46 protein-coding genes (1 of these 46 running past the window's edge) are annotated in these 57,671 nt (G+C 44.2%); 7 read left to right on the top strand and 39 right to left on the bottom strand.

What is annotated here, in order from left to right; genetic code table 11:
• The 3 genes from HF312_12715 to HF312_12705 all read left to right on the top strand — a co-directional run.
• Window positions 1–3,006, top strand: partial view of a T9SS type A sorting domain-containing protein gene (locus tag HF312_12715; GenBank protein MCU7521073.1) — the 3' portion only. Its footprint begins 2,727 nt before the window's first position; only the last 3,006 of its 5,733 coding nucleotides appear in the window; its start codon lies off the left edge, out of view; the stop codon is at window positions 3,004–3,006.
• 149 nt (window positions 3,007–3,155) lie between these two features.
• A complete protein-coding gene (locus HF312_12710; GenBank protein MCU7521072.1) occupies window positions 3,156–5,141 on the top strand; it encodes a polysaccharide biosynthesis protein in 1,986 nt (661 codons plus the stop codon).
• A gap of 80 nt (window positions 5,142–5,221) precedes the next feature.
• A complete protein-coding gene (locus tag HF312_12705) occupies window positions 5,222–6,379 on the top strand; it encodes an aminotransferase class I/II-fold pyridoxal phosphate-dependent enzyme (GenBank protein ID MCU7521071.1) in 1,158 nt (385 codons plus the stop codon).
• A 296-nt stretch (window positions 6,380–6,675) separates the two neighbouring features.
• On the opposite strand, the gene HF312_12700 is transcribed toward HF312_12705, so the two are convergent.
• From HF312_12700 to HF312_12670, 7 genes are all read right to left on the bottom strand, one after another.
• A complete protein-coding gene (locus tag HF312_12700; GenBank protein MCU7521070.1) occupies window positions 6,676–7,326 on the bottom strand; it encodes an acetyltransferase in 651 nt (216 codons plus the stop codon).
• Window positions 7,327–7,364: 38 nt separating this feature from the next.
• Window positions 7,365–8,177: a lipid carrier--UDP-N-acetylgalactosaminyltransferase gene (locus HF312_12695; GenBank protein ID MCU7521069.1), complete on the bottom strand. Its 813-nt coding sequence runs from the start codon at window positions 8,175–8,177 to the stop codon at window positions 7,365–7,367.
• A gap of 941 nt (window positions 8,178–9,118) precedes the next feature.
• Window positions 9,119–10,369: a glycosyltransferase family 4 protein gene (locus HF312_12690; GenBank protein MCU7521068.1), complete on the bottom strand. Its 1,251-nt coding sequence runs from the start codon at window positions 10,367–10,369 to the stop codon at window positions 9,119–9,121.
• A gap of 9 nt (window positions 10,370–10,378) precedes the next feature.
• A complete protein-coding gene (locus HF312_12685) occupies window positions 10,379–11,827 on the bottom strand; it encodes a hypothetical protein (protein ID MCU7521067.1) in 1,449 nt (482 codons plus the stop codon).
• Entirely contained in the window at window positions 11,811–13,112 is a 1,302-nt protein-coding gene (locus HF312_12680; protein MCU7521066.1) for a lipopolysaccharide biosynthesis protein, read from the bottom strand. The genes HF312_12685 and HF312_12680 overlap by 17 nt, the downstream gene beginning before the upstream one ends.
• A complete protein-coding gene (locus tag HF312_12675) occupies window positions 13,091–14,167 on the bottom strand; it encodes an SDR family oxidoreductase (GenBank protein ID MCU7521065.1) in 1,077 nt (358 codons plus the stop codon). The genes HF312_12680 and HF312_12675 overlap by 22 nt, the downstream gene beginning before the upstream one ends.
• A 72-nt stretch (window positions 14,168–14,239) precedes the next feature.
• Complete coding sequence (locus tag HF312_12670) at window positions 14,240–16,498, bottom strand: polysaccharide biosynthesis tyrosine autokinase (protein MCU7521064.1); 2,259 nt, start codon at window positions 16,496–16,498, stop codon at window positions 14,240–14,242.
• 287 nt (window positions 16,499–16,785) lie between these two features.
• Between HF312_12670 and HF312_12665 the strand changes: the two genes are divergently transcribed.
• Window positions 16,786–17,559 carry an ABC transporter permease gene (locus HF312_12665; protein MCU7521063.1) on the top strand — a complete coding sequence of 258 codons (774 nt, stop codon included), beginning with the start codon at window positions 16,786–16,788 and terminating at the stop codon, window positions 17,557–17,559.
• Window positions 17,560–17,564: 5 nt separating this feature from the next.
• Here the strand turns inward: HF312_12665 and HF312_12660 are convergent, their stop codons facing one another.
• From HF312_12660 to HF312_12600, 13 genes are all read right to left on the bottom strand, one after another.
• Complete coding sequence (locus HF312_12660) at window positions 17,565–18,686, bottom strand: PP2C family protein-serine/threonine phosphatase (GenBank protein ID MCU7521062.1); 1,122 nt, start codon at window positions 18,684–18,686, stop codon at window positions 17,565–17,567.
• Window positions 18,687–18,911: 225 nt separating this feature from the next.
• Entirely contained in the window at window positions 18,912–19,577 is a 666-nt protein-coding gene (locus tag HF312_12655; protein ID MCU7521061.1) for a hypothetical protein, read from the bottom strand.
• A 274-nt stretch (window positions 19,578–19,851) separates the two neighbouring features.
• Window positions 19,852–21,534: a hypothetical protein gene (locus HF312_12650; protein MCU7521060.1), complete on the bottom strand. Its 1,683-nt coding sequence runs from the start codon at window positions 21,532–21,534 to the stop codon at window positions 19,852–19,854.
• Window positions 21,535–21,607: 73 nt separating this feature from the next.
• Window positions 21,608–21,757 (bottom strand): lmo0937 family membrane protein, encoded by a 150-nt coding sequence (locus HF312_12645; protein MCU7521059.1) that lies wholly within the window; start codon window positions 21,755–21,757, stop codon window positions 21,608–21,610.
• 366 nt (window positions 21,758–22,123) lie between these two features.
• Window positions 22,124–24,913, bottom strand: a complete 2,790-nt coding sequence (gene uvrA / locus HF312_12640) for an excinuclease ABC subunit UvrA (protein ID MCU7521058.1) — start codon at window positions 24,911–24,913, stop codon at window positions 22,124–22,126.
• A 141-nt stretch (window positions 24,914–25,054) separates the two neighbouring features.
• Window positions 25,055–26,098 carry an MCE family protein gene (locus HF312_12635; protein MCU7521057.1) on the bottom strand — a complete coding sequence of 348 codons (1,044 nt, stop codon included), beginning with the start codon at window positions 26,096–26,098 and terminating at the stop codon, window positions 25,055–25,057.
• 14 nt (window positions 26,099–26,112) lie between these two features.
• Window positions 26,113–26,859 carry an ABC transporter ATP-binding protein gene (locus HF312_12630; protein MCU7521056.1) on the bottom strand — a complete coding sequence of 249 codons (747 nt, stop codon included), beginning with the start codon at window positions 26,857–26,859 and terminating at the stop codon, window positions 26,113–26,115.
• Window positions 26,847–27,641, bottom strand: a complete 795-nt coding sequence (locus HF312_12625; GenBank protein ID MCU7521055.1) for an ABC transporter permease — start codon at window positions 27,639–27,641, stop codon at window positions 26,847–26,849. Before HF312_12625 ends, HF312_12630 begins: the two co-directional genes overlap by 13 nt.
• Window positions 27,642–27,812: 171 nt before the next feature.
• Entirely contained in the window at window positions 27,813–28,172 is a 360-nt protein-coding gene (locus HF312_12620; GenBank protein MCU7521054.1) for a YraN family protein, read from the bottom strand.
• Entirely contained in the window at window positions 28,153–28,770 is a 618-nt protein-coding gene (locus tag HF312_12615) for a ribonuclease HII (GenBank protein ID MCU7521053.1), read from the bottom strand. The genes HF312_12620 and HF312_12615 overlap by 20 nt, the downstream gene beginning before the upstream one ends.
• Window positions 28,767–29,609 carry a UbiA family prenyltransferase gene (locus tag HF312_12610; GenBank protein MCU7521052.1) on the bottom strand — a complete coding sequence of 281 codons (843 nt, stop codon included), beginning with the start codon at window positions 29,607–29,609 and terminating at the stop codon, window positions 28,767–28,769. Before HF312_12610 ends, HF312_12615 begins: the two co-directional genes overlap by 4 nt.
• A gap of 71 nt (window positions 29,610–29,680) precedes the next feature.
• Window positions 29,681–31,438, bottom strand: a complete 1,758-nt coding sequence (locus tag HF312_12605) for a BamA/TamA family outer membrane protein (GenBank protein MCU7521051.1) — start codon at window positions 31,436–31,438, stop codon at window positions 29,681–29,683.
• 193 nt (window positions 31,439–31,631) lie between these two features.
• Window positions 31,632–32,303: a hypothetical protein gene (locus tag HF312_12600; GenBank protein MCU7521050.1), complete on the bottom strand. Its 672-nt coding sequence runs from the start codon at window positions 32,301–32,303 to the stop codon at window positions 31,632–31,634.
• 387 nt (window positions 32,304–32,690) lie between these two features.
• Between HF312_12600 and HF312_12595 the strand changes: the two genes are divergently transcribed.
• The 3 genes from HF312_12595 to HF312_12585 all read left to right on the top strand — a co-directional run bounded on the left by HF312_12595 (window position 32,691) and on the right by HF312_12585 (window position 35,270).
• Entirely contained in the window at window positions 32,691–33,716 is a 1,026-nt protein-coding gene (locus tag HF312_12595; protein MCU7521049.1) for a histidine kinase, read from the top strand.
• A gap of 7 nt (window positions 33,717–33,723) precedes the next feature.
• Window positions 33,724–34,440: a response regulator transcription factor gene (locus HF312_12590; protein MCU7521048.1), complete on the top strand. Its 717-nt coding sequence runs from the start codon at window positions 33,724–33,726 to the stop codon at window positions 34,438–34,440.
• Window positions 34,441–34,550: 110 nt separating this feature from the next.
• Window positions 34,551–35,270, top strand: a complete 720-nt coding sequence (locus HF312_12585) for a hypothetical protein (GenBank protein MCU7521047.1) — start codon at window positions 34,551–34,553, stop codon at window positions 35,268–35,270.
• Between the two features lie 7 nt (window positions 35,271–35,277).
• On the opposite strand, the gene HF312_12580 is transcribed toward HF312_12585, so the two are convergent.
• The 19 genes from HF312_12580 to miaB all read right to left on the bottom strand — a co-directional run bounded on the left by HF312_12580 (window position 35,278) and on the right by miaB (window position 57,583).
• Window positions 35,278–36,246 (bottom strand): 1-phosphofructokinase, encoded by a 969-nt coding sequence (locus tag HF312_12580; GenBank protein MCU7521046.1) that lies wholly within the window; start codon window positions 36,244–36,246, stop codon window positions 35,278–35,280.
• Between the two features lie 104 nt (window positions 36,247–36,350).
• Entirely contained in the window at window positions 36,351–37,658 is a 1,308-nt protein-coding gene (locus tag HF312_12575; GenBank protein MCU7521045.1) for a GWxTD domain-containing protein, read from the bottom strand.
• 19 nt (window positions 37,659–37,677) lie between these two features.
• The gene (gene rimO, locus HF312_12570; protein ID MCU7521044.1) at window positions 37,678–38,985 is read right to left on the bottom strand and encodes a 30S ribosomal protein S12 methylthiotransferase RimO; all 1,308 of its coding nucleotides are present in this window, start codon (window positions 38,983–38,985) and stop codon (window positions 37,678–37,680) included.
• Between the two features lie 112 nt (window positions 38,986–39,097).
• Window positions 39,098–39,913: a phosphatidate cytidylyltransferase gene (locus HF312_12565; GenBank protein ID MCU7521043.1), complete on the bottom strand. Its 816-nt coding sequence runs from the start codon at window positions 39,911–39,913 to the stop codon at window positions 39,098–39,100.
• 5 nt (window positions 39,914–39,918) lie between these two features.
• Window positions 39,919–40,269 (bottom strand): DUF2007 domain-containing protein, encoded by a 351-nt coding sequence (locus HF312_12560; protein MCU7521042.1) that lies wholly within the window; start codon window positions 40,267–40,269, stop codon window positions 39,919–39,921.
• A gap of 9 nt (window positions 40,270–40,278) precedes the next feature.
• Window positions 40,279–41,148: a CPBP family intramembrane metalloprotease gene (locus HF312_12555; GenBank protein MCU7521041.1), complete on the bottom strand. Its 870-nt coding sequence runs from the start codon at window positions 41,146–41,148 to the stop codon at window positions 40,279–40,281.
• Between the two features lie 223 nt (window positions 41,149–41,371).
• Window positions 41,372–42,199 carry a DUF3108 domain-containing protein gene (locus HF312_12550; GenBank protein ID MCU7521040.1) on the bottom strand — a complete coding sequence of 276 codons (828 nt, stop codon included), beginning with the start codon at window positions 42,197–42,199 and terminating at the stop codon, window positions 41,372–41,374.
• Complete coding sequence (locus HF312_12545; protein ID MCU7521039.1) at window positions 42,192–43,244, bottom strand: glycosyltransferase family 9 protein; 1,053 nt, start codon at window positions 43,242–43,244, stop codon at window positions 42,192–42,194. The genes HF312_12550 and HF312_12545 overlap by 8 nt, the downstream gene beginning before the upstream one ends.
• A gap of 1 nt (window position 43,245) precedes the next feature.
• Window positions 43,246–43,890 carry a DNA-3-methyladenine glycosylase gene (locus HF312_12540; GenBank protein MCU7521038.1) on the bottom strand — a complete coding sequence of 215 codons (645 nt, stop codon included), beginning with the start codon at window positions 43,888–43,890 and terminating at the stop codon, window positions 43,246–43,248.
• A 238-nt stretch (window positions 43,891–44,128) separates the two neighbouring features.
• The gene (locus HF312_12535; GenBank protein MCU7521037.1) at window positions 44,129–44,746 is read right to left on the bottom strand and encodes a hypothetical protein; all 618 of its coding nucleotides are present in this window, start codon (window positions 44,744–44,746) and stop codon (window positions 44,129–44,131) included.
• 111 nt (window positions 44,747–44,857) lie between these two features.
• The gene (locus HF312_12530; protein MCU7521036.1) at window positions 44,858–48,757 is read right to left on the bottom strand and encodes a T9SS type A sorting domain-containing protein; all 3,900 of its coding nucleotides are present in this window, start codon (window positions 48,755–48,757) and stop codon (window positions 44,858–44,860) included.
• 57 nt (window positions 48,758–48,814) lie between these two features.
• Window positions 48,815–50,335: a T9SS type A sorting domain-containing protein gene (locus HF312_12525; GenBank protein MCU7521035.1), complete on the bottom strand. Its 1,521-nt coding sequence runs from the start codon at window positions 50,333–50,335 to the stop codon at window positions 48,815–48,817.
• A gap of 299 nt (window positions 50,336–50,634) precedes the next feature.
• Window positions 50,635–51,348 carry a tetratricopeptide repeat protein gene (locus HF312_12520; GenBank protein MCU7521034.1) on the bottom strand — a complete coding sequence of 238 codons (714 nt, stop codon included), beginning with the start codon at window positions 51,346–51,348 and terminating at the stop codon, window positions 50,635–50,637.
• 8 nt (window positions 51,349–51,356) lie between these two features.
• The gene (locus HF312_12515; GenBank protein ID MCU7521033.1) at window positions 51,357–52,805 is read right to left on the bottom strand and encodes a glycosyltransferase; all 1,449 of its coding nucleotides are present in this window, start codon (window positions 52,803–52,805) and stop codon (window positions 51,357–51,359) included.
• Between the two features lie 19 nt (window positions 52,806–52,824).
• Window positions 52,825–53,352 (bottom strand): LptE family protein, encoded by a 528-nt coding sequence (locus HF312_12510; GenBank protein MCU7521032.1) that lies wholly within the window; start codon window positions 53,350–53,352, stop codon window positions 52,825–52,827.
• Entirely contained in the window at window positions 53,342–54,454 is a 1,113-nt protein-coding gene (locus HF312_12505; GenBank protein ID MCU7521031.1) for a sigma-54-dependent Fis family transcriptional regulator, read from the bottom strand. Before HF312_12505 ends, HF312_12510 begins: the two co-directional genes overlap by 11 nt.
• Window positions 54,455–54,540: 86 nt before the next feature.
• Window positions 54,541–55,335: a ribonuclease Z gene (locus HF312_12500; GenBank protein ID MCU7521030.1), complete on the bottom strand. Its 795-nt coding sequence runs from the start codon at window positions 55,333–55,335 to the stop codon at window positions 54,541–54,543.
• Between the two features lie 103 nt (window positions 55,336–55,438).
• The gene (locus HF312_12495; protein ID MCU7521029.1) at window positions 55,439–56,164 is read right to left on the bottom strand and encodes a hypothetical protein; all 726 of its coding nucleotides are present in this window, start codon (window positions 56,162–56,164) and stop codon (window positions 55,439–55,441) included.
• A gap of 69 nt (window positions 56,165–56,233) precedes the next feature.
• Entirely contained in the window at window positions 56,234–57,583 is a 1,350-nt protein-coding gene (gene miaB / locus HF312_12490; GenBank protein ID MCU7521028.1) for a tRNA (N6-isopentenyl adenosine(37)-C2)-methylthiotransferase MiaB, read from the bottom strand.
• Between the last annotated feature and the right edge of the window lie 88 nt (window positions 57,584–57,671).

The raw sequence follows: 57,671 nt of genomic DNA, 5'->3' as shown, positions 1-57,671 counted from the left end.
ACCCCCAATCTTCAGGGCAGGGTTGGATCATCTCAGGATTTTGACGGCACCACTTCAAAACTGACGGTTCCGGCAAATCCATCACTTGACTTTACTTCCCTGGGAAGCTTCTCTGTGGAAATGTGGTTCAAAGCCCAGACTCCGCCTTCAGCATTCCAGGCCCTTATTAGCCGGAGCATCTCCTCAAATGGAGCCACCTGGTACGTGGGCGTAAACCCTGTAAATGGCAAGGCCCGCTTCTATTTATCAGGCGGGGGACAGACTGCTTCACTCTACGGTACAACAGTAACCGACAACCAGTGGCACCACATTGCCGCTACAAGAAACGGAACTACCGGTGACATAAAACTCTATGTTGACGGCGCTCTTTCTGCAACTATGAACAAGAGCTTCAGCGTGGACTTTGCTTCACCTGTCTCTAAGCTTGAAGTGGGAAGCTTACTTGGCGGAAGCCTCTTAAAAGGAACACTTGACGAACTGGCTTTCCATAACACTGAACTTTCTGCTTCCGGGATCCTGAAGCATTTTCAGAACGGCGCACTGGGTCAGGGCTACATCCTTTCACCCGAACCGGTCATTACTTCTTCACCGGTAATAGCTGCCACAGTGGGCGTACTTTATACATATGACGTAAATGCAACAGGAACTCCTGCTCCGGCGTATTCACTTACAGCGTCTCCTGACGGGACTATGACAATTGATCCTGTAACAGGAGTAATCCGCTGGACCCCGTCTGCCGCCGGAACTTTCCAGGTAAGCGTTAAGGCTGATAACGGGCTTAATCCTGCTGCGGTTCAGACGTTTTCAATCACTGTAGCACAGGCACCTTATTCAGGCATGATCAGCTACTGGAAGCTGGATGAGCAGACCTCAGGAAGTTATTCCGATTTTAAGAAGATAAATAATGCCGCCGGAAGCTCCAGTCCTGTTCTTCAGGGGAAAGTCGGCGGTGCACAGTATTTCGACGGCGTAACTTCAAAGATCTCTGTTCCAGCCAGTGCTTCGCTTGACTTTACTTCCAAAGGAAGCTTTTCACTTGAAGCCTGGTTCATGTCCCAGACTCCCCCTTCACAGTTCCAGGCTATCTTAAGCCGGAGCTTCTCCTCTACAGGAGCAAACTGGTACATGGGCATTAACCCCACCAATGGAAAAGCAAGATTCTACATCTCAGGTGGCGGTCAGACAGCGTCACTCTATGGCACAACTGTTACAGATAACCAGTGGCACCACATTGCAGCTACAAGAAATGGTGCAACGGGTGATATCAAGCTATATGTCGACGGAGTGCTCACTGCCGGCACTAACAAGAGCTTTAATGTGGATTTCTCCGGTTCCACTTCAAAGCTTGAAGTAGGGAGCTTCCTGGGGGGCAGCCTCCTTAAAGGAACTCTTGACGAAGTGGCAATCCACAGCGCTGAACTTTCAGCATCAGAGATACTTCAGCACTTCCAGAACGGAATGGCAGGCCAGGGCTACATACTTTCACCTGAACCGGTCATTACTTCGTCTCCTGTGACAGCGGCCACGGTGGGTGAACTGTACTCCTATGACGTAAATGCTGCCGGGACACCTGCTCCAACGTATTCACTGACAGCGTCCCCCGATGTAGCCATGACAATAGACCCCGCAACCGGACTTATTCAGTGGACTCCCGCACTGGCCGGAACTTTCCAGGTAAGTGTAAAAGCAGATAACGGACTTAATCCTGCTGCGGTTCAGACATTTACAATCACAGTTGCCGAGGCTACTGTAACTCCTGCCGGTCTGGTGAGCTACTGGAAGCTGGATGAGCAGACCTCTGGAAATTATGCTGATTTCCTTCAGGTAAATAATGCCTCGGGAACTACTACCCCCAACACCCAGGGTAAGGTTGCTTCGGCTCAGGATTTTGACGGCACCACCTCAAAACTGACGGTTCCGGCAAATACATCACTCGACTTTACTTCCAAGGGAAATTTCTCGGTTGAAACCTGGTTCAAGGCCCAGACTCCTCCTCCAGCCTTCCAGGCCATTATAAGCCGGAGCTTCTCCTCTACAGGAGCCAACTGGTACATTGGAATAAATCCTGTAAATGGTAAGGCCCGCTTCTACTTGTCAGGCGGAGGCCAGACGGCTTCACTCTACGGCACAACAGTAACCGACAACCAGTGGCACCACATTGCTGCAACCAGGAACGGCTCAACCGGTGACGTAAAACTCTATGTTGACGGAGTACTCTCAGCCTCTATGAACAAGAGCTTCAGCGTGGATTTTTCATCACCAGCGTCAAAACTCGAAATCGGAAGCTTCTTAGGCGCAAGCCTCTTAAAAGGTACTCTCGATGAGCTGGCTTTCCATAACACAGAGCTTTCTTCTTCCGAGATTCTAAAGCACTTCCAGAACGGTGTAAATGGATTAAACTACTGGGGACAGGATGGCTCTACCAGGACATTCAAGGTAAGCGCCAGCCCCGTTTTTGAAAAGTTCTCCACCTCGGCAAGTGAAAATAACGTAAGACTTACCTGGCATACAAACTTAAACGTAGCGGGTAATTTTGAGCTTGAGAGAACTTCAGCCGGACAAGGCAGCTGGAAGAATATCGCCCTTGTTTCCTCTGAAGGGCTGAAGGATTTTGAATTCAGTGACAAGGTTCCTTCAGACGGGAAATACTCATACAGAGTTAAATTCATCAGCAGGAACGGAGGATACGCCTACTCTGATGTGTCCGACGTTGAAATACTCCCCCGTGAGTATAACCTCGTGCAGAATTATCCTAACCCGTTTAATCCTGCTACAACAATCAGCTATGAACTGCCGTCTCTAAGCAGGGTAAACCTTACCATTTACAATATGCTCGGCGAGAGGGTCGCTGAACTGGTCAATGAGATCCAGTCTGCCGGATCATATAAGCAGGTATGGAATGCAAGCCGCCTTGCAAGCGGGATTTACCTGCTCAGGATGGAATCCAGGGATGTTGCTTCGGAAAGAAGCTTCGTCAGGACATTAAAAATGATAATGATGAAGTAACGGAAATCCTCCCGCTCCCCCCAGGAGAGTTCATATGGGGTTGGAAAACCCCTATGGACTCTCAATTTTTCACTGAGTAAGGGGGCAGATGCGGCCTCCGGGCTTTTGAGTATTAAATAAATATTTAAGTAATAACTCAAGATACTACTATGGCATTAGAAATATTATCAAACCAGATTAAAAAGCTGTGCATCCGTCATTTCCTTCTGATGGACATAATCATCTTTTTCTTCAATCCTTATCTGGCACTCTTCATCCGTCTGGATGGAACGGTAAACTGGGATTTGTACAGCTCCCCGCTGCTGGTTTATTCCCTGTTATTCACCTTAATTAAACTGGCTGTTCTTGGAGTAAGCAGGTTCTACGGCAGACTCTGGCGCATGGCAAGTGTGGATGAATTGGCTTATGCTATATTTATCTCTGCAGTTGCAGTAGCTGTTGAGTTTTCTTTTTTCTATGCCCTGGAAAAGTCACAGGTTCACCCGTTTGTCATTTTCCCGGTGTCACTTCCTTTGCTTGATGGAATCTTCAGCATGATTACCATAGTCTCTATCAGGTTCAGCATCCGCTTTATCGACCTTGCCAACCAGAAGGTATTACTGAAAAAGCATCCGATGCAGAGTGTCCTGATTGCCGGGGCCGGAGAATCGGGCTTCAGCATAGCTCTCGAAATGCAGCGCAATGCACACCTGGGACTTAACCCGGTAGCTTTTGTGGATGATGATTCATCAAAACATAACCTGAAACTTAGAGGTATCCCCATTAAGGGATCAACAGATGATATTGCTTCAGTTATAAAGGAACTGAACGTCAGCAAGGTCATTATTGCCATGCCCATGGCCTCAGGAATAAAAATAAGACAGATAATGTCCAACTGTGAGGCAGCGGGCGTGGAAACACTGACTGTACCCGGAATATTTGAGATTCTGAACGGGAATGTAAATATAAGCAAAATCAGAAAGATACAGATTGAAGACCTTCTGCGCAGGGAACCTGTAATTACGGATAATGCAAAAGTAAAGCTGCTCCTTAAAGGGAAAAAAGTTTTAATTACCGGGGCAGGAGGCTCCATAGGAAGCGAACTATGCCGCCAGGTGCTCAGGTGCAATCCTGCCGGAATGATTCTTATCGGCCATGGGGAAAACTCCATATTTGAAATTGAGCAGGAGCTCCTGGCCATAAAAAAAGAATTTACAGGATCTGAAAAGCTGGATACAGTAATTTCAGCACGCATAGCCGACCTCAGAAGCAGGGAAAGATTAAGAGGCATTTTTGATGAATTTTATCCTGACGTAATTTTCCATGCCGCTGCCCATAAGCATGTTCCGCTAATGGAAAGCAACCCCCAGGAGGCCGTGACAAATAATATACTGGGTACAAAAAATATAGTTTCCCTGGCTGTTGAGTACGGCGTCAGGCACTTTATATCCATTTCTTCCGATAAGGCAGTTAATCCCACAAACATTATGGGAGCAAGCAAGCGTGCAACTGAAATGATTGTCCTGGAGGCTGCAAGGAAAACTGGCTGGTCCTACTCTGCAGTGCGTTTCGGCAACGTCCTGGGCAGCCGCGGCAGCGTGGTAAGAACGTTTCAGAAGCAGCTGCAGAATGGCGGCCCTATTACAATTACGCATCCCGAAATAATAAGATATTTCATGACCATACCTGAAGCCGTACAGCTCGTTCTTCAGGCCTCGGTTCTCAATAAAGGCGGAGAAGTTTTTGTGCTGGATATGGGCCAGCCGGTTAAGATAATTGATCTTGCAAAAGATATAATTAGGCTTGCCGGACTGTCTGAAGGCACAGATATAGAAATAAAAGTAACAGGCCTCCGCCCCGGTGAAAAACTTTATGAAGAACTCTTTATTGAAGGCGAACACTATGAAAAGACAATCCACGACAAAATACTGATTGCCCGTAATGCAAGCAGCTGCATTTCAAACCTTCTTTCTGAAAGCCTGAACTATTTTGAAGCAGCCGACGGGCAGTTATCACGCGGCGAAATAATAGACATTTTATGTGAACTCATCCCTGAGTTTCAGCCTCAGGACAGGAAGAGCCATGCAGTCACAAAAGCCTTCAGGGCAGGTAATTCCGGGATGAATTTGTCACTGGCAAACTTACAGACGGCATAAGCGCTTACGGCTCATAGCTTTTTTAAGAAAGTTAATCCACAATACAAAAAGAAATTTAATGGAAAAGGAGCACTGCATAAATGAAAAGTAAAATTTGGCTTTCACCGCCGCACATGGGAGGAGAGGAAATTTCATTTATAAATGATGCATTTTCATCCAACTGGATTGCGCCGCTTGGTCCAAATGTCGACGGCTTTGAACGTGACCTCTCAGGCTATACCGGTGCACGGCATTCGGTGGCCCTTAATTCGGGCACGGCTGCAATCCATATGGCACTTGTAACGCTTGGAATAAAACATGGCGACGAGGTGCTCTGCTCAAGCTTTACTTTTGCCGCCTCAGCAAATCCGGTTATTTATCAGAACGCGGTACCGGTCTTTGTGGACAGTGAGGAAGAATCTTGGAATATGAGTCCTCTAATGCTGGAAAGAGCAATAAAAGAGAGGCTAAGAAATGGTAAAAAACCTAAAGCCATAATTCTGGTCCATCTTTACGGAAACCCTTCTGAGATGGAGAGCATAATGCAGATATCCATGCACTATGATATCCCGGTAATAGAAGATGCCGCCGAGGCACTGGGTTCATTTTATAAAGACAGGCACCTTGCCACTTTCGGTGATATGGGCGTCATTTCCTTTAACGGGAACAAAATCATTACCACTTCAGGAGGCGGGGCACTCCTTTCCAATAATAAGGAATACGTAGAAAAAGCCCGCTTTCTCTCGGCCCAGGCCCGGGACCTCGCCCCGCACTACCAGCACTCACAGACCGGATACAACTACAGGATGAGCAACATCAGCGCAGGTATAGGACGGGGGCAGATGAGGGTGCTTGATAAAAGGATAGCACAGAGAAGAGCTAATTATTCCTATTACAGGAACAGCCTTGATAAGCTCCCGGGAATAGGATTTCAGGAAGAACTGCAGGATGCCCGTTCCAACCGCTGGCTCACCTGCATTACAATTGATCCAAGGCAAAGCGGGGGCCTTACAAGAGAAGATCTGAGGCTTGCACTTGAAGCTGAAAATATTGAATCGCGCCCCCTGTGGAAGCCCATGCACCTTCAGCCCGTATTCAGCGGTTTCCCCTATTACGGATGCGGGATATCTGATGGTCTTTTTGAACGGGGACTCTGCCTTCCTTCAGGATCAGGCATGACTGAGGAGGAGCTAGAGCGTGTAACAGGTACAATAATTAAATGCTTTGAAAAGGCAGGAACAAAGTCCTTTGCGGCCTGATTGTTCATTGCCTTAACCAATTAACCTTTGCCTAAAATAATCTCATTTTCCTGGTGTGCGGCAGATATGCTGCACACCTTTTATTTTTTGAATAATTTTTCCGGCGGCATTTTCCCGTCATCTTTTCTTTGCACCGTCACATAATCACTTTTTCCCTTTACATATCCCTCAAATAATATATTCATAAGCAGGTACTAATACCGCCGGCCATTATCCTCGTCTGAATCTCAGCGTCTGAATCTCAGCGTCTGAATCTCAGCGCCTGAATCTCAGCGTCTGATTTTTCAGCTGCAGCTCTAGCCCGCTTTTTTCATACGGTGATATTTAATTGGCCTTGCTGGCACACCGACTGCAGTACAGTATTCAGGCAGGGACTTTGTCACAACAGCCCCCGCACCCACAACTGTATTATCACCGATATTTTTTCTGTTGATAACTCTTGCCCCTGTGCCGACATAAACACATTCCCCGATTTCAACCTCACCCGAGATGCTTACGCAGGGCATAAAGGCAGAATAATCTTTTATTGCCGTGTCATGCCCCACGGTGCATGAATAATTCAGGGCTACATGCTTTCCAATTACAATGTTTGTTGTAACAACTGTATTCGGGGCAATAATTGTTCCGGCCCCGATCTCTACATATTTCGGGTTCCCGATGACAGCCGACGGGTGTATTAAAACGGGGAACTTAATTTTCTTGTTTGTCAGACTCTCAATTATCCTTTTTTTAATTACCGGATCCCCTATTGCAAAAACCACATCCAGCTCATACTGAAAACAATTTAATTCTTCAAGCCCCCCAAGAACAGGAGCATCATTTACCAGAGAATTTACAGGCTTATTATCATCAAAAAAACCGATAAACTCCCATCCCCCTATCTGCTGAATCCATGCCTGGACTTCCTTGCCGAAGCCCCCGCCTCCAAAAACTGCTATCGGTCTCATCTTCCCTCCTTATTTATAGAGAATGTCTTTTGATAAATTTAACTGCAGATTTTAATCTCCTGTGCCCCGGCCGAAACCTTTAACAATCCGCTCCCGGAAAATTTTTCCATCGTTTGTGAAGTAGCTGAACTGACTCCCTCTCTTTTAATAATTTTTATTATTGTCAGCACTGCTATTTTCAGATCCAGGGAAAAATTGATGTTATCCACGTAATAAATATCCATATTGAATTTTTTCTCCCAGCTGACCTGATTTCTTCCGTTTACCTGCGCCCACCCGGTTATCCCCGGCTTTACTTCATGCCGCCTCTTTTGAGACGAACTGTACAATGGCAAGTATTCCGGCAGTAAAGGTCTTGGACCTATTAGCGACATGTCGCCTTTTATTACATTAAACAGCTGGGGTATTTCATCAATTGAAAGCTTTCTTATCATTTTCCCAACCGGAATAAGCCGCTTTTCATCCGGCAGAAGATCCCCCTTTTCATCTTTCCTTTCGTTCATCGTCCTGAACTTTATTATTCTGAAAGGGCTTCCATTTAAGCCCGGACGAGTCTGTAAAAAGAATACCTTCCCTTCATTGAATATCAGAAGCAGCAGAATGGTTACAGCAAATACCGGCAGCATTAAAGCCATGAGCAAAAGAGAGAATATAAAATCTGCCGCGGGCTTTATCAGCCTCCGGTAAGCACTCCTGTAATTCTTAAAGGATACTTCACTTTTTAATAATTCCCCATAGAAGCTCTTCCAGTAACCCGTTATTATTTCCGAAGAAAAGTTTTCTCTTACATATTTCTCTCCTTTTTCACCCAGCCTGATTCTGAGTTCATCATCTTCAGAAAGCTGCTTCATCTTCCGGAACAGGGATTCTGCGTCCCCGGCTTTGTGCCTCAGGCCTGTCGCATTATCTATCATTGCATCCATGAGCCCGTAGGTATCACTTGCAATTACAGCCTTTGCACACGCGGAGGCCTCAATCACACTGCTTCCAAATCCCTCCCTGTGGCTGGGCAGGCAGAATATGTCGCAGGCCTGGTAAAGCTCCTGGGGTTTTGCAGTCGGGCCGTAAAAGTAAAAGTCGCCAGGTGAAAGTCTTTCACGTGCGAGTGCTGCAAGATCTTCCTCATCATAGCCGGCCAGCAATAAAAACACACGTGGATCTTTTTCCTTGAGCCTCCTGAATGCCTCAATTAGTTCCGGAATTCCTTTGTCCCTGTTCAGCCGCCCAAGGAAAAGGAATACAATTTTTTCTTCAGGAATACTCATGCTTTTTCTTATTTCACTTCTCAGGTTTTCCTTAGGTCTGAAAGCCCTTAAGTCAACGCCGCTTATGGAACCTTTCCCGAAGACAAGGGAGTTTTCTTTTTTTATTACCTTTTCACTTGCCAGAAACTCTCTCTGCGAACTGCCGTCGACCAGTATGTTTGTCGATAAAGCTGCAATAAGCCTGTCAATTGTTTTAAGGATAAACCTGAAGATCCCTTTTTTTGTATGCCATACCTGCCCGGTAAAGATATGTATTCTGTTAGGCACACCTGCAAGCCTCCCCGCGGCCGCTGCGGCCAGTCCTGCCTTAGGCGTAACTGAATGAATGGCAGAAAATTTCATCTGCCTGAAATATTTTGCCAGCTTAATGACGGCTCTTACGTCCTGAACAGGCTTAATCTTTCTGTGAACCGGGATACTCATATATCCTGCAATCTTAAGCCTGCTTAGTACAGGCATGTCTTCTTCAGAAAAATTTCCCGCCAGATAAACCTCATGCTCTTCAGACAGGGCTTCAATGTGCCCGGCTAAAAATGCATGCGCGGTAAAGGCGGTTGAGACAATAAAGCAGATCTTCTGTTTTGGCATGGTTCGCTTCCCCTTTGAACGGTTGCTTTTAATGTTTCATAAAAACTTCTTCTTTTTATATCAAGCAGTTCTGAAATGTAGGTGCGTGCTTCCGATAAATTTCTATTAGCCTGACCTTCAGCCATTTCAGGGTTCTCAATCAGGCGTTTAATTCTTTCAAACAAAGCTTCCGGATTATTTTTAGGAACAATTGCTTCCTCTTCAAGAAGTTCCGGTATTCCTCCGGCATTTGTACCTATACACGGAAGTCCTCTTCCCATTGCCTCAATCATGGCCCTTGGCAGCCCCTCGGTTCTGGATGCCAGGACAAAAATATCTGAAGTATCCAGATATCTTCTTACGCCCTCGCCCGGGGGAACACTTCCTGTAAATAATACCCTGTCTTCAATTCCCAGCTCTTTGGAAAGAAGTATCATATCCTGCTTGTATTTTCCCTCCCCTATCCAGGTCAGCCTGCATGGGAACTGGTTTTGGTTCAGCAGCTGAATAGCCTTAAGCGTAACGTCGGGCGCCTTATACATCTGCTCAAGCGAACCGATGGAAATTATGTTGAATTCGCCTTTCCGTTTAAACGTTACGGGAGTTTTCAGTATGTTTTCTTCCTTCAGCATTACATTTGAGGCGCTGACAGTAAACGTTCCCGGCTTTGCAGGATACCGGTTCTGCAATGCCTTTCTGGTTACATACAAAACAGCAGATGAATTCAGGACAATATTTTTCATCTGGCGCGTCATAATAATCCTGAAAATCGGGCGCAGGGGGCTCTTAACAGCTCCGGGGGCAAAGACTTCATACGGATCACCTGCTGCTTCTGTTCCATAAGGCAGGCCTTTTTTCCTTAGCTCACCCGCTGCAATTGTACCCAGAATGCCCGGTATTCTGCAGATATACGCCCTGCCTTTTAGGATGCTGCCTTTTATTATTTTTTTTATTTCTATGTAGTTCTTTAAGCAGCCTTTAAGCCCGGTGTAGTAAGGCACCTCAATAAAAGACACTTGAGATGAATCCGCCCTGAAGTTTTCCTCCATTTTAGTTTCTGCGTTTCTGCCTACGCGTGCAATAACATATACGTGGCTGAAGCTTCTTAGATACCTCGCCCATAACTCTTTTGAGAAAGTGCCGTCGGTGGAAAATATTCTCCCGTCTGAGTCTTTAATAAACCTTGCCTCTGTAATAAATACCAGTTCCATATTCTTTTTTCAGTTTAATTGAAATAAGTATTTGCGTGATGAGAGATATATCAGCATAAAGGGCAGGAAGCCCTGTTTTATCAGGAAGAATACAATATTATCAGAGTCGGAGCCCAGGGCTAAAAACGCCAGGTTTATCAAAAACGGTATCAGGATCACCCTGGCGTCCTTGTATTCCAGAAAATCTGCAAAACGTTTAATAAGCCCTACAGCAAAGCCGAATATCACGAAGAAGAACACTGCTGCAAAAGGACCAAAGTTCAGCATTGCCTCACCGGCAAGGCCGTATATTCGGCTGGCTCCGATACCTCCCTGAATTTCCTCCCCCTCTTTTACTTTTGTAAGCGGCCTGTCTTTCCAGATGCCCTTGGGAACTATTAAGGAAAGGGCGCCTAGATACGTCCTTCCATAGGCGTATTCATAACCGGTACTGTTTTTACTCAGCCGGTAAAGCAGGTACGCCTGAACATCGCTTCTTGCAAAGTCACCCAGCAGTACAGCTTCAAACGACCTGTTATACGTCTGCTCAAAGCGGGAACGGCTTTTATCCTCCCTTAAAATTCCTGCGGCCTCTATTCCCCCCTGTTTGTAAAACCCATAAATGTACATGAAGGCAAGGATAAATAATGCAAAGATCAGGATCGCTCTTTTGGACACTTTCTTTAACCAGAGGTCAATTATCCCTATTGCCCAGAACAAGCCCCAGATGGTATTGCTCCTGCTTCCCCTGAGGCCCCCGAAGATCATCTTGAGGGCAAAAAAGACGCACATCAGAATGACTATTATCCATGAGCTGCTGATCTTTCTTTCTTTTAGAAGAAATACCACATAAAGCAAAAACAGGATCGGGAAACTCTCGGAGATCATAAAGATCCATCCCATCCCTTCAAATGCCCCTTCATTTTTAGAGAATGCCATTATATAACCCAGGAGGCCTCCCTGTCTGATAAAAACCCACACCTGCAGCCCAAAGCTGATTATAAGCAGTGAGGCCGCCAGCGGATGGAACACTCCGGCATTAAGGGCCCAGAAACTTTTTGAATGAGAAAACCTCCTCTGCACCCTGTCCTTTGCATACCCGTAAAACATCAGCCCTACAGAATTAACTATAGCCATACCCCCAAGCCAGTCGCGCCAGTCCTGCGGCCTGTCGATTGTCTTCATCCAGTAATCAAAGTAAACATGCATCATGGGCGCCAGGAAAAAGAAATGAAATCCTATAATTCCAACTATGCCTTCCACGTCAAAAATGGAATCCTTCTGCCGGAACCATTTGACCGCATCAGCTCCGGAAAGGATGCCTGCAAGCCCCACCGGTATTAAAAACCAGTGGTCGAACCTCCTGTCCAGCACCAAAGCCGACAGTATAATAACATACACTGCAGCAAGGCTGACTGAATAGTTGGTATATTTATCTTTTTTTATGCCGCTCTTAATGCTGTTATAAACGTATTCCATTTCTTATCAGCCTAATGTTATGCTCTTTGTAAATTTCGTAAAACACAACCGACATATTGAGAATTGCCTGCATGAGCATTGTAAAGATGAGGCTGTATGCAGCACCCAAGGCTCCCCTTTGGCTTATCAGCGCAAAACTTATTATGATTGAAAAAACCAAAACGGTAATATTTATCCATAGCTGGGCCTGGTATCTTTTTATTGATAACAGTGCAAAGCTTGTAAATGAAACGACGTAAGATATTCCGCCTGAGATCATAACAAGAATAAACAAGTCATTATGTGAGGTGTATATTTTACCAAGCAGCAGATCAAGTATACTTTCTCCAAATAATCCGGCAGCCGCAATACCCAGAATCCCCAAAGCAGCCGCTCCCGAGAGAAGCCGTATAAAAAACCCGGTAAACTGAAATGTATTCCCACGGTCAAATAACCTGGAAAGCCTGGGGCTTGCAGCCTGCCCTAAAGCCATTACGAGTGTGTTTCCAATTACCTGCAGATACATCAGTGAAGAAAACACTCCAAGCTCATATTCACCATGGTATCTTTCCAAAACGTAGTTCGGTATATTCGGCACAAGAGAGACCGCCAGGGCTGCAAACCCAAGAGGGAAAGACCTGCGCAGAAGTTCAGATGCTTTTCTGTCTTTTATCCCCTTCATCATTGACTTTGCCGTAAAAGAAATTTTGTCAGCAGCTTTAAGTAGTTCCGCTTTGATACCGATGCTTTTGAAGTCGTAAAGAATAAGTACACCGAGCCTCACCAGCAATAGCCCCGTACAGCTCCAGAGAAGGGAGCCTGAAAATTTCATTGCCAGATAAAAAGCCAAAGCCGAAATTGCTCCCCTTAAGAATAGCGACAATGATATAAGCCTCATATTTTCCTTCTGCTGGTGTCTCCCGTAGACAATGTCGCTAATTGACTCAACCCCTTTGATGCACGCAACCATAAGTATTATGGAAACTGTATCCGTCTGGTAATTTCCCCAAAGGCTGATTACTGCAACCATCAAGAGAGCCGCCAGCACCGTCCAGGCTCTCAGAGTAAAATAGTGCTTAAACTCAAATTGATTACTAACGTCAGTTGCCTGTACATCCCGCAGCTTGAGATTTGAGAACAAAATGACAGGAGCGGTCAAGGCCATTGCAAGGGCAAACTGCCCAACCATTGCCGGGTTTCCTTTCCTGGCCAGTATAAGCAGTATCAGCCACTGGGTAAATGCATAAAAAACATTTCCCAAAAGTGTCCATATAAAATTTTCTTTTAGTGTGAAAGATTTTTCCAATACCATTCTATTGATAGTTTTAATCCCTGTTCAAAATTAAACTGAGGCTTGTAGCCCAGTATTTTTTCTGCTTTTTCAATCGATGCAAATGAGTGCTGTATGTCCCCGCTGCGCATGGGCCCATAGCACGCATCTACACCTGCAACCCCGGGGTCATAACGGCTCAGGTACTCCCTGAGATATTTAATAAGTGAGTTCAGGCTGTTGCGCTCCCCCGCCGCAGTATTAAATACCTCTCCAAATGCATCCTCATTTTTGCACACTGCAGCCAGGTGATTCATCTGAATAACATTTTCCACATACGTAAAATCACGCGAAATATTGCCGTCGCCGTTGACCATTGGCGCCTTGTGCGACATCAGCAGTGCAGTAAACTTTGGTATCACGGCAGCATATGCTCCTTCGGGATTCTGCTTCGGGCCGAATACGTTAAAATACCTCAGCCCTATTATCTCCATGCCATAATGCAGCCCGAAGACATGAGCATATAATTCATTTGTATATTTTGTAACAGCGTAAGGAGAGACCGGCTTGCCTATAGAAGACTCAACCTTAGGAAGAGCCTGCGAGTCGCCATAAGCCGATGAACTTGCTGCATATATAAAACGCCTCACATTTGCGTCTTTGGCCGCTACCAGCATATTCAGAAACCCGCTTACATTCACCTCATTTGAGGTAATCGGATCCTGAAGCGACCTTGGCACCGATCCCAATGCCGCTTCATGAAATATCACATCCACTCCGTCAACTGCTTTTCTGCAGTCCTGAATGTTACGGATATCCCCTATTGCGAGGTGAAACTTCGGGCATGAGAGAAATTCCTTAATGTTTTCAACCTTGCCTGTTGAAAAATTGTCCAGGCAGACAACCTCATTGTCATTTTTCAGGAAGTCCTCCAACATGTTTGAACCTATGAAGCCCGCTCCGCCTGTAACCAGGATTCTCCTGCCGGAAATCTTTGGATAGCTCACGCTGCCGCCTGATCTTTTTAGATCTTCTATTGTGGAATAAGCGGCAATCTTATCAAGTCCGTATGTACCCTTATAGTCGTGCATTTTTGTTGGTCAGTTTTAGTTTTTCAGTTTTAGTTTGTCAGTTTTTGTTTTCCGGTTAACTTAACTCTTTATTTAATGCCTGCTGAAGGTCAGCAGCCTTTCTTTTTTGTCCCTCACCGGGCTCTGGTAATAGTAATAGTTTTTATAGTAGCTGCCGTAGCCGTTTTTATAAATAAAATTGTTAAGGAGTATGCCTATAAATGTGCCCTGCTCATGCTGCAGAAGTTCAGCGGCTCTTTTCATTACATCAATTTCAGTGATTTCCGCGGCTGCCACTAAAAGCGACAGATCTGCAATCCGCGACAAAATTTCAGCATCGGTTACTGCCAGTATGGGAGGCGAATCAATTACAATTATTTCAAAATCCTCCTTCAGCTTTTCAATCAGACCCATGAACTGTGCCGAGGCCAGTATTTCCGAAGGGTTTGTAGGAATTGTCCCTGCCGGGATTAGGAAAAGGTCTTCTGTTTCAGTTTTTCTTACTATATCTTCGTATGACGCCTTTTCAAATATGTATTCCACCAGTCCCGGCGCCTTGAACTGATTTAACACCTTGTGCACTCTTGGCTTCCTCAGATCACAGTCAATTATTACTGTCCTTTTCCCCGCCTGCGCAAAGCTTCCGGCAATGTTTACTGAAGATGTCGTCTTTCCTTCCTGCGGTGAGCTGGAAGTAATCAGGATTGTCCTGATTGAGTTCCAGTTAACCCTTGAGAACTGAATCCTTGTCCTTAAGGCCCTGTAAGCCTCGCTTGGAACTGAGTTCGGTTTATAATGCACTATAAATTCAGAAGCGTTCTCCCCGCCGCCCGGGATGTATTCAAAGCGGGGAACCCAGCCTATCAGGTTTATATTTAACCTCTCTATGTCTTCGGGTGTCTTTACGGTTTTGTCAAAAATATTCCTTATCACGACAAACCCTGATCCCAAAAGGAGGCCCGACATTATACCCACCAGCAGTATGACTTTTCTGTTCGGCCTGGATGCTTCCATAGGGATTCTGGCTGGGTCTATAATAAGAACATTGCCCGGAGTCGACTGCTCATTTATCAATGCCTCCTGGTACTTCTCCTGTATAAGAAGGTACAGTTTTTCAGATTCCCTCTTTTCCCTTTCAAGCCTTGCCAGGTCAATCGTCCTTTTGGGCAGCGCGTCAAACTCCGATTCATAATTCCTCACTATTGAATTAATAACATTGTATGAAGCAGAAAGCCCGTGGTACTTTACTTCTGCATCCAGCACCTTCTGGACAAGCTGCTTGACTTCATCACTGCTTAAGGCAAGCATGCCTGCCTTGAATATCTCAAGCTTCTTGTCGCGGCTTTCCTTCAGCTGGTCAATTTTCATGTTGTAGCTGTTAATCACTTCTGCCCGGCTGTTGTCTGTCCCGTTATTGAGCGCAATGTCCTTCTTCACCTCATACTGCGCAATCTGTTTCTGGAGCTCCTCCAGGTATGGTTCAATCGCGTACTTGTCGAGATAATCCTTTATGCGGGGCTCCTGCCTGGCAAGTTCTTTTTTATAATCACCAAGCGTCTTTTCTACAACCGTCAGCTCAATTTTTGCTGCGTTTTTTCTGGATTCATAGTCGGTCAGCTGGCCGATGAGCGCGTTGGACTGCGCATCAAGTGCCACAATGCCTCCTTTTTCCTGGTAATCTTTCATTGCGTTTTCTGCTTCCAGGAGCTTTTTATGTTTATCTTCGCTTTGATTTTCCAGAAACTCTCTTACATTCATCGTCTGTTGGCGGTTGAACCCCAGGTTCATGTCGTGATAAACCTTGGCGTAAATATTTGCTATCAGCGCAGCCTCATATGCGGAAACTGATTCAGCCGAAATGTTTATTATCTCCAGGTTATTCTTCTGTTCAATACTGACAACCTTGCTGAGCGTCTTTACTATTTCATAGACCGGGCGGAGGGCAGGCCTGGCGGATTTTATCTGCCCATCATGACTGAATATTACATAGTACTCCGGGAACCGGTTATTCTTCAGCGAATCAATAAGCAGATGAGCAACCTTCTCGCGTACGGAATAGCTTTTCAGGACCTCAATTTCATTTTCCACAAAAGTCGACTTTTGATCGGAGAACTCTGCAATCAGGGGAGCTTCCAGTATATTGCCCTGCGGTTTTGATACCCTGAGCATGGTAATTGAGGAATAAACATCGGGAGCCCTCACGGCATATATTCCCGCCAGGAATGTCACAAGAACTGTAATCATAAGTATGGTAAGCCAGTGCACTCTGAATAGCATAATGCGGTTCCTGAAGCTCATTGCATCATCACTGATCAGCCTGGCCAGTTCAGTTTCTGAAATATTGTTTTTCATCCGGTTCCCGTTTTTTAACGCTTCTTTTAATTTGGCTTGAAGTCTTCAACTTTTTCTTAAGACAGAAGGAGAAGGAATTTCGCCCTCTTTTTCTTATAAATTAAAGCGTTTTAGCGTAAAGTCATCCGAAATGTAACCAGCGGTAAGAATATGTTTCGAGCGGTAGTAAGTCGCAGGACCTGTCGAAGTGGTGAAGTATTGGAAGTAGAAAGAACATCTGAAACTGAGACTGCTGCTTTTTAGTTTTAGTTTTTTTAAGTAAATTTGCTGGAAAAAAAGGGAATAAGGTGTTTAAGAATTTTGCAGGAAATCTGGGTAAGAAAATTCTGGACTTTTTCCAGGAGCTGGGACAGTTTTTTAACCTCCTCTTTGGAATTATAAGGTATTTCCCGGCCATCTTCAGAAACCGTCACCTGGTGCTCTTCCAGATGGAACATATCGGAGTAAATTCCCTTCCCCTTGTACTCATAATTGCAACTTTTACCGGCGCCGTGGCAGCCTGGCAGGCCGCCTACCAGCTAAGCGGTGTAGCACCCTTGTCATTCCTGGGAACTGCAACCAGCCGCGCAATTATTACTGAACTCGGCCCCGTGCTTACTGCAATCGTAATTGCCGGACGCGTGGGAGCCTCAATTGCTGCCGAACTGGGCTCTATGAAGGTTACAGAACAGATTGATGCCTTAGAGACAATGGCTATCAGCCCGGTGCGCTATCTTGCAATGCCGCGCTTCGTGGCATCTATAGTCATGATGCCCGTCCTTGTAGTCTTTGCCGACGTCATCGCCGTCCTTGGCGCCTACGTAATATCCAACTTCTTCCTCGGCGTCTCTTTTGCCGTATTCTTCCAGTCGGTGAAAAGATATTTTGTATTCGGGGATTTCCTTTTCGGACTAATTAAAACCGTCATCTTCGGCGGCGTTACGGCTCTTCTGGGATGCCATATAGGCTTCAGAACCGAAGGAGGAGCAGAAGGAGTGGGGCTTTCAACTATCAGATCCTTTGTACTTTCAGCGGCACTTATTCTTATACTCGACTACGTGCTCTGGACACTGATGTTCTAGTAGACTTAAATTAAAACTGCACCGCTTTTCCCGGCAGAGCTTGACCTCTTCATTATTACAAGCGTCGTGTCGTCACCCGGAATGGTGCTGTCGCGGAACCGGTCCAGCTCCTTTATGATGTTCTCCTGTATTAAAGACGCACTTAAGTGGGCATTTTTTTCTATTACCTTCATCAGCCTTTCTTCCCCGAAAAAATTCCGGTTCCTGTCCATCGCCTCTGTCAGCCCGTCAGTGTAGAATACAAGCACGTCTCCCGGCTCTGTCGTAACTACCATCTCTTCCAAAACCTTGTCGAAGATCCCTCCGTCACGAAGCCCTACGCCAAGTCCCACAGGGGTTACATTTTCAGCCTTACCGGCCCTGTAGTGAATAAGCGGCGTGTGCCCTGCCCTCGATAAAGAGATTTCACATCTGTCCTTTTCTAATGAAGCCATTGAAACCGTAAAGAAGCTGTCGGATTTAAGTATGTTCTGCAGACTTTTATTTAATTCTGAAAGAATGGCCTTAGGACTCACACAGGTGTTCGAAATATATTTCAGTATAGCCTGCACCTGCACCATATAAAGTGCGGCCCCCATCCCTTTTCCCGAAATGTCGCCAATTACAATGTACATTTTATCCTTCTGGCTTTCAGGACAGATGAAGTCGTAATAATCCCCTCCCACCTCTCTTGCGGGCTCGGAATAACAGGCTATGTCAAACATGCTGTTCTCGGGTGCGTGCCTGGGCATTAAGGCCGTCTGTATCTCGCGTGCAACGGCCAGTTCATCTTTTGCAGTAAGCTTGTCCGCAAGCTCAAAGGCAATGAGCAGGTTTACCATAAAGAAACCCAGAACGGCCCAGTTCCACAGCCCCCCGAGCAAACCTACCAGAAAGAAAACAAGAGCCAGGGAGTAGAATAGCCTGCGGGCCGGGGACATCTTAAGCAGGAATTCAATGAACAGGTTGCGAAGGAAAAGAAATGTCCTTTCAATAGAATTCCGGCTGTCTTCAGGCATTTTCATCCTGCGGACGTAAAAGTCGTATACCTCAGGAGCATCCCTTTTTATCAGCTTCTCCACGTCCTTCATGCTCAGGTCGCTCGTATAGATCTCATAAATACGGTTTAATGCACGCCATTTAGCCAAAACAAATTCTCCATTATTTCTTTTCTTGACAGTAATTAAGACGGATAGAAACGCCTGTTGTTCCTAAAAGGAATAATTTAGCTATAAATATAATGAAGATTTTTCTGAGGTGAAATATGAGAAAGTTTACGGTCCCTGAACGGATAGACCGATCCCCGGAAAAGGAACTTAACCCAAATTTGCTATGAATTTATAAATTACACATTGCGCAAAAGCAAAATCATTTTATTCTGACAATGCCGCTTTTTTCTCACGCGCCTGAAAGTTTCTTATCTTCAGGTAATTGCGGTGGAATTCCGGATAGCCTTCCGAAAGGCTCTCAACAAAGTTGTCTATAAAATTATAAAGCATCTTGTCGGCTTCGGCAAAAAGGGCGTTCATTGCAAGAAGCGCACTGCTTGAAATAAAGCTGAAGAACCTGTCTTCTAAAAGGAGCCTGAACTTTTCAGCTTTATACCTGAGGTTCTGAAGCGTGTGGATTGTTATCTCCTGACGCCTCATCCTTGTCATGTATTTTTCAGCAAGCCGCGTAATCATCAGAGTCTTTTCAATAAGCTCCCTGTCCTGTATTCTTACAATCTGACTGTAAGTTACCCTTGTTGTCGACTTAAGCTGGACGTCCTTTGTTTCCTTTGCATAGTTGTGAAGTGAAGTAATAACGGGCAGAAGGAGAAGTATCAGATCGTCTTTAGCTTTGGATACCTGGAGTGACTTCTCCAGCGATTCCGATGAAAGTTCCATCTGCTTGCATCTGATCTCTTCAGTAAGCTTGCGGAATTTTGAAATGGACCACATAAAAGCTCTTATATTGCAGGTAACGTTCCTGTTTTCGTTCAGATATGAAAGAATGGCTGTATATAGTTCGAGTTTTGCTTTTTCGCTGCGGCTCATCTCTAAATTCCTTATTCAATTTTTTTTATGATATTTATTATGGAAGTAAACTGAGGGATTTTCACCCTCAATTTACTTCCTTCTGCAACAAAGGACAGGATGGAATCAAGCTCTGATTGTATCTTGTGTCTTTATCTGTTTTCAGCATTCTAAGAGTTTTACCGGAATAATGTCAGTCTTAACAGATATAAACCGGAAAGTCGTTGGTTCTTTCCTATCCTCTTTTCTTCAAATTATATATAAGAACACATCAGCCCTCTTCAATCAGAAATATCTACTTTGTGCCCGATTTATTCTGGTCGCTTGAACTGTTATTGTTATAGTTGCTATTGCTGTTCTGGCTCTTGCTGGTATCTGTATTAGTATTCGTATTGCTTCCGCCGCCCATTGTTCCGGAAGTGCCGGTGCTCGTTCCCGAGCCGCTGCTGCCGGTATTCATCTGCTGCGAACCTGAGCCATAGCTTGAGCTTGAGCCTGTGCCGGAACCTGTATTGTTGTCATATCCGGATGAACTGCCCTCTCTGCTTGAACCGGTATTGGAACCTGAACCTGTAGTACCCTTGCTGCTGCTCTTTGAGGATTTCTTATGATGTTTTTTGCTGTGCATGGCAGATCCGGTATCACTCATAGAAGACCCGCTTTTGCTTTTACTTCTCATTGAAGTCCCGCTCTGATCGCTGCTGTTGCCTGTATTTTCGTTCATCGATCCTGTACTGGAAGAGCCTGAAGTGCTGCTCTTGCTCTTTGATGATTTTTTATGATGCTTTTTGTGAGTGGTAGACTTCGATGTATCACTCATTGAAGAACCGCTCTTGCTGCCGCTTCTCATAGTTGTTCCGCTATGATTGCCGGTGCTGCCCGTGCTTTCGTTCATTGAGCCTGTGTTAGAGGAACCTGAAGTACTGCTTTTGCTCTTTGATGACTTCTTGTGATGCTTCTTGTGAGTAGTGGATTTTGAGGTATCACCGCTCATTGAAGAACCGCTCTTGTTTCCGCTTCTTACAGAGGTTCCTGTCGAAGTGCTCTGTTCAGAACTGGAGTTCTCTTCATATGATCCTGTTGTAGATCCTGAAGTACCCTTGGTCTTTGTAGTTCTTTTATGTTTTTTGGTATGGGTTGTGCTGGAAGTATCACTCATAGTAGAACTTCCCTTTTTGCCGCTGCCCATCGATGTACCTGTAGAACTGCCGGACTTGTTTTTGGATCCGCCCTGCTGATAACCTGTGTTGTCGTCACTGCTTCTGTTTGTACCTGTATTGTCACGGCCTGAATTGTCCTGATTGTATGAACCTGTATTGTCCTGTGTTCCGGATCTTTTTGTAGTGTCACGGTTAATCGGAGGAGTACCCCAGCCTGTGCCTGTCCCGGTGCCCGTTCCTGTCCCGGTGCCGACTCCGGTACCTGTACCTGTTCCGGTGTTAGTCCCCGTGCCGGTCCCGGTTCCCATTCCGCCAGTGCCCGTACCAGTACCCGTTCCGCTGCCGCCAGTAGTGCCGGGAGTGCCGGTGCCGCTAGTTCCTGTCCCTGTTCCGCCGGTGCCTGTACCGTAACCTGTGCCTGTACGTGATCCGCCGGTATTATTGTCCGTTCCCGTGTTTCCTCTATATGATGTATCCCTGCTTGTTCCGGTGTTATTATTCCAGCCCGAATTGCTTCTGTTATAAGAAGTATCCCTGCTTGTTCCGGTATTGCTGTCGTATCCCGAGTTGCTTCTGCTTCTGTTATAAGAGGTATCAGAACTCATACCTGTGCCGCGGCTCGAACCGGTGTTATCTCTATTATAACCGCCGGTCTGACTACCCGTATTATTGGTCGTATCGGAAGTGCTGTAGGTTGAACTGTTTCTGGTACTATTGCCCGTGTTGTCGTTCTGGGCAAAGGAATACTCAGATATAAAGACCAACGATGCCGAAATGAACAAAACATTTAGTTTAGAGATAAGCTTCCTCATCTTCATAAAACCACCTTGCCTTTGTTAATGAATCGTATCTTTGCATTACACATGAATTAATGATTTAATTAACCGTATGCTATACGACGCTTCTTCCACGCACCAGGCTTATGATTGCCAGTATTATTGCGGCTGCAAGCAGTATATGTATAAATCCGCCAAGCGTGTAAGAACTGGCCATCCCTATGATCCATAGTACCAAAAGAATGGCAAAAATCGTCCACAACATACATTCCTCCTTTGTTCGCAGAATTTTAATTGCCTGGCATACGGCTAATTATGTAACACTTATGAACTTAACATATTATCCAAAGAGCTGGTATAGGTCTTTTTCTGATATTAATGTAGGCCAAGATAGAGGTGCTCTGTAGTCTATTTTTCAACAAATTTTGTAAGGCTTTCCCCTACAAAATGAGACATTTTGTTTGTTTTTAGAGCATTTTCAAGGCTTCCGGTTTTTATGCAAATTACGCTGTGAAATTGCAACGCCTGACTGTGGCTGTGTGGGAAAATTTGGGGACTATAGTTGAAAAAAGCAGGCATATGACTGGGTATTCCCACATATGCCTGCCTGGAAAATTAGATTTAACGTAACTTACTTCTGACCGTCAAGATAGCTTTTTAAATACTGCCCGGTATAGGACGCAGAGGCTTCAATTATCTCCTCGGGAGTGCCGCAGGCTACTACTTCGCCCCCTTTTTCACCCGCCTCGGGACCAAGATCAATTATATAATCCGCACTTTTAATTACATCCAGATTGTGTTCAATTATTACAACTGAATTATTCCTTTCAAGCAGCATCTTAAAGCAGTTAAGAAGCTTGCTGATGTCATCAAAGTGAAGGCCTGTCGTAGGCTCATCGAATATAAAAAGCGTATGCTCACTGTCTTTCTGTGTGGAAAGGTGTGCCGCTAACTTTACTCTCTGTGCTTCACCTCCCGACAGGGTGTTGGAGGGCTGCCCCAGCTTTATATAACCCAGGCCCACATCGGATAAAACCTGCAGGTAGTTCCTTATTTTATTGCTGTCGCTGAAAAGCTCCAAGGCCTCATCAACAGACATTTCAAGCACTTCAACGAGGTTTTTCCCTTTATAGGTGATCTCCCTTATCTCTTTCTTAAAGCGCGTGCCCTTGCAGTCCTCGCATTCAAGATAAAGATCGGCCAGAAACTGCATTTCAACCTTCACATGGCCTTCACCCTGGCACGTCTCGCACCTCCCGCCCGGAACGTTGAATGAAAAGTAGCCCGGCTTGTATCCTCTTGCCCTTGCCTGGTGCGTATTGGCAAAAAGCTCACGTATAAGCTCATAAGCCTTAACGTAGCTTATTGGGTTCGAGCGGGGGCTTCTGCCAATCGGGGACTGGTCCACAATTTCAATGTTGTCAATCTGGTTCACCCCTTTTATGTCCTCAAAGCGCCCGATTTTAGGAGGGTTGCCCCCGAGAAGTTTTGTAACGCCCCCAAAGAGCACGTCGTGAATTAAGGTACTCTTGCCCGAACCGCTGACGCCCGTTATGACCACAAATTTATTAAGCGGTATATCGACGTCAATATTCTTCAGGTTGTGTTCCCTGGCTCCTTTGATCTGAAGGAGTTTTGTGGCGGCTGTATTTCTCACCTCGGGAACCGGTATCGTCAGCTTTCCCGAAAGATACTTTCCCGTAAGTGAATTAGGATCCTTTAATATCTCTTCATAGCTTCCCATTGCAGTAATCTCACCGCCATGGATTCCCGCACGGGGACCCATGTCGGCAATAATATCCGCTTCGTGCATCATTTCAGGGTCGTGCTCAACTACAAGGACCGTGTTACCTATATCCCTTAGGGATTTCAGTATCCTGATCAGGCGCGTGTTGTCCCTGGGGTGAAGCCCTATACTCGGCTCATCCAAAACATAAAGCGTTCCTATAAGTGAAGACCCGAGTGAAGTGGCAAGATTAATCCTCTGTGTCTCACCTCCTGAAAGCGTGCTGCTCAGGCGGTCCATTGTAAGGTATCCCAGGCCGACGTCATTTAAGAACGTAAGGCGCTTTATGATCTCCTTAAGTATCCTTTCGGCAATTGACATCTCATATTCAGTAAGCTTCAGCGAAAGGAAAAACTGAAAAGCCTTTTCTATAGAAAGCCTTACAACGTCCTGTATTGAGCTGCCGCCGATTTTAACCTGCTCAGTCTCGCGCCTCAGGCGTGAACCCTTGCAGGCCGCACAGGTTGTATAACCGCGGTAACGGCTTAAAAGCACCCTTATATGCATCTTATAAGTATGGCTTTCCAGGTCCTCAAAGAATCTGTCAATTCCCATAAACCCGGAATAACCCCTTTTAATAGTTTCCACCTGCTCGTCGGAAAGCTCCCTGAACGGAACCTGAGTCGGAATGCCGTGATCTTTTGCCGTACGCACCAAATCCCTCAGATGCTTGCTGTACTTAACGCCGCGCCACGGGGCAATTGCACCTTCAACTATCGTAAGATTGGGATTTGGAACCACAAGGTCCATGTCAATTCCAACCGTCCTTCCGAAACCCTGGCAGACAGGGCATGCACCGAAAGGATTGTTAAATGAAAAGAAATGCGGCTCGGGTTCTTCATAACGCGTTCCGCAGCACTCGTAAAAGCGGTTAAAATTCTTCACCTCAAAGTTGTCTGCATTAATAACCGCAAGGCGCCCCTCCCCTTCCTTAAATGAAGTTTCAATTGATTCCGAGAGCGTTTCCCTTACTTTACCCTTTTTAACCTTGAAGCGGTCTATAACAACGTATATCGGCTCTTTTTTCCTCGGCAGCGTGTACTTTTCATTAAGGTCTGCAAGCTTATCCTTAATAAATATCCTGAAAAAGCCCCGCCTTTTAAGGAGCTCAACTTCTTCTTTGAGTGTCCTTCCCTCATGGCTGTGCATCGGAAAGCCCATGTAAAACCTTCCCTCTTCGGGCTGGCTTTCGAGCCACTCCGAGACAGATCCTACGGTATCTTTTTTTACCACGTTTCCGCAATTAATGCAATAGGTCTTCCCGATACGGGCAAAAAGAAGCCTCAGGTAATCGTAGATCTCTGTTGTAGTCCCAACGGTTGAACGTGTATTCCTCGAGCCCGTTTTCTGCTCAATTGCTACAGCAGGACTTATACCGTAAATAAAGTCCACGTCGGGCTTATTTATTCTTTCCAGAAACTGTCTGGCGTATGAAGAAAGGCTTTCAACGTAGCGGCGCTGCCCTTCGGCATAAATCGTATCAAAGACAAGGGATGATTTACCGCTGCCCGAAACACCGGTAAAAACCACCAGTTTATTGCGCGGAATCTCCAGAGAAAGGTTCTTAAGATTATGCTCTCTTGCGCCCTTTACAATGATCTTATCGCGTGAATTATTGTTAGGATTTTTTGACATATCGGTTTTGAAAGTTCAATCTGGGTTCAAAGGGCGCCTTTTCTTGGGGGCGCTCTTTGAACCGGTAAAATAAAAATTAACCCGGTAAATTAAGGTTTTGTGAGGAGTTAAAAAAGGCAGAATTTAATAAACAGTCCTGAGCTAGCGTGTCCTGGTCCCCGTATTATTCTCCAGAGATTTTAATTCCTTAATCTTCTGATCCAGGGTTCTTGTTTTTTCCTTTATTTCGGATAACTTGCTGTCTATGTTTTTTTCATATTCGTTGGCATCCCAGTAGCCCCTTTCCTCAAAATAGCTCTTAAAGAGCCAGTTATGCTTTAAGGCTTCCATATTCTCAGAGAACCTTGAAGCCCCTACTTTTACCTGTTCTGTTGTGGCGGTCAGATTTTTAACTATCGCCTTTACAGAGTCGCTGTAGGTGCTCTTGTCTGAAACCAGCTGTCCAAGAAGCCCCTTGCCCTGACGCACATTATCGACTACATTATCCACCTTCAGAATCGTATTGTCCAGGTCGGAAATAATCTTCTGGAAGTCACCCGTCGTATTCTTTACAATATCCGAAATCTCATTAAGCTTTGTTGTAATTGTATTCAGGCTCCGGTCGGCCGACTTGGTAATCTGTGTTGCCGAATTGTAGAGCTCATCATCATTTACAATTTTACCTATTGTGCCCTCTCCGTTATTAATCTTGGACACTATTTCAGAAAAATCCTTTGTTATATCCTTCAGATAGTTGAGTGTCCCCTGGCTTTCGGCTATAATTTCAGCAATGCTTACAGGTGATTTTGAGCGTACAAAGCCCCCGTCTTTAACTATCTCGTAGGCTGTCGTTCCAACGGTAAGAACAACAATTTTATTGCCCACGAGACCTTCTGTTTCAATTGTAGCCCTGGTATCCTTGCGTATGAAGTTTTTTATATCGGAGTTTACTCTCATTGTTACAACAACACGTCCTGTGGTATCATTTGCAATTTCAATTTCGCTTACACTTCCCACGTTAATACCGCTCAGCCTTACAGGTGCTCCGGTTCTCAGGCCTTCAACGGTTGCAAACATGGCTTTTATGGTAAAAGTTGACTGAAAGAGGGATTCCCTTCCCCCGATAAGAAAAATTGCAGTTACCAGTAGGGCGGTACCCAGAAAGACAAAAAGTCCCAGGCGTGCACCCGTGAAATTTTTCAGCATTTATATCTCCTAGCTTAGGCTTTAATAACTTCCGTACTAAAAAAGTTTTGTAAAAATTTGTCCTGCGAACTCGTAAGCTCGCTTATCGTTCCCTCATAAGCAATAACTGCGTCTTTGAGGAATATAGCCCTGTCAGCAATAATATTAGCACATATCAGGTCATGTGTAACGGCAATGGAAGTCATATTCAGTTTTTTCTGCAGCTCCAGAATCAGCTCGCTGATCTCCTTTGTAGTCAGGGGATCAAGTCCCGTTGTAGGCTCATCATAAAGCATCAGTTTCGGTTCCGTGATAATTGAACGCGCAAGAGCTATTCTTTTACGCATGCCGCCGGAGAGCTCAGAAGGCATTTTATCTACAGCATCAACAAGAGAAACCATTTCAAGAGTTTTAATAACCCTGTCTTCCACTTCAGAGGCGGGCAGCTTGAAGTGCCTGTTTAGCGGGAATGCGAGGTTTTCCCTCACAGTCATTGAATCGTACAAAGCCCCGCTCTGGAAAAGAAATCCTATGTTTTTTCTCACCTCATTCAACTGCCGGTAGGAAAGCTTCAGCATATCCTGCCCGTCCACATTTATGTCCCCCTCGTCAGGCGTCATAAGACCTATAATGCACTTCAGAAGCACACTCTTACCGGTCCCGCTTCTGCCAAAAACGACTAGGTTTTCCCCCTTTTCCACATTCAGGGAAATTTTTTCCAGCACCTTGTGAGAATCAAAGGTTTTGCTTAGTTTTTTTATTTCTACCATCAAGTCGGCCATAACCACAATGTTATTTTAACAAGCACCATATCAAATAAAAGAATCAGCAGCGATGAAACAACTACCGAGGTCGTGGAGGCTTTCCCTACACCTTCGGTCCCGTTCTCGGCCGTGTAGCCCTTGTAGGCTCCAACCATCCCGACTATAAAGCCGAAAACAAAAGTTTTTGCCACACCCGGCAGAAAATCGCCAAAACGGATTGAAAGCATGAGTGAATTGACGTAATAATTAAAATTCATGCTCTGCGAGAGCGTAATTGCAATATATCCGCCCATTATTGCAATAAAGATCACATAAACCGTCAGAACAGGTAAAATCAAAGTACAGGCAATAACGCGCGTTACAACCAGATACTTAAACGGATTGACTGCCGAAACTTCCATTGCATCAATCTGCTCTGTAACCCTCATCGAGCCCAGTTCAGCGCCGATTCCTGAACTGACACGCCCGGCAAAAATTATTGCCGTCAGAACCGGCCCCAGCTCCCTTACAACCGTAAGTGCTACCATGCCGGGCAGAAATGACTCGGCCCCGAACCTCACCAGCACGGGCTGGCTTTGCATCGCCAGAACCAGGCCTATTATAAAACCTGTAACACTGACAATCGGCAGGGTCTTGACCCCAAGCTCGTCCATGTGTTTCTTTATTTCAGCAAATTCGTATGGAGGGGTGAAAAACGTCTTGAAGAATTCAACTGTAAAAAGTGAAAGGCCTCCAATTGTGCCGAAGTACTCGTTGAACCGCTCTTTTATCTGACCGCTTCTGGTTTTACTAAGCTGCATTAAGTTATCTTGGTTTCCCCTGGTTAGTATAAGATAATAAAACTGCTGAACATTTTAATAATTTACATTGTGCCAAAAAATCATATCCTTAAATTAACACAATTCGGGCTGCAAAAATTAAAATTATTTAAGTTAAAAATTTACGCATTTTGCCCGTAATAGAAAAGAGCGTCAGAAGGCATCTTTATAGTAATTTATTACCGGACTGCCCGGCTTTTCCTCCAGAATTGCCACAACATCAAATCGGCAGGCAACCTCATCAATATGCTTCTCGAAAAGATAACAGCGGGCTACTTTCTTGATCTGTTTGATTTTTTGGGGTGTAATGCTGTATTCCGGCTCCCCGTATTCCATGTTCTGCCTGTACTTTACTTCAACAAATACCAGTGTCTCCCCATCCCGGGCCACAATATCCAGCTCTCCTTTGCCGAAATGGTAGTTCCTTTCAACTACCTTAAAGCCTTTGCTCATTAAGAGCCGGACGGCCATCTCCTCCCCTTCCCGGCCTGCCTTATTCGATTCCAGGCTCATTTTCTTCCATAATGAAGTGTTTCAGGAATGTTTTTCTGTGATAAGGGCTTGGGCCGAATTCCATGAGTGCCTTTATGTGCTCACGCGTGCCGTAACCCTTGTTTTTATGCCACATGTATTCTGGATGAATTTCCGAAAGCTCCCTCATCAGGCGGTCACGCGTAACCTTGGCAACTATTGAAGCTGCAGCAATGCAGAAAGACTTTCCGTCCCCTTTTACTATGGCTTTCGTGGGTATTTTCGAGGGAAAAACCTTATTGCCGTCAATTATTGCAAGGTCAGGCACAATAGAAAGGCCCTCCAGTGAATTTTTCATGGCAAGAAGCGAGGCCTGAAGTATGTTTATTCTGTCTATTTCCTCGTGGCTTACTATGCTTACCCCCCAGGCCAGGGCCTTTTCCGTAATCTCCAGGTAAAGCTCTTCCCTTAAGGATTCACAGAGCTTTTTTGAATCATTTACTTTCCCTATCGTAACGCCCGGGTCAAAAATAACCGAGGCAGCTGCAACAGGGCCTGCCAGCGGTCCCCTCCCGGCTTCGTCTATTCCGGCAATAAGACGCACACTTTCAGACAAAAATGCGTTATCAAAATTTTTCATTTATTTCCCAGATATATTGCAATAAGGCCCAGAACCATGTTTAATTTAAGCACATTACTCATAAGACGCAGCCTTAAGAGCCCTCCTTTTGGCCGAAAGAGAAGTTTAAGAAAAAATAGGAATAATAAATTCACCCCGCTCATTATCAGTACAAAATACTCAATTGCGTAAATATGCAGTAGAAACGGGATTGTAGTAAACGTCATCAGTAATATAGTTAAAAAACCGATTACCCGTATAGTCCTGCCAAATCCGTATTTTTGAGGAAAAGTTACAACGCTCATCCTGCTGTCCCCCTCAACGTCCTCCATATCCTTGATAATTTCACGTATAAGATTGACAAGAAAGGCAAAAAAAGCCGGTATTATTGTAAGCTTCCAGCTTCCAACAGCCACCCCTCCGAATATAAAGGCCAAAGCCGTCATAACTCCTACAGCAAAATTTCCTATTAGTGGAATTCCCTTAAGACGGTATGAGTAAAGAAATATCAGTGCTGCCGAGATAAGGTAAATAACCAGTGAGGCTGCATTTATAAAAACCGCCGGCACCAGTCCGGCAAAATTTAACAGGCCGTACAGAAAATAAGCCTCTTTAACGCTCAGTTTTCCCGAGGGCAGCGCTCTTCCCGGGCGGTTTATGCGGTCAATTTCAATGTCTATAATGTCGTTTATTACGTTTCCTGCCGAGGCCGCCAGGGCGCCGGAAAATGAGGCCAGAAGAATATTCAGCCAGAGATATTCACCCCTTGAACAGATTACGCCTGAGACCAGAATGGTAAGTAATGTTATCAGGGCGTTTAACGGGCGGATTATTTGAATAGCTGAGGCCAGTTTTTTCACGAGTTTACCCTTAGAGAAATTTTTATCTTAGTGAGATTTTATCTGCAAAAATAGGAATATTCCTGAAAACATTAAAATTCGTTAACCAGCCCAAGATGTATTTTACCCTGGCTGAACGTGTCACCTCGACCCAGTGCATAGCTGACACTTAAGACACCAAAGCCGGTTTCAAGGTTAATACCCACTCCGTAGCCCGTCCTGAAGCCTGAAATGCGGGGTATGTTCCTCTCGGGCTCGGCGCTTCTAAGGTAATAACCCGAATCAAGGAACAAAAAGGCGTATGTGCGCCTCGACATGAGCAGGCGGTATTCAAGGTTCGACCACAGGAGCCTGTTTGCCAGGAACTGGTTTTCATTATAGCCCCTCAGCGTAGTGGCCCCGCCAAAACGGTAAAGGTCGCTTACTTCAAAGGTGGAACTCCTGAGCTCCCTGCCGTGGAGACCCAGGGCAGCTACCTGCCTGCTGAAAACCTCCTGGAAAATGCTGAAATCAACGGCAAAGCGCTGCTGGTTTATCCTGGTTATTACTTCAGGCGTAAGAAACCTCTCCGGACCGTTAACTTTCTTCCTGCTGAAAAGATAGCTGTTAAGAAAGTAAACGCCTTTTGAAGGCGCGTAGAAGTCGTCTCTTGTATCAATCTTAAGGTTCGCTCCCGTTGAAAGAGTGGAAGAGTTGAAAACAGTAAGAAAGTTTGAGCCGTTTTCTGTCGGAATTACCTCTTCGGCAGACATTATGAGTGAGGCGGAAATGTCCTCAGTTGCCAGATACTCAACTGAAGCCTCGTATCTCCTCTGAATGTATGTTGTATCCTGCTTATGCTGCGCAAGGCCAAGATTTACATTGAAAGGAAAATTAAATAGCCATGGCTCCTGATACCTCAGTTCCAGGTCCTGAGAGTACCTGTCCAGCTGCTGCCATTTTATTGCCGCCGCTCTTCCTGTTCCCAGAATGTTGCGCAGCGTAACGTTAACAAGCCCCGTCAGATATCCCTTTTGCCCCTCGGCGCCCGGCAGGTAGCCCAGTATGCCGTCAAAATTGTTCGTCTCTTTTTCTTTTACATTTATAAGCAGTACGCCTTCGCCTTTCGGATTAAGATAATATGAAGGCTCTTCAACAGGCTCAAAAAACCTCAGACGGCCGAGCCTCTGCGGGACCTCCTCAACGAGCCTCTGAGAGTAAAGCCCCCCCGTCTTAATTCTTAGTTCCCTTAATATTACGCTCCCTGAGGTCTTCGAATTCCCTTTTATCTTCACCTCGTCAATCCTGGTCACCTGCCCCCGGTCTATCTTTAAGAATAAATCGGCTGCATCCCGCGACAGGACTGTATCTTTTTCAAAATAGACAGAACTAAGGATTACCTTTGCAAACGGGAATCCTTTTTCCTGCAGGTAATCCAGGGCCGATGAAATGTTTTCTTCAAGTTCTGACTTTACTAATACCTGATCTTTCATGAAGCCGAAAAGCCTCGTAAAGTATGCTGAATCTGCTCCTGCCTCCAGAATGGAGATATTCCTTACGTAAGTCGGGCCCCCTGGCTGAACGCTGATCTTAAGAACTGCGCCTCCGGTGTCTGCCTCTGCAATAAGCCCCGTGCCTTCAAATGCCGGGTGGTAGTATCCCCTTTCAGAAAGGTGCCTTGTGAGGTTTATTTTTACGCTGTCCAGAATAGCCGGAAAAACCTTCATACCTCTGCGTACACCGCTCCAGCCCAGGTACTCGGTCTTGCTGAAAAGACCGCCTGCAATGTCAATTCTTTCAATTACCTGGGCGGAAATGGCCGCAGGAAGAAAGAGGGCAAGCATAAAAGTTATTAATAGTTTTTTATTCATAAACCGGTGTTTCAGGGTTCAAAAGCGCTTGAAACTTACGCCTTTTCCCGTAAAAATAAAACACAAAAAGGATTCTTGCACAGCCCGGGGGCACAGGGCCGAAGAAATGTCAAACAAGAAGGCTTAAAAAGAAAGCAGGGAACCCGCTTTTTTCAAGACGGATTCCCTGTGCTCTGAGTTTAGGAAAGGAGACTTAATTCCGGTTTCCGGGTTCACCGTAGCCATAGTTGTCACTTCTGTCATTGCCGTTCCGGTTTCCGTTATCATCATCATTATTCCACCTGTCACTGTGATGATAATTGTACTGGTCTTCATTGCCGCGGCCTTTTCCGTAATACATATCATTGATCTCTGAATAACTCCTTCCCTGATTCCTCATTCTTACTACATCATTTTCTCCGCACCTGTAGCACTCTGAAATCATCCTTGAGTTGACTGCATTTATAACGTCATAATCGCTTACTCTGTTATAGCCCCTGTGGTGTTTATAGTATCCCCAGGCCTTTCCGCGCGGAGCGTTAAAACCTCTTCCGGGGAAAAAGATCTCGGGACTAAGTCCATACTGATAGGTTATGTCCATCCATGAATAACCGCTGCGCCTTAAGCGTGCAACTTCTCTTGGAGAAACGCCTGCCCTTCTGGCAACAAAAAATACAACAGGTATCTCATCATCCGGGAGCCTTCTGTCCCTTACAATTATTATCTCTTTTTGAGGTACCCTGAAATAATTGCCTACTGTCATATAGAAGCTGTTCAGGCCGCCCCTGCCCATTGAAATTCCGGCATTTATCTGTGCATCAACTTTTACCGACGCCATTAAAAGAACTGCTGCAAGCAATATCAGATTATTTTTTAAGCGTTTCATTTTGAACTCCTTACTCTCTGCACCCTGTGCAGGAAAGTGTAATTTAAGTGACTGTTTTTTCCCTACTTTTCTTTTTGAAGCATAAACATTAACTCACTTCCTGTTCTAGCCGTTTTTCATTTCCTCTGTAATTTATATTTCAAACTTCATGCCTGAAGAAAACTTCCTCTTTTGCCTGGAAACAGGGTCCCTCTGTACAGAGAAGTGAACTAACTGTGTATTGCAGATGCGACACTTAAAAACAGCCGTTCGCCGCGTTCAGCCGTTCGTCAGGCGAATCCGCCTTTTATACATTTTCTTTGTTAATTGAAACTGTTTTTATTATTTTCTCTAAAATTCTTTTTCTAAAAATATCTTCACTTTAATGAACAGCCAGGCTATCTCAGAATGACCCGAAAACAGAAATACTGGACTTGCCAGCTATGCGGCTGGGGCCTCTATACGCTAACACTGTTTTTATTTTCTTTCCAATCCACAAGAACCTTCAGTGAAAAGTTATACTTTTCCTCAGCGGTACTTATTCTTCAGCTGGCTCTTACTCATTTGTACCGCATGGTAATAATCCGCAACAAATGGCTTGAACTCCCTATACAGAAAAACATTCTGCGGGTGGTAATTTCATCCCTGGTTTTGGCGCTTTTAATAGAATCAGTTCTTTTCATCCTCTTCTTTCTCCCTGAGATCAAGGGAATACAGGATGTAAACTTTAACCGCCTTTCTGTCAATTATATAAACCGCAGTTTCCTGAACTTCGCCTGGGCGGTTATTTATTTTGCGATACATTATTTCGAAAACTATAACAGCGCAAAGCTCGATGCCCTGCGCTACGAAATGCTCCTGAAGGACTTTGAGCTCAACGCGCTGAAGTCCCAGATGAATCCGCACTTTATTTTTAATGCCCTCAACAGCATCTCGGGACTCATAAATGAGAACCCGGCAAAGGCGCAGTGCGCTCTGTCCCAGCTCTCAAGCCTCCTCAGGTATTCACTCAGGGTAAACGCCAACCAGACGGTTTCTTTGGAAGAAGAAATGCAGATTGTAAGCGACTACCTGGAGCTGGAACTGATCCGTTATGAAGAAAGACTGAAAGTAAAGCTGGATATAGACCCCTCCTCGCTCCAGATGCAGGTGCCGCCCCTCATGATTCAAACCCTATGCGAAAACGGAATAAAACACGGAATTTCCAGACTCCCTGAGGGAGGCGAACTTTCGATAAAGTCAGTCATGCAGGATGGACTCTTAAAGCTGGAGATCCGTAACACCGGCGTCCTTCAGCCCGGGGATCAACATGATGGCTGCGGCGTAAGGAATACAAGGCAAAGGCTTTCTCTTCTTTACGGGACAAGGGCATCGTTCGACTTAAAAATAGTATCCGGAAATTTCGTATCAGCTGAAGTCACAATTCCCCTTTGAGGTATTTATGAAAGCATTAATTATTGACGACGAAAGACTGGCGCGTGTTGAGCTAAGAAGGCTCCTCTCCCCTTACCCTGAAATCAATATTGTTGGGGAAGCAGTTAACACCGAAGACGCCCTTGAGAAAATACGGACGCTTGAGCCCGACCTTTTATTTCTGGACATACAGATGCCCGGAATGGGCGGCTTTGAACTCCTGGAAAAGCTCGACCATGCGCCCGAGGTGATCTTTACAACAGCTTATGATGAATTTGCACTCAAAGCCTTTGACTATAATGCCCTAGATTACCTCCTGAAACCTATACTTCCCCGCAGGCTTGAAAGCGCTGTAAAAAAAGTACTGGACAGAAAAGGCAGCCCGCACAACGCCACCGGCCAGCCTGTGCTTGGCGCAGAGGACCGGATATTTGTCAAGGACGGGGATAAATGCTGGTTTGTAAAATTATCCGACATAAAATTCTTTGAATCCGAGGGCAACTACGTAAGAATTCATTTCGACCACTTTAAGCCTCTCGTGCTTAAATCATTGAACTCAATCGATGAAAGACTTGATCCCAGAAGCTTCTTCAGGGCAAACAGGAGCTTTATTGTAAACCTCAAATGGATCGAGACAATTGAGACTTCCATAAGCGGAGGGCTTATTGTTGTACTCCGGGGAGGGGCAAAAATAGAAATATCGCGCCGCAGGTCACTTAAATTCAGGGAAATGCTCAGCTTGTAGCGCCTTTTTTCACTAAGTAGCCCAAAAAGGTTAGCTTTTCCTCAAAAACCCCCTAAACTTTTTCGCTTAAATGCCGATAATATGATTAAGGATTAGTATAAGCAATAAAAATGAACATCGAAACCACAAATTCAATTCCGGCTTCAACTTATACTATTGATCCTGCTGCTATCGGAACAGATGAAAATGCGAAAAGGCAGGGTGAATCCAAAACTGAAGTAAATTCTTTCGGTAAATCAGTCGGCGATTCTATCCGGATTTCTGATGATGCACGCGTTGAAAAAGATAAGAAGGCCATTGAAGAGCTTGAGAAGATAGACAGGCAGGTTCAACAGCATGAAGCCGCACACCAGGCCGCGGCCGGTGAACTTTTTCGCGGCAAATCTTTTAGCTATAGGGTCGGCCCCGACGGTAAAAGATATGCTGTATCTGGAGAAGTGCATATCGATACTTCTGCCATCACGCTTAACCCCAGGGCTACCATTGCCAAAATGGAACGCATCAGAAGGGCAGCCACTGCTCCCAATGACCCCTCGGCACAGGATATGTCCGTTGCCGCAGAGGCCGCAAAAATTGAAGCCGACGCAAAGGCTCAGCTCCGGCAGCAGTTCTTTTCACAAACTAACGGCCAGACACCTGCGGCTCCCGCAATTGGCGGCACCACGCAAGATCCTGAAACAGCGGTTTCTTCTGTTATGAAAAGCCAGACAGAAAACAATAAGGGAAACAATATTGCCCCGGCTCCAAATATGCAGGTTTCCATACTTTTCAATACTCCGGCATCAAACCTTTTGTCATCACCTAAAACCAGAATAGACCTTATACTCTGAGACAGGCCTATTCTACTGGTTTTATGTCCAGCATATTGATTTTTTTGCCGAGTGTGGAAATCTTAACTTCCTTCTGAATTTCCGGGACCCTCTCGGGATCTGCCCTGCAGGCTTCCCATGAGGCTGCGTTTAAGGCTCCAAGGCTTTGTGCAAAGGAAAGCGTCTCCTCAAATGTCATTGCGTTGTGAAGCCCGTATGCAACTGCTGCCGTAAAGGCGTCCCCGCTGCCTGTTGCGTCAAGCTCCTTAACTTTAAGCGTCTCTGCCTTATAAAGGAAATCAAAATTGGAAGCGTAAACCGGCTCTGAACCCTGCGTAAGAAAAACCTGCTTTACCCCCTTCTCATAAAGACTCTGCATGTAGTCAAGAATATCCTTTTCACTATTGAGCGCCTGATCCATTGAAGTAACAGCCTCGTGGACGTTATTGTGAACAACCGTGGGAGCCTTCTTTATGCATTCCTTCAGTGTGCTGCCGTAAGTATCCACAATTGATATCTTGTCAAATTCGTTTGCCATCTCAATGCCGTAGGGGAATATGTCATCTGTTAGAGCACAAGGCGAGCTTCCGGAGAAAACAACTATTTCGCAGTTTTCTATCATCTTTTTCAGTTTCATCTTAAATTCATCCGACTCCTGCTGCGTTATTTCAGAATTCAGGCCGAAGAACGTGGTAAGGCGCTCAGTCCCTTCCTCCATAATTAAGGATGCCGTCCTGGTCTCGCTTTTTGTCCCGACCGCTGTAAAGTTGATGTTTTCAGCGCTGAGAAGACCTCTTAGGATTTTACCATTGTTGCCCCCCAGAAAAGTAAAGGCAAGGCTTTCTGTGTTCAGGCATTTAAGCTGCCGGCTGACGTTAATTCCCTTGCCGCCGGCGGTAAAGAATTCATTTAAGGCCCTGTTATTTTTCCCGAGCTCTATTTCCTTAAAAGTAAGTCTGCGTTCTAAAAGAGGGTTAAGTGTAACTGTTAAGATCATTGCTTATAATTTCCCGTTTTTAAGTACAAAAAAAATACAGAATACCGTAATAGTTGTAACACTAAGATAGTACTCTGTATCAAAATTTTCTATTTAAGTAATAATTATTGTCTGTATTTCCACCAGCTGCCATAAACAGGATCAAGAAGCCTGTAGTCCCCGAATCCCGTCTGATCAACAAATACGAAGCGCTTGTTTATGTCGTAATAATCCCAGATCTCATAAGGCTTGGAATCATACTCAAACGGGTAACGCTCAATGTTGCTCGGAGGACCCAGCGTAATAAATACCATTCCCATATCGGTCCTCCACCCTTCCATATAGTTCTTGAAATGCTCGTTGGCGTAGGCTATTCTCCTGTAGTACTCCTCAAAAACCTCATTCTGCTCGGTTGACGGCGAGGGGTCCTTTGACTTCCAGAATGCCAGAAAGTTTTTCTGCTTTTCTTCCTTCGTCGGAGCGTCTTTTATCTTCTTCAGATCCGATTCACTGGCAATATAAACCATCTCGTCAACGGCTTTATCTAGGTCGTTAATTGCCGTAGGCATGCCTATCCATCTCGAAACAAATCTCTTCCGGGTTTCAGCCTTGGCATTGCTGCTTTCATCCTGAAGCTGAACAATAAGGTCGTACTGCCCCAGGCTCAGTTCAGCGTTCTGCAGTGAAAAATTGACCGGCGTCGTGCCCCGGGCTGCATCCCTTGTATCTTTCTGCGTATAGAGAACCTTGGCGTCTTTTTCGTCCTTATCCTCTTTACCCGGCTTGCTCTCGGCAACCGAATAATTTATGTCGACTTTTCTTGCGGTATCAGAGTAAACTTCGTAATACATCATAAGCCCCTCTTTTCTCGAAGCAACGTTTCTCGAGATGTTGGGGATCATCTTTTTCTGCCCGTTTATTTCCATTATTTTCTGTATCAGCAGCACGTCGCTTACAGCCAGTGGAGCATCCAGATTCTTTACGGTAAACATACTCTCCAGGGCAGTGCTTTTTTTGGAGTCCCTGTCTTCTACCTCAACCCTCAGAAAATAATTTGCCGGAGGGAGGTCAAAGGATTTAAGGCTGAGGTTAAAATTGTCCTTTGAGGTCGTTGCGTCAAAGTCACCTGCATTCACAGATTCGCCCCATGACTTTTCGGTTATCATCTTATCTTTCGAATCGTCAGTGTAGATAGAGGCTGTTATATTATAATCCGCGGTAAAACCCTGCTGCGATTTTACGAACTGAATTCCGTTATAGGGCACTTCAACGTACAGGTCCATACGCGTCTTGCCAGGCTGTGTGCCTCTGTAGTTATAAGCATCAAAATAAAACTTGGGGGATCCTTCTCTTGAGATTTGCCCTCTCGAGGTCTCCGTCTGGGCCAACAAAGGCAGCACCATGGCAAACAACAATATGATAACGGTTTTCATTTTAATTCCTTTTATATACTTAAGTTCTTAAGACTTCACCATAAAGATCATACTCATTGCAGTCGTACACCTTTACATCATAAAAATTTCCAGTAACAAGCTTTTCTTTTGCAGGAATGAGTACTTCCCCGTCCACTTCGGGAGCATCTTTCATCGAACGCGCTATATAGAAGCCGTCTTTTCTGGAGCCCTCAAAGCCGTCAATAATTACACGGAGATTTTTACCTACAAGCTCCCTGTTTTTGGCATAAGAAATATCCTTCTGCAGCTCCATGAGAGCCGCCTTGCGCTCTTCCTTCACCTCTTCAGGTATCGGGTCGCCCAGTATAAACCCTGAAGTGCTTTCTTCCACAGAATAAGTAAAGACACCGACCTTGTCGAACTGGTATTCCTTTACAAAGCTTAAGAGTTCGTTAAAGTCATTTTCTGTTTCTGCCGGATATCCTACAATAAACGTGGTCCTTAGCGCAATATCCGGTATAGCCTGTTTTATCTGGTCTATTGTCTCTCTTGTCCTGCGCGAGGTAATGCCGCGCCGCATCGACTTTAAGACGCCGTCCGAAATGTGCTGCAAAGGCATATCCAGATATTTGCACATCTTCGGATTATTTTTCAGTACATCCAGAACATCTTTCGGGAAATGAGACGGATAGGCATAAAGGAGCCTTATCCATTCCAGCCCCCCGATCCCGCTCAGGTTATCAAGAAGCTCCGCAAGGTTCCGTCTGCCGTATATATCGATTCCGTAGTCTGTTGTATCCTGCCCTATAATAACGAGTTCCTTTGTGCCTTTTGAAGCCAGGAGTTCAGCCTCACGCCTAAGCTCCTCCATCGGCCGTGAAACATGTTTACCTCTTATGAGCGGAATAGCGCAGAACGAACAGGGGTTGTTGCAGCCTTCTGAAATTTTCAGATATGCCAGATGCTTTGGAGTAGTAACTACCCTTTCCCCCAATAGTTCGTATTTTAATTCCCCTCCAAGCTCCTTCAAGATACCGCCATAGTCCTCGGTACCGAAATAAACATCCACCTCCGGAATTTCCTTCTCCAGATCGCTTTTGTAGCGTTCCGACAGGCACCCGGAAACTATTACCTTCTTCAGGCCGCCATTTTTCTTCAGCTCAACGGCATTGAGAATTGTATTTATTGACTCTTCTTTGGCAGCTTCTATAAAGCCGCATGTATTTATAATGACAACTTCCGCACTGTTCGGATCGTCGGTCAGCTCACAGTTATTAATAATAAGTTGATTCATCAAACGCTCAGAATCAACAACATTTTTAGAACACCCTAAAGTAATTACACCAACCTTTTGCTTCTTTTTCATTCAACCATCTTTCCTAAAGTTTCAGGCATTCACTCTCTTAACGCGCAGCATCTGTATTCTTAAGATAGGCCACAATGCCATAACAATTAAACAAATTATCTTATTTTTAAGTTTATTTTACAAAATATACCAGGTATAGATATACAACCGGGGAGGTAAGTAAAAGTGAGTCAAAACGGTCAAATATACCCCCGTGCCCTGGAATTATGTTCGAAGAGTCCTTCACCCCGGCATCCCTTTTAAGGAGCGACTCTGTTAAGTCCCCTATCTGCCCGATTGTTCCTACAACAAGCCCGATTATAACGGCATCGGCTAATGTTATTGAGCTTAGAAGCAGAATTTTCATCACTGCCATTGTAATTATGGCCGCAAGAAAACCCGCAATGGCGCCTTCCCAGCTCTTCTTCGGGCTTACTCTCGGGAAAAGCTTATGCTTGCCCAGTGCCGATCCGGCAAAGAATGCAGCCGAATCACACACCCAGATTGAAGCCAGTATGGAGATGATTAAAAATCCCCCTTCCTGGTAGTTATCCGGAAAATATTCGCGGATCTCAACCATTGCGCCTGCAAAAAGACCGATATAGAAAATTCCAAGAAGTGTTGTACCCAGGTTGTATATTGCCGAGCTTTTATTCCTGAAAAGTTCATAAATAAGCATCAGCACTACTACGAGGTAAACCAGCATCTTAAAATCCATGAAGCGGTAGTAGGCATCGGTAATTATTAGTAAAACGGCTATAAGCCCCAGAGCATCCAGGGCAAAGGCATTCTTATTCCTTGCCATACGGCTGAATTCCCAGAAAGCTGTGGCGCCAATAGCCGCAATAAATAATAGAAAGAACAGACCTCCAAAGTAGCACGCCAGAAGAATTAAAGGTATGGCGGCTACGGAGACCAGAATTCGGGTTGCAGTATTTCCAAGAGACATAAGGGCTATAAATCTTCTCCCGTTTCGTTTTTATTTGAATTTATATCTTGAATTATCTGTTGAGCTTCTTCCAGGTCCTCTTTCCTGACCATCAGCCTGATAAATGAAAGATCCCCAACAGTGGGAAAGTTCCTGTCTTTTTTGGAGACTATCATGGTCTCTATTCCCGCCCCTTCCAGATTGGCCTTCAGCATCTCAGCCTCGTAGTTCTCGCTGCAGGTATAGGCTGTCTCCCAGTCCTCGGGGTCGACCATATGGCTTTCAAATTCCTGCTTGTCAATTAGTTCAACGTCACAGTCGGGGCATACTGTAACACCCTCGTTATATTCGGCTTCGCAATTCGGACATATCGGCATATCTCCTCCTTAATTTGACTTTTTATAATAGATTCGGTTCACATAAATCATAAAAAACGTAAATAACACCACCAGGCTTAAAAATACCATAATGGAAAACCTCAGGTCCCCTGCAGGAACTGCCTGAGGCAGATTAACATCATCGGATCCGTAAATAAAGAACATCAGAACAGCTATCAAATTATTAAGAAAGTGAAGTATCATTGGTAAAAATATGGTTTCACTCATATATGCCGCAAAACCAAAATAAAGTCCCAAAGCCGTAAGCGGCACTATCTGATAGGGATGAAAGTGATAAAGACCAAAGAAAAATGCCGTTATCAGTGCGGCTGTAAATGGCCTCAGCTTCAGCTCAAAACTCCTCTGGACAAACCCACGGAAGAAGAACTCCTCACATAGGGCAGGCACAACAGCAACCACCAGAATAATTAGCAGAGACTCTAAAATGGACTTCGACGTAAGCAGCGTATTGTATGAGCTCTCCACAATTTTATCAATCTTATCTATATACGACTTAATCCCGTTAATTGAGGGATACGCTTCGGCCAGCTTTATAATTGCCGCATTCTGTAAAAATAAATAACTTTGCAGAAGGCTGGTTAGAATAAAAAGCCCCAGGGAAAAGATTACTGTTTCCTGGAGGTTTACCGGCTTAATACGGATGTGTGCCGAAACATTTGTATAAATTGCCTTTGTAAAAATTATTGCAGGCAGAAGTATAAACAGCATCTGCCCGGCTGTCGTCAGCAGCCTCATAGCCGTAATATCGGCTTCCTTAAGGTCAAAGCCGAATATGAGCAGAGTAAGTAAACTCCCGCCCACCTGATAGAGAATAAAAACTCCAACAAGCCCTATAAAGGCTGCGCTGATGGGAGACATTTTAGGCCGGGGACCCTCCTGGGGCTCACCTCCGGGCATCAGCCCTGAAGTCTCATCCTCATGAAGGTTTTCCTCCTGAAAATTATCTTTCTGAGGTTCCTCTTCCCCGCTATAATTATTTTTATTTTCCATCGTAATAGACAAAATAAAAAAATAGGGAAATATTTCCTAAAAATATCTCCCTGCAGGGCACTTTTTAGAGACCCTTAATTTTACCTGTTTTCTACCTTTTCGTGTTGATTTTTCCTGCCAGACCCTGATAGTTGGTCAGCTCGGCGTCAATTGAGCCCACAATAACCTTTGTCTTTACCTTAACCGGCACCTTCAATTCATCGTTTGAAAGCCATACCAGTATATTCCCTTCACTCTTAAAGAGCCCGCCTTCCTGTACAAGAGGTTCAACAATAAAACAGTTGAACGTCCCGGCGCTTACCTTTATCTGCTCGGTGCCGTGGTAGACCACATCAAGCGGATAAACCTTGTCATTATAAAAGTTCTGAAGGTGGATCCTGCTTCCGGGCTTCATTCTTGAAAAATCATACGTCCTGGCCAGATAAAAAGCTGAAACAATGTCATTTACATATTTGGGAATGTTATATTCCCCCTGGCTGGTTTTAGCCTTGCCCGAGCGCTGGTCGAAAAATGCCGAAAAATCCCTTGAATAGCCGCCCTCTCTTATATGCTGCTCAAATCTCCACGGAAAAAGCCCTTCTGCATCCAGATAAGTCTCGTACCTGTCGCGTACCTTATAGAACCAGTCAAAGCTTGGTACAGAGGCAACCTGAAAAGTGACCTGGTATACGTCGCGCCCCGAAATCTTTTTCATTCTGGGCACTTCCATGGTCGCAACGCCTGCTTTGACAAAGCCGTATTTTACATCGAAGGTTAATTTTTCTCCAACCTTAAAGGCGTTGTTTTCAATTTTGCGGAATTCAGGGGCACCGGACGCACTCCCTGTCTCCTCACGCCTGTTGTTGTTCTGCGAATTTATCTCTGAGATCATCAGTAAAACGATGAAAATAGAGAAAAATACCTTCATAAGTTTAGTCATGTAACTCTCCATTATGAACTATGTTTAACACACTTTTTATATATTCAAAAACTTTATCTGCCTTTATGGTATCCATACAGTTCAACTTCTCACATTGTTCCCTTGTACAGTTCGTACAGTTAATTTCAGGACTAAAAACCATCCTTTTCTCGGTATAAGGCCCCCAGCGCTCAGGCGAGCAGGCCGTGATTCTGGGGTAAAAACCAACTACATTTTTCTTAAACGCGGCTGCCAGATGTATCGGCCCTGTCGAGTTGGCAATCATCATGTCGCTTTTGTCAATTAAAGCTATCAGTTCCTTCATTGAAAGCTTTCCTGCCAGGTTAAGAGCATTTGTCCCCTCTGTTAGTCCCTTGCAGATCTCATTTTCACTTTCCGAACCTGTAACTATGACCGTGCATCCCAAATTCCGTACCAGCCTTTGTACAAGCTCCTTAAACCTCAAAATGGGCCAATCCACGGCGCTTCCGCCGCTTCCCGGATGAACAATAATTACCGGATACTTAAAATTAACACCATTTTCAGACAATAGCTGTTCAATTTTCTGTCCATCCGGTGAATTTGCATGCAGGTCAAAAGCCGCATTTTCCCTCGTTACAGGCTCATTTATGCCGTAATGCTTCAAAAGATTTACATTGTACTCAAGCTCATGATGTTCAGCATTTTTCCTGTGCTCAAACGTTTTGTGGTTGAACAGAAAAGAGTACCACCTGTAGCCGGTTCCTATGCGGTGCGGAATACCTGAAAGAAGCATCGTAAGTGCTATGCGGAAAGTAGGATAGACAACCATGCAGCTGTCAAATTTATATTGCCTTAAGAGCTTTACATTTTCCCAAAGTGAGGCTTTGCCCTTATTTTCCTTCAGGACAATTACCCGGTCTGTTTTACTGTTTGATGCTGCAATATCCTTTGTATATTCCCTTACCAGGAAGGATACTTTGGCCCGGGGGAAGTGTTTTTTTACAATGCCGGCAAGGGGCAGCGTAAGTACAAGGTCGCCAATTCTGTCTGTACGTACTATTAAGAGGTTTTTAGGTTCAAACATTTTATTTTGAAACAAAAGGATTATTTTTTATAAAAAAGCGCCATGGCAGCTCAACCGATTTAGTAATGCCGATCCTTCTTGAAGTAACAATATCCTCACTTTTAACATCTCCACCGTCCAGAATATATATCCTGCTGCCCAGAAGATCGGTTCCGTTATCCTCCCGCCTGATGTTAAATGCCTGGCAGAGTTTCCCCGGACCGCTGGTCAGATTGTGGTATTCCTTTTTAGTAAGATTATCTATATTTACTAAATCTCTTTTCATGCGGTTTTGTACCATTGCTTCAATTCCTTCTATCGGTTCAACGGCTCTTAGCAGGACCGCCTTCCCCTCCCCTTCGTGCCCTGTAACCACATTGCAGCAGAAATACATCCCGTATGTAAAGTAGACGTAGAGATATCCCCCGATGCCGAACATAATTTCATTGCGGGGGGTTCTGCCGATGAATGTGTGGGCCGCCTCATCCACAGCGCCGTCGTAGGCTTCAACTTCAACGATTCTCCCGGCAAAAAGCCTGTCCCCGTCTTCTTTAACCAAAGTCTTACCAAGAAGGGATTTTGCAACGGGTATCAGGTCCCCGGTATAAAACTCCCTTGTAAGCTTTCTGTTCGTAAGCTTCCTGCGGGAAAAGTCCCCTTTAATCATCAGATCTCTTCTCTAAACATAAAAACATATCAAGGCCTTAAAGGAAAATTCAATCCGTTAAAATACGTTAAAATAAGGCGTGAATCCAGACGAAAAGTAATTCGGGATTTTTACATGGATGGAATTAGCAGCCCCTTTAATTTTCTTATGAAATAAAAGATTGCTTCATAAAAGATGAAGAGGCTGAAAAGAATTGGGAGAAAATGATTTACATTCTTGTTCACTAAAACTGGTTATACTATTTCAATAATTTAGTACTCTCCTTAACCATCATGCCGTACCGGCTTGCCACAGGGTTCAGTCTGGGCTTTCTTTCCTCCCCGGATATTGTAAATAGCCCGGCAAAGTACAAAGTTCCCATAATTTCAGGCTTGTCATCTATGGGAAATCCTGATGTTTTCCACCTCGAAAGCATTATTTTAATATATGCGGCGGCATAACAAATATTCAATGAATCATTGTAAAGCTTCTTTATTATCTCTTTAGGCGAGCCGCTTATTTTAAGCAGCCCTTTGTACTTATCCCCCGGATAAAACTCACTTTCAGCATTATTCAACTGATTTTCAATCCAGTATGCGGTCTTAAGCTTAACCTGACAGAATCCTAAGGAACTGTTAAGCCCTGAGGCTGCAAGTATCTCATCCAGAACGTCATCTTTCCAGTCGTAATTCATTGTCCTTTCCACATATATCACAGCTTTTAAGTAGCGTTCATTGACACCAAACATCTGGGCTGCATTATGAATAAGGCTTTTCCTGGCCTCAAGCTTTTTCATTGTTTCCGTTCTATCCTCAGACTTTATCTGAATGTTTATTATGAGGAGAATAAAAAAGGCAACAGAACAAACTTTCTTCAAAAATTTACTCCTAAATATCTCATTATTACTTCAGAAGAAATAAATGCCGGCTCCAAAGGCTTTAATAAAAGCACTTTTTAGAAACCGGCATAATCTTCACATTCTATGATATTACTTCAAAAACATCATCTTGGCTGTTTTTTCAAATACCCTGCCGTTTTCAAGTGAATGGGCACTAATTTTGTATATATAGAGCCCGCTTGAAACGTTTGAAGCATTAAATATAGTGCTGTATCTTCCAGCCTCCTGTATTGTATTTACCAGAGTTGCTACTTCATGACCTAAGATGTCATAGACCTTAAGCTCAACCTTGCTTGTCATGGGAAGCATATAGTCAATCCTGGTCGACGGGTTAAAGGGGTTCGGATAATTGCCTGAAAGGCTGTATTCAGTCGGTTTTTCAATTGCAGCACTTTCCTCTGAATCCTTTAGTTCTTTTACCAGAATCTCTTTTTCGGGAATAATGTCTCCAATGAGGCTGTGGGCTTCTACTGAAGAATGGCTTCCAAAGCCTACAAGATCATCAACTTCCAGGACCGTTTCCTTTGCTTTTTCCACATTCTTCTTATCATTCAGGTAATAGAGAAGTTTGCTGAAAAGAATGGATTCCTGAATGTCCTGCTTTGCCTTAGAGCTTAATTCTTTTTTCCCTGCTCTTTTTATCTTATCCCACATCTCATCCAGCAGTTTTATCCTGTTTTCCTTATTGAATCTGGCCTCTATGACCTCAGCCATAAGAGCAGCTGCCTTATTGTCCAAAGTCGACTTAAGGAGCTTCAGGTAGTCCTTAAAGTCCTCCATCCTGTTCTTCCTTCCTGATTGCCACAATATATCCAGGGCATAATAAGACAGCGAAGAGTCAGGTATACTTTCAACTATTTTCTTGCATATCTGATTAGATTCAGCGTCCCGGTTCAGTAAGAGCAGGTATTTTGCATATGTAAGTTTTTTCAATATAGGCCACTTCTCATCATAGCCCGTTGGAGTTTTTAACTCAGCCTTGACATCTAAAGAGTCCTTACCCATAGAAGCAATCTGACTCTCATTTATTCCGCCTTTGGACACAGCGCCTGTAGAAGAAACAAACTTCTTATCAAAAAGCTTTTCTTCCGGGGAACTCTGGCTTAAAGGAGTACCAGGGACTAAATTCGGATCCTGATCATAATAGCGTGCCGGATCCTCCGGATCAGCAGGTGGATAATAATCAAAACTGCCCGAACTGACATAAAACCTGGCAGTATTGATCGTTACATTATCCGATAAGTACTCCCACCAGTTGTTCTCGGCAGTTACGATGCTGTTTCCAAATACGCTAAGGTTATACCCCGTATTATTTTCAATTTTATTATGTCCCCCGTTCGTTATACAAATATTTTCTCCCAGAAATGGGTTAGAATTGCGATTTGCAGAAAATCCGTGCGACCTGTTTGAGTATATATGGTTATATCCATAGGCGCCCATATATCCAAGTGACGGAGCCGAATAATCGGCCACACCCATTCCATAGTAGTTGTTGTAAATATTATTAACCTGAATTATGGGGGACGAATAATATAAAACTATGCCCGTTCCGGTATTGTCATGTATATTACAGGCATAAATTTCAGAGCGATTTGCGACGCTTCTTTCATCATACATATTGATGCCATGGCTTGAGCATCCGGTAATGTCACAGCCGGACAGGTTTAAATACGCCTGGTTTAGGTCAATTGCTCTATATGCATTCTTTATTTTTGAATTGGAAATTGAGGCAGTTGAGCCCGCAAGAAGTTTAATGCCATTGGTATAAGTGGAATTGCCTGAAATAAAATCAAAAGTTGCTCCATTGGCATTCAGGCTGCCGTTTACTACAAGGGAGGAGTTATTATTAAATATTAATGTAGTTCCCGGTTTTACAGTTAATGTTTTTCCAGCAGGTAACATTACATCTCCCAAAACATGCATGTTATACATCCAGGTCTCATCTGATAATAATGTGCCGCCTGTTATCGCATTATATGGCACGAAATTATGAGCTGAAATAGTAATATATAACGGCCTAATCGTTGTAGAGACTGAATTTGTTGAAGCCCCGGAAACGAGGCTATAAAGCTCCGTTCCGTTAATTCCTCCGCTTATGCAAATATCGCAAGGAATTCCGGCTGTAACTGTAATACTTGAACCGTCATCTCTAACATCAACACCCGGAATTTGAGAGATTGCTCCGGTGTACATATCTAATGCAGGATCTCCCAACCATAAATAATACAGGGCATTTTTCTTTGCATCTCTAGAGTCATCATTACCTCCCAAAGTTTGAATCTCAGCTGTATTATTACCACAAAAATTATCTAAAACTGTTTTTGTTGCATTATTGCTGATTATAGATATTCTTTTTCTGCCATTATTACTTACTAAATTTGAAAATATGCTTTCATCTAAATAATCATTTGGTGCATTAGCTGTTACTCTGGTGGCTCCCAAAACTGCAACCGCCCCACTTCTTGATTTTGTAAATCCTTCTGACAGACAATTTCCTGAATAATCCAGCCTCGAGTTATCACATGAGATTGAGAAGACTACCGGTAGTTTTCTCCCATTACTTAAATTAAAAGCATTATCAGACGTAAATGATTCAACTCCGTTCCAAGAATCCCAACGGTTCTCAGCTCCGTGACCTCTGTAGTTTATCACTCCAACCCCTAGGGATTCAATAGCATTTTTTATTGTACTATTTGTGGCTCCATCTCCACCATAAGCTCCATAGATATTTGAAAAGAATCCTGAATACCATCCGGCAATTTTCTTTTTCTCGGTTTCAAAAAGATCAGAATTTTGATTGCGATGGGCTACGAATAGAGCATTGCTTGTCCAATTATTATCTAGAGGAGGGTTAGTTTCGTACCCTATGGATTTTGAAACAAAATTATCAACTTCTGCTTCGGAAATAGCCGAAATTCGGCCAATACCAAAGCTTGCATAAAAAGCTGAAGGGCCTTGACTTAAGCTATTCCCTTGAAGATTCGTGCATGTATAAGCATAATCACCCACATAATCAAAATTATATTCATTATCATGATAAATTGCCATGGGAATTAAACTTTCATCACCTACCAGAAGCACATATTCGATACCTGGGTTATTGCCAAATTCCCTTTTTATAAAATCTCTTATCGCTGTATTATCCTTTACTGTTGTGATTTGGGATAACTTATAAACCTTTGACAGAAGCCCTTGTCTGGTTTTGTAATCGGCAAAAGGTTTTATGTTAGAGACAAAATCATCTGAAGTAATTATCAAATACTTATATGCATTTCCGGTAGCTGTAAGAGTCATCAGACTACTGTTACTTAACAGAGGATAGTTAAGAACTTTGTCTCTATATATTTGATCCCATTCTGGGGAAATGTTTTTTTTAACTATCCCACTATTTTCACCTGTATATTTTAACTTTAAGACAAGTCTGTTATAAACTTTTAATTCTTTTGTCGCCGGGTTATATTTTACCGGGTAGATCCTCAATGTACGGACATTCAAATCCCGCCACACTCCTCCCTTATTATCGACTATAGCTGACTTTTCAGGATAAAAAATATTTCTCCTGTAAAATTCCTTATCAATACAGAATTCCTTTTTGATGTTTTCAGGAGATACTTTTTGCAGCGGATATATTAAATAATTTTGTAGTGTTTTGATGGAGGAATCTATTATTGATATTTCCACTTTTGCCTGCTCGGGAAGGCAAAGGGATTCAATAATAATCGGCAACTCTGGTTTTCCTGTCTCGCCCCCATTAAAATACTCAGGCAAAAATATTTTCTGGTAAACATTGTTGTCAACTTGAATTTCACTTGAATCAAGCCCAAACAGATTAATCTCAATTATATATTCATTTGGCGAATGTGAAATAATTTGTATTAAAGGTTTTTGAGGTTTCTGATTATTCCCTATAGGTCTCCATTCAGCGTGTAGAATTGAAAAAGCAAAGATAGAAAGCAGCAGCGAGCAATAAATAAAGGCTTTTTGTTTCATGTGTTCCCCTGAGTAAATTGAGAATTAGAGAAATTTAAGAGTAAAGAAGCGTACAGTTTATTTTATAATTGCCATTTTCCTTGCTGCATAATAATGCTCTGTTTTCAGGACATAAATATATATGCCGCTTTGAAGGCTTATGCCTGAAGAGCTTATATTCAGATCGTATGAATGGCTGCCTTGGAACTGCTGCTGTTTTACAAGTGTAGTAATTTTCTCCCCCAGCATGTTGTAAATGCTTAGGTCAACATTGCCTTCCTTATCGAGATTGTATGTTATTCTTGTGGAGGGGTTAAAAGGATTTGGATAGTTCTGATCAAGTTTGAAACTGCTCGCAACAGTTTTTTTACCCCCGGCATCATGAACACCCGTAATATTCCCATTGCCGTCTGTTTTAAGAAGGATTATATCCGCTGCTGCTTCGGAAGAAAGTCTTTTATATCCTGCTGCAATAAATCCTCCGTCATAGGTTCCTTTTACAGACCTCCAGACGCTCCTGCATGGATAGGGCTCACGCACCAGGTTGTATTTCATCCAGACTTCATTGCCTTCGGCATCCATTCTGAGAAGAAAGTCAGGATAGTCGCTGCTGCCTGAAATGATCAGGCCACCGTCAGGCAGGTTATCGTAGGAATTAGGATAAAACGTTCCATAACCCCAGTCCGTGTCATCAAGCCTGCCCAGTTTTTTGGCCCATAGCGTGTCTCCTTCTGAATTAAGCTTTATCACCATAAGGTGATGTTCAAGATCTGAGGCAGTTTTGTGTTTTACTGTCCTGTTTCCAATCAGATAGTAACCATTGTCCTGTGTCCTGGTTATCAGATCGAAGTCAGCTCCACCATCCTCCATTGTTGGATCCCTCTCGATCAGATATTTGTGCCATAGAAGATTTCCCAGGGAATCAGTCTTAAGTATGGCGGATCCCTCCAGGGCGAGCATAAAACCATTCTCAGGCGTTTCAGTAATCCCGGTGCTCATTCTGTTAATTATCTGAGTGTATCTTTTAGCCCATTTAACAAGCCCGTTATTGTCAATTTTTATTATTGTAGGGTAATACTCATTGTATGTGCTGTCAAAGATGCCTGAAAGAATAAAACTGCCGTTTTTTAACTGAAGCAAATTATTCCTGCCCCAGCTTGATACCTTCCCGTAGGTTCTGGTCCATAATGTATCGCCTTTGGAATCTGTCCTGATTAAAAGGTTTAACGGAGGTGTGGTATCCTGAGCCAAACATCCTGAAATGATAAATTCCCCCCCTTCTGTCTGCAGTATCTGCCCTGGGGATACAGATTTCTTAAAAGTATAGGTTTTTGTCCATACAGAGTCCCCGTACTTATCAGTCTTCATCAGCTGTATGCTTCCAATTTTCCGGTATAATGAAGTAGATGGATCTTCTATGTAGTCCTGAGTAGATGAAGTAACAACATATCCGCTGTCCGAAGTCTGAAGGACACAAGTGCCTTCATTATAAAGGGAATCGCCGTAGGTTTTAAGGAATGATATCTGGGCATTAAGTAATGGGGACAGAAAGGTCAATGTTATTATGATAATGAAAACTGAGAGATGAAGTTTTTTCATGGCCTGTTCCTGAAAATTGAAATCTGTTGGAAGTTATTAATTGTTCAATAATCAAATAAAACAGCTTTTCCCATGTATTGCTTTTTTTAGATAATATCTCTTAAACTGCAATATTGATAAGGAAAGTGATTCTAAGCTAATATATTGATTATACAAAAGCAAGAAAAACAATATGCTTAAAATCTCCTCGGGTTACTTATGAATGATGTTCTCCAGGTGTGGATAAAAATGATTTTTCTCAGGAATAGTAAATATATCCAAATTACGGTTTAAAAATTCCTCAAAATTACTGATGAGTTCTACCAGCCGCTCTGCCCTAACTGCTGCTCAATTTCCTCTATCTTGGCCTGGTAGGCGTCTTTTTTTTCAGGACTTTTACGTATAAGGATCTTGTAGATTGCAAGGGCCTCAGTGAACTTGCCCTGTGAAAGATATATCTTGGCTAGCGTTTCCGATGCTATGGCGGATTCTGCCGGCTCGGGATTCTGCTTCTTTGCCTCAGGCACTGTTTCTTCGGGATTAATATTTAGTGATATTTTGGCTGAGGATATTTCCTTTGCCAGGTCATCCAGCCTTTCTTCAATCGTCGGCGGATTTATAGTGTCTTCCTGCGGAGCTTCACTTTTTTCAGTCCCGCCTTCCGGTGGATTTTCTGCATCAGCATCCAGGAATGAAACCCTGCGGCTTTCAAGATTAGAACTTTTCCTTCTCCTTTTTTCCAGCTCGCCGTTATAATAGTAAAGTGTTTCTTTGGAATGTATGAGGCTTGAGCCTTTTTTGAAAGCCTCCTCGGCTTCATCATAATTGCCCAGCATCATCTGAGCCTTGCCGAGTAGAATGTAAGCCGTAGAGTAATTGGGATATTCTGCAAGGCCGTCTTGCAGTATGCTGACGGCCTTGTGCAGATTGTTTTTTTCAATTTCAATTCCTGCCGCCCTTACGAACAAAGGACTCTTCCTGTTGTATTCGTAAATGAGGGCAAGCTTTTCTTCAAAGAGATCTTTCTTTGGCAACTGTCACCTTATTTCTTTGAATATACACTTTTAAGCGACATTGACGAAACCATCGTAAATCCCAGGAAGAACAACAGGTGGAACGGTAAGGCTGCAATTTCCATGAAGTAAATTGAAGCAATTACACCCACCAGGCAGTATGCCGCTAAAAGCATTTCAATATAAACCGTTGGACTGAGTTTCTTTCTTGCGCTGTAGTTAGGCTTCGGCTGATTGTCGCCCGGCTTTACCTTTGGCGTACGTACAAACTCACTCTTTCTGCTTAAAAGGCCTTCAACAACGGCTCTTGAATTGTTTACCGCAAAGCCCATGCTCCCTGCCATAAAAAGCGGGAATAATGCTATCTTCTTTCTCCAGTCTGTATGAATGTCTTTCTGTGAATAGAGATAGAACAAAAATGAGCTGAAGAATGCCAGAATGAAGATCGACATCATGTTAAAGAAAGCCTCGTGCGGGCCGCTGTTCTTGATAAAGACAAGCGGAACGTTCAGTATGCAAGCCAGAAGCGTAATAGGAAATGCAAAGTTAATGCTCAGGTGAAATGTGCACTGAAGCTTGGTCCTGAGTGAAATGTTTTTACTTTTCCAGACCAATGGGAGAAGCTTCTTTGCCGTTTCAATGTGGCCTTTTGTCCACCTGAACTGCTGTGCCTTAAGCGCGTTAATCTCATCCGGAAGCTCGGCAGGAGTTGTAAAGTCCCTCAGGTAAACAAACTTCCACCCCTTTAACTGTGCCCTGTAGCTGAGGTCCAGGTCCTCGGCCAGAGTGTCACCCTGCCAGTTGCCGGCATCCTCAATGCATTCTTTTTTCCAGATGCCGCCTGTGCCGTTAAATGTAATGAAGAATCCTGCCTTGTTTCTTACGCTCTGTTCTATAACAAAGTGCCCGTCTAAAGCAAGTGCCTGAACTTTGGTAAGAAGCGATTCCTCGCTGTTGGCATGATCCCACCTGGTCTGAACCATTCCGATCTTCGGATTATTAAAATAGCTTAGAGTCTTCTTGAGAAAATCTTTTGTCGGCATAAAATCAGCATCAAATATGGCCACGTAATCACCTTTGGCAACTTTAAGCCCCTCGTAAAGGGCACCGGCCTTGAAACCTTCCCTGTTGCCGCGCCTGATCTGCTTGATGTCGAAACCCAGATTTTGCTTTTCTGCAACGAGCCTTGCTACGAGCTGTGTCGTTTCGTCTGTGGAGTCGTCGAGCACCTGAACTTCAAGTAGGTCTTTCGGATAGTCAATAGCGCAGACACAGTTAATTAGTCTTTCGACAACATAAAGCTCGTTATACAAAGGAAGCTGAATGGTAACTTTTTTATCCTCTTTTAATTCCTTGTTCGCCTGGGGGCGGTTCTGCCCGTATTTGTTATGATAAAACAGCATCACAAAACCGTGACAGCCGAAAATCAATAATATCGATAGTGAAATGAAATAAGAAATTAGTACTACATCATCCATTGTTTTTCCTTGAAAATTTTTACCAATTTGATACCGTGCCGATCAGTATATCCTCCGTCACCCTGTTAAGCGCCGTCTGAATCCCTGCCGGCCTGTTAGCCGCTATATTTTCCGTTGTATAATCACCGTAATTAGAATAATTTTTTTCGGAAATGGTCTTCTTTTTAACCAGATCCTTGAACATAACCCTTACTGTAACCGTTATTCTTCGGGTCGCAACGCTTTCCCTGTTATTTCCTGCTGCTGTAATTACTGCAGGGGCATCTGTAAATGAAATTATTGAACACTCAAGCAGCGCGTCGGCACCCGACTTTTCAGCCACACGGAGCGTGTTGTCATTATTAAATGACTGAATAAGCTTGCTTGTCAGCTGCTCCCTTAAATTAAGTTCCCCCACCCCGCTTCTGTCTTCAGCTACCGGGATAGCCACTGTTTTTAAGTGCGGAGCCACCGAGGCCCCGGTAAAGGAATAAAAACAGCCCTCAAAATTACTAACAATCATTATAACAAACAATAGTCCCAAAGGGCGCATAATTTTATAGATCATATTCCTGCATCTTCCGGTAAAGTGTTCTTTCACTTATTTTTAAGAGTTTTGCCGCTTCTTTTTTGTTGCCTTTGGAGTAATGAAGGGCGTTCCTGATTGCCTCTTTCTCCATTACCTCAATCGGCACCACTTCGTCGACATTAATGTGCGAATTATTGTTATCCTTTTCGTGAATTTCCTGGTAGTTTTTATAGACCACCTGCTTAAGCTCCATCAAATCCCGCTTGATATCAATTAAAGCGCGGTAGATCATCTCCCTGTCCGATTCCTCCGGCGTGCGGTGGATGAAAACGGGCAGATTCCTGTTTTCTCTTTCTTCACTCCTGCTCTTAAGAAGGAATGAAAACGACTGCACGTCCAGCATTCCCGTGCGGTTTAAGGCTATTGCTGTCTCAATGGAGTTCTTAAGTTCTCGTATATTACCCGTCCAGGGGAAGTTGGTCAGAAGGTCCAGAGCCTCGTTTGTAATGTGCGGCTGCGGCAGGTTGTTTGCCTCTGAATACATCTTAATAAAATGGAGCGCAAGTTCAGAAATATCTTCCCTGCGTTTTCTTAATGGCGGGATGTAAAGTGTAACGGCCTTAAGGCGGAAGTAAAGGTCTTCCCTGAACCTCTTGGCGTCTACCTCCTTCTGGAGGTCCTTGTTGGTGGCGGCAACAATGCGCACGTCCACCTGTGTTACGGTTTCACTTCCAATACGCATAAACTCCTTATTCTCAATTGCCCTCAGAAGCTTTACCTGTGTAGTAAGCGGCATTTCAGCCAGCTCATCTAAAAACAGCGTACCGCCGTCGGCAATTTCAAAATACCCCTTCCTGTTGTCAACTGCGCCTGTAAAGGACCCCTTCCTGTGGCCGAAGAGCTCGCTTTCAAGTATGCCTTCGGGAATAGCCCCGCAGTTGACTGTAACAAGGGGCTTGTCGGCCCTTTTGCTGTAGCCATGAATGGCCCGGGCAAAAACCTCTTTGCCAACGCCGCTTTCGCCAAATATCAGAACTGAAATGTCCGACTGGGCTACCTGCATTATTATATCAACAAGGTCTCTTATTTCCTTGGATTTACCTATGATTCCGAATTTTTCCTGAAACTGACTAATGGTCATTCTTTTTCTTGCAATAGAAGTATAAAAACTACACCCAATTTAACACATATTTTTATTTATTTAAATTCCAAAGAGATGCCCTTCTTCTAAAAAGGTGATGCCAGGTCCTTTTTCATTCCGTCGAAGGCAATTACAAACTTTTCACGCTCAGACAAGGGAAGCCTCTCAAGCTGTAGCTTTAAGGATTCTTCATCACCTATATGCGTTAAAAACGTCTTCCGGATGCTCCTTTGCTCCTTTACTGCCTGAAGAAGATCACTAAATTCAATATGAGTTACTTCACTGATAAGAATTTCAGGAGCCTCATTCTTGAAAAGGTAGAGGTCACTTTTATCTGCAGCGTCCCCTGTGTAAAACACCTTTATACTTTCCCCAATAAATAAAAAACCTGCCGAGGCTAGAAGCGACTTGTCCTTTCCCGCCTTATATACATCAAAAGTCCCCTCGTACTTTTTAAGGTGTGAATTTTCCACGGCCTTGAAACTGAGGTTGTCCGACAAAAAGAAACTCTCCTGAGGCTTAAAGCCCAGTATGCTCAGCTCAAAACCCAGACGCTCTTTAAATACGTAACCTGTTTCAAGAAACTCCTCCAGCTTTTCTGTAAGCCTTTCGTGCACTATGAGCTGAAGAGGGATTGCCCTTTTCCTCATTTTCATCTGGATGATAAGTGAACTGATTCCGTTAAGGTGATCGGGATGGAAGTGGGAGAATAAAACTGAATTTATGGCGTTAAAATCTATGCGGCTTTGCTCTAAGGCCCGTGAAGCACCGTCGCCGGCATCAACCAGGAGGTTGTATTCAGGCACAGATAGCAGAAATGAGGAAAAGTAACGCTCAAGGGATACTTTCCCCGACCCGGTGCCGACAAATGTTATTTCCAAAACAAACCTTTAAGACTATCAGACATAATCTTTACCACTTAAATTTACCACTATAATAAGTATCAGAAATCAAAGAAACAAGTAAGTATATCACGTTGACCGGCTACTGCCCTGCCCTGATTACCCGGCCGTTTAATTTGTAGCGCGTGTTAATAAAGTCGAGCGTCTTGCGGGCTTCCTCCTCGGTTTCAAATTTCCCGACGTTTATTATGTTCAGCGTGCTTCCGGCAACATCCTTTTTCTTCATCTCAGTAAAGTACCCCGCCTCGCGGAAACTGTCCATCAGCCTGGCGGCGTTTTCTTCCTGAAGAAATGCCCCTGCCTGTATTGTAAACTTGGAAACATTTTTTGTCCCTGAATTTACAATTTTCTTCTCTAAAGGTTTCTTCTCTACGATAGCCGTAACATTTGTGTCATCTTTTACCGAAGACATGTTTTTCTTTTCCGGCGTTAAGAACTGGGACTTTGGATAGTTCTTCTTCAGCTCAGCCATATAGCCCGAGGCTTTGGAGTAGCTGCCGAGGGAGTAGTAGTAAGAATAAACCCAGTATAGCGAGGCATCGGCGTATCTGCTTTTGGGATACTTCTGATATATCTCAGTGTACTTCGTTAGTGCCTCTTTTCCCTCCTGCGTCAGCATTGCATCCAGGAACATCACAGAAGGATCCTTCGCGTTGGACTTCTTCAGCTTTTCAAGCCCCTGCCTTGCACTTTCAATCTGGCCTGATTCGATCTGTCTGAGGTACGGGGTGATGTTTGCTTCCTGAGCATAAGCCGGTATTAGGCACATCAGGAACAGGAATAAAACCGAAATTAGAATAGTACGCACTTCTTATGTTTCCTGGATAAAAATTGTCCGTCTTTTATTTTAAGCTTGCTAAAACTGCCTGAAAATCTTTCAGGCGGTTAAATGCAGGTTTTCTCCTGCTTCAGGATAAATTTCCACGACATCCCCGAACAAAGTGCCGGAGGTTGCCCTGTTGATCTTAACTTTTACATAGCTGCCTTCTTTGATCTTTTCTGAACGCGGGAATATGGCAACCTTGTTTGAATCCGTACGGCCCGACATGAAATCCTCGCTCTTCCGGCTGAAGCCTTCAACCAGCACAATCTCTTCTTTCCCTATCAGACCCTGGTTTAATTCATGTGAAATCTGCTGCTGAAGATCTATGATCTCACTGAGGCGTTTGACCTTTACTTCCTCGGGAACGTCATCTTCCATTTTGTATGCTTTTGTGCCCTCGCGCGGCGAATACTTGAACATATAGGCCCCGTCGTAGCGCACCTTGCGCATGACTTCAAGCGTCATCAGGTGGTCTTCTAAGGTCTCGGTCGGGAATCCTGCAATAATATCTGTTGAAAAGCTGACGCCCGGAATTATCCTCTTTGCCCTCTCAATAAGATCAAGATAATGCTCAATCGTATAGGTACGGTTCATGAGCATAAGGATCCTGTTTGAGCCCGCCTGTACGGGAAGATGGATATAGTTACATATGTTGTCGTTGCCGGCAATAGTATAAAGGAGCTTATCCGACAGGTCCTGCGGATGAGAAGTGGTAAACCTTATTCTCATCTTCGGGTCCACTGCGGCACAGGCCGCAAGCAGGTCCGCAAAGTCTGAACCGTTGTCGTTATATGAGTTTACGTTCTGCCCCAGAAGAGTGACTTCCCTGAAGCCTCTTTTTGAAAGGACTTTAACCTCTTCAACAATTGAAGTAAGAGCGCGGCTTCTTTCGCGTCCGCGTGTAAATGGAACAACACAATATGTGCAGAACTTGTCGCACCCGCGCATAACCGATATCCAGGCCTGGAGGCCGTCTTCCCTGTAAGGAGTAATATCGTCGTATGTTTCAGTGCGCGATAGTTTAACGCCTATTCCCTTTTCTCCGTTAAAGGCAACATTCAGATATTCAGGAAGCCTGCGGTATTCATCGGGGCCTACAACGAGGTCCACAATTTTCTTTTCTTCAATAAGGTCTTTTTTCAGCCTTTCAGCCATGCATCCAAGTATGCCTACAACAAGACCCGGCTTTTCATTTTTCAGCGTCTTGAAATTCCCCAGGCGCCCGTAGATTCTCTGTTCTGCGTTATCGCGGACGCTGCATGTATTTATCAAAATTACATTTGCATCTTCAGCGGTCTGTGTAATCTCATAGCCGTTATTTTTAAGTATACCCATTACAATCTCAGTATCGGCAAGATTCATCTGACAGCCATAGGTCTCAATATATATGTTATTCTTACTCATTTGTCTCTTTCATTTTAAGCTCAAATATAAAGATTTCATGTCTTCTAAACAATGAATTTATTGCCCAAACTGAATAGCTCATAACTGA

It is taken from the genome of Ignavibacteria bacterium (genome assembly GCA_025612375.1).
GTDB lineage: Bacteria > Bacteroidota > Ignavibacteria > Ignavibacteriales > SURF-24 > JAAXKN01.
This window is presented reverse-complemented; position numbering and strand designations above follow the sequence as displayed.

Coding starts and splice junctions, on each gene's coding strand:
- HF312_12710 (MCU7521072.1), top strand. CDS start 3,156: ATGGCATTAGAAATATTATCAAACCAGATTAAAAAGCTGTGCATCCGT.
- HF312_12705 (MCU7521071.1), top strand. CDS start 5,222: ATGAAAAGTAAAATTTGGCTTTCACCGCCGCACATGGGAGGAGAGGAA.
- HF312_12700 (MCU7521070.1), bottom strand. CDS start 7,326: ATGAGACCGATAGCAGTTTTTGGAGGCGGGGGCTTCGGCAAGGAAGTC.
- HF312_12695 (MCU7521069.1), bottom strand. CDS start 8,177: ATGAAGCAGCTTTCTGAAGATGATGAACTCAGAATCAGGCTGGGTGAA.
- HF312_12690 (MCU7521068.1), bottom strand. CDS start 10,369: ATGGAACTGGTATTTATTACAGAGGCAAGGTTTATTAAAGACTCAGAC.
- HF312_12685 (MCU7521067.1), bottom strand. CDS start 11,827: ATGGAATACGTTTATAACAGCATTAAGAGCGGCATAAAAAAAGATAAA.
- HF312_12675 (MCU7521065.1), bottom strand. CDS start 14,167: ATGCACGACTATAAGGGTACATACGGACTTGATAAGATTGCCGCTTAT.
- HF312_12670 (MCU7521064.1), bottom strand. CDS start 16,498: ATGAAAAACAATATTTCAGAAACTGAACTGGCCAGGCTGATCAGTGAT.
- HF312_12655 (MCU7521061.1), bottom strand. CDS start 19,577: ATGAGCCGCAGCGAAAAAGCAAAACTCGAACTATATACAGCCATTCTT.
- HF312_12650 (MCU7521060.1), bottom strand. CDS start 21,534: ATGAAGATGAGGAAGCTTATCTCTAAACTAAATGTTTTGTTCATTTCG.
- HF312_12645 (MCU7521059.1), bottom strand. CDS start 21,757: ATGTTGTGGACGATTTTTGCCATTCTTTTGGTACTATGGATCATAGGG.
- uvrA (MCU7521058.1), bottom strand. CDS start 24,913: ATGTCAAAAAATCCTAACAATAATTCACGCGATAAGATCATTGTAAAG.
- HF312_12635 (MCU7521057.1), bottom strand. CDS start 26,098: ATGCTGAAAAATTTCACGGGTGCACGCCTGGGACTTTTTGTCTTTCTG.
- HF312_12630 (MCU7521056.1), bottom strand. CDS start 26,859: ATGGCCGACTTGATGGTAGAAATAAAAAAACTAAGCAAAACCTTTGAT.
- HF312_12625 (MCU7521055.1), bottom strand. CDS start 27,641: ATGCAGCTTAGTAAAACCAGAAGCGGTCAGATAAAAGAGCGGTTCAAC.
- HF312_12620 (MCU7521054.1), bottom strand. CDS start 28,172: ATGAGCCTGGAATCGAATAAGGCAGGCCGGGAAGGGGAGGAGATGGCC.
- HF312_12615 (MCU7521053.1), bottom strand. CDS start 28,770: ATGAAAAATTTTGATAACGCATTTTTGTCTGAAAGTGTGCGTCTTATT.
- HF312_12605 (MCU7521051.1), bottom strand. CDS start 31,438: ATGAATAAAAAACTATTAATAACTTTTATGCTTGCCCTCTTTCTTCCT.
- HF312_12600 (MCU7521050.1), bottom strand. CDS start 32,303: ATGAAACGCTTAAAAAATAATCTGATATTGCTTGCAGCAGTTCTTTTA.
- HF312_12595 (MCU7521049.1), top strand. CDS start 32,691: ATGACCCGAAAACAGAAATACTGGACTTGCCAGCTATGCGGCTGGGGC.
- HF312_12590 (MCU7521048.1), top strand. CDS start 33,724: ATGAAAGCATTAATTATTGACGACGAAAGACTGGCGCGTGTTGAGCTA.
- HF312_12585 (MCU7521047.1), top strand. CDS start 34,551: ATGAACATCGAAACCACAAATTCAATTCCGGCTTCAACTTATACTATT.
- HF312_12580 (MCU7521046.1), bottom strand. CDS start 36,246: ATGATCTTAACAGTTACACTTAACCCTCTTTTAGAACGCAGACTTACT.
- HF312_12575 (MCU7521045.1), bottom strand. CDS start 37,658: ATGAAAACCGTTATCATATTGTTGTTTGCCATGGTGCTGCCTTTGTTG.
- rimO (MCU7521044.1), bottom strand. CDS start 38,985: ATGAAAAAGAAGCAAAAGGTTGGTGTAATTACTTTAGGGTGTTCTAAA.
- HF312_12565 (MCU7521043.1), bottom strand. CDS start 39,913: ATGTCTCTTGGAAATACTGCAACCCGAATTCTGGTCTCCGTAGCCGCC.
- HF312_12560 (MCU7521042.1), bottom strand. CDS start 40,269: ATGCCGATATGTCCGAATTGCGAAGCCGAATATAACGAGGGTGTTACA.
- HF312_12555 (MCU7521041.1), bottom strand. CDS start 41,148: ATGTCTCCCATCAGCGCAGCCTTTATAGGGCTTGTTGGAGTTTTTATT.
- HF312_12550 (MCU7521040.1), bottom strand. CDS start 42,199: ATGACTAAACTTATGAAGGTATTTTTCTCTATTTTCATCGTTTTACTG.
- HF312_12545 (MCU7521039.1), bottom strand. CDS start 43,244: ATGTTTGAACCTAAAAACCTCTTAATAGTACGTACAGACAGAATTGGC.
- HF312_12540 (MCU7521038.1), bottom strand. CDS start 43,890: ATGATTAAAGGGGACTTTTCCCGCAGGAAGCTTACGAACAGAAAGCTT.
- HF312_12530 (MCU7521036.1), bottom strand. CDS start 48,757: ATGAAACAAAAAGCCTTTATTTATTGCTCGCTGCTGCTTTCTATCTTT.
- HF312_12525 (MCU7521035.1), bottom strand. CDS start 50,335: ATGAAAAAACTTCATCTCTCAGTTTTCATTATCATAATAACATTGACC.
- HF312_12515 (MCU7521033.1), bottom strand. CDS start 52,805: ATGGATGATGTAGTACTAATTTCTTATTTCATTTCACTATCGATATTA.
- HF312_12510 (MCU7521032.1), bottom strand. CDS start 53,352: ATGATCTATAAAATTATGCGCCCTTTGGGACTATTGTTTGTTATAATG.
- HF312_12505 (MCU7521031.1), bottom strand. CDS start 54,454: ATGACCATTAGTCAGTTTCAGGAAAAATTCGGAATCATAGGTAAATCC.
- miaB (MCU7521028.1), bottom strand. CDS start 57,583: ATGAGTAAGAATAACATATATATTGAGACCTATGGCTGTCAGATGAAT.